Source organism: Streptomyces sp. NPDC058401 (assembly GCF_042722885.1).
GTDB lineage: Bacteria > Actinomycetota > Actinomycetes > Streptomycetales > Streptomycetaceae > Streptomyces.
The window spans coordinates 1-56660 of sequence record NZ_JBHXKA010000019.1 but is presented as its reverse complement, the minus strand read 5'-3'; the positions used below and the strand labels follow the sequence as shown (position 1 = coordinate 56660).

Genomic DNA, 56660 nt, shown 5'->3' with positions numbered 1-56660 from the left:
GCGCGTTGACGGACCGGGGCACCGCCAGACAGGGGTCGGTTCCGGCCGGAGCCGGCCCCCCGCCGCCCAGCCCCGCGGTCACGAAGAGCTCCCGGGCCAGGCCCTCCAGCCCCAGGGCGTCGGCGAGCAGCCGGACGGTCTGCATCCGCGCGTTCACCCGGCCCGACTCCAGGGCGCGGATCGTCCGCGGGCTGATCGTCGACAGATCGGCCAGCGTCCGCTGGGTGAGCCCGGCCTGCACCCGCTTGAAGCGGAGCAGTTCGGGAAACGACGGAGCCTGGGCCTCGGCAGGGTGGACCATAGGCCAGGAGGGTAGGAGGGGCCCGTTCCGTACGCGTCTCCGGCGCGTCTGCGAGCCGTCTGCGGCCCGTCTGCGGACCGTCTGTGATCCGTCTGCGGCCCGTCTCCGTCGGCCGTCAGACCACCTTCGAACCGGGGTGCGCACCCCGGTCCAGCAGATCCAGCGAGATGGTCAGCAGCGAGACGGCCAAGGGATCGGACGCGTCCATGACCGCGTGCCGGGACAGCCGGGCCACCAGCTCTCCCATGCGCGGTGACTCCTCCGCGGCCTGCTCGCTGCGCCGCAGCAGGGCGAGGCTCAGCGCGGCCTGGGTGGCGAGCAGTCCCAGCAGTTCGATGTCGTCGAGCTCCCGGCCGGGAGCGTGCTCGTCGTGGACGTGGCGGTCCAGCACCTCGATCACGCCGATGCACTCCCCGTCCGCGATGAGCGGGGCGGCCATGATGCTCGCGGGCACGTACCCGGTGGAGGCCGCGGCGTCGCGGGCGAACCGGTCGGTCGCGCCCACGTCGTCCGTGATCAGCGGCTGCCCGCTGGCCGCCACCCAGCCGGCAATGCCCGTGCCGGGCTCGAACCGCCGCCCCACCAGGCCCTGTTCGCCCTCGCCGGCCACCGCCGCGAAGATCAGCTCGCCGGTGTCGGGGCTCACCATGAACACCGAGGACGCGGCGGCCCCGTAGATGTACCGGGCCACCGTGACGACGGACTGCAGGAGCCGGCGTTCGGTGGCCATCAGATCGTGCGGCCAGGGTTTCATTCCCCGCCTCCTTCTCCTCGGACGTTCGCGGCGCAGTGGTAGAGGACGCTCTTGAGCTGGAACGGGGTGAGCCACGGGTGCTTGCTCAGGACGAGGGCCGCGATCCCCGCCATGTGCGGGGCCGCGAAGCTGTTGCCCGTGTTGCGGACCGTGCCGCCGCCCAGGCTCGCCACCGGTACGCGCACCCCCCGGGCGCGGAACTCGACCGGGGGAGCTGCGTTGTAGTAGAAGCGCATGCCGTCCGGCTCGGCATGGCTGGCGACGGAGATCACCGAGGCGAAGTTCCAGGGGAAGCTCTCGATGGGCAGGTTGTGCGCCGCCGCCACCACCGCGGTCCGGCGGAAGTAGGCGCGGTCGCACAACTCACCCAACTGGTCCCGGAATTCGACCCTGGTCGTCGACAGGCTCATGCTGACGACGTCGAACCCCTCCTCGATCGCGAAGGCGAGCCCGGCGATCAGCGCGGAGGCGCTGCCGGCCCTCCCGTCGCCGAGCACCTTGAGCGAACTGAGCGACACCCGGGGCGCGATGGAGCGGATGATCCCCGCACAGGCCGTCCCGTGCCCGGCGCTGTCGAGCGGTTCGCACTCCTCCACGCGCGGAGCCCGGCCCTCGGCGCTCACCACCTGCCAGGCCCGCTCGACCGGGCCGACCAGCGGATGCGCCGCCTGTACACCGCTGTCGAGCACGCAGACCCGTACGCCCTCTCCATCGGCGCCCTCCCACGCCCAGCGCGGACCGATCCCCTGGAACAGGGCCGTCGGCAGGGGCTCGCCGGGATCCCCTCCCGCAGGCATGCTCCACGCGGGCATCCCCGACGCGTGCGGCCGCCGCTCGCGCCGCCAGGGCGCACCGTTCACATCCATGCCCGTACCGCCCCCAGCGGTTTCACCGCGCCGACGGCCGCATAGCTGTCGGCGGCCAGCCCGGCCATCGCCCGGGCCTGCGCCCCCTCGCCCAACCACCGGTGGGCCCGGGCCAGATCGAAGCAGACCTCGCCGCGCAGACACGGGTCGTCCAGGTCCCGGAGCAGTCGCAGCACCTCGGCGCGCAGCGGATCGGCGCGGCCCCGCGCCGCAGCGCCCAGCACGGCGGCCGACAGGCACAGGATCCGCCCCCGGACGTCCATCTCCTCCTGCCGGGACAGCAGTTCGGCGATCCGTCCGGCCGCCTCGTCCGGCCGGTCCCGGCGGGCGCACTCGCGGGCCGCCTGCACCCGCATGGTCAGCGCGACCGGTACGTAGCCGGCCCGTTCGAGAGCGTCCGCCGCGCGGCAGAAACGCCGCTCCGCCTCCGCGTGCTCACCGTCCAGCGAGGCGGCCAGCGCGGCCACCTGATCGACCAGGACCCGCCCCAGGGTCAGCCGGAGCTGCAGGACGACCGACTCGGCCTCGGTCAGCGCCGAACGCGCCCCGTACCGGTCCCCGGTCAGCGCCAGGCAGCGGGCGCGGGCGGCCAGCGCGGGCAGGGCCAGGAACCGGTCGGCCGCGAACCGCTCCAGGAGCTCCGCGCACCCCGCGAGCTTCTGCGCCATCGGACTCGGCGACCACTGCCGGATCTCGCACAGGGCCACGAGCAGCCGGTCCTCCTCGTACGCGTCACCGGCGTCCCGGGCATGGGCGAGCGCGGCGACGGCCGCCTCCTCGGCCGCCCCGAACCGGCCGCGGTCCAGGTGGATCAGCATCAGCAGCTGCTCGAACCGGCACCGGGCGGACCGGTCGGGCTCCTCGCCGTCGAGCGCGGTCCGCAACCCCTGCACATCGGCCGCCGCGACCTTGCCGAGCCGGGCCGCCAGCAGGTGCCGCTGCACCCGGACCAGGGCGGGGGCCGGACCGGACCCGGTGGCGGGCCACCCGGCCTCCGCCACCACCTCAAGGGCGCCCCGGGTGTCCCCGGAGAGCATCAGCGCGTCGCTCAGCCGGACGGCGGCGACCGACCGGCACCGGTCCGGCCCGCCCCGCGCCAGTACGAGCGCCCGTCCGAGCAGTCCGATCGCCGTCGGCACGTCACGCTGCCGCAGCGCCACCGTGCCCTCGCCGAGCAGGGCCCCGGCCGCCTGCCGCGCCAGTTCCGGCAGCTCCGCATCGTCCGGGCGCAGCCCCGCGAGGAGCCGGGCGGCGGCTTCGAGGTGGAAACCGGGACTGAAACCGTGCTCGGCCAGCCGCCGGTGCCAGGAGACGCGCTGCTCCTTCTCCAGCCTGCCGTACGCCACTTCGTGCACCGGCTGCTGGACGAAGCGGTAGCCGCCCGCCTCCTCCGTGGCCTGGAAGAGCCGCCGGCCGGCGAGCTCCGCGACCGCCGCCTCCGGGGCCGGCTCGCCCAGCAGCGCGAGCTGCTCCAGGGTGAACGAGGGGCCGATCACCGAAGCCGCGCCCAGCAGCCGCCGGCCCGGCGCGGGCAGCCGGTCGATCATCGCCCCGACCATGGCCGTGATGCTCGGCGGTACCTCGTCGACGGTCCGGCCGTTCCTCAGCCAGTCCATCATCAGCCGGATGTACAGCGGATTACCGGCGCTGTACAGGGCGACCCGGTCGACCTGTCCGGCCAGATCGAGCCCGTGCAGCTCCACCTCGGCGCCGGTCCCGGACCCGGTCCCAGACCCGGTCCCAGACCCGGACCCGGCCAGCGCGACCGCCAGCCGTGCACTGTCGGCCGGCACCAGCGCCCCGACCTCGATCACGTCGGCCCCCCGCGTCCCGTCGGCGAGCTCCGCCCTGGACACGCAGACCATCAGGAGCGGGAGTTCCCGCAGCCCGTCCATCAGCTCGCCGATGAGCCGCAGGAGCGACTGCCCGGCCCACGCGAGGTTGTCCCACACCACGACGAGCGGGCCGGCGGCCGCGGCGGTGAGCAGCTCGCGGGTCGCCCAGGACACCTCCTCCACGCCCGGGCCCGGGACCGCACCGGCCCGCCGGGGGAGCGAGGCGTCGCGCAGCGCCGAGAGCACGCCGGCGATCCGCTCGTCCGCCCGCAGCAGCTCCGCGCAGGCCGGTGCCCGCCGGGCCAGCGCGTCGAGCATTTCGACGAGCGCCCCGTAGTTCCCGGCCGTCCCGTAGGCCTGGCAGCTGCCGAACACCGCGACGGGCCGCGCCCCCGCCGCGACGAGGTCGTCCACGGCCTCCCGGACCAGGCGGGTCTTGCCGATCCCGGGCGGTCCGAGCACGGTCACCAGTTCCGCGCGCCGCTCCCGGGCCACCCGGTGGTAGATCCCGCGCAGCCGGTGGCGTTCGGCCCCGCGGTCCACCATGAGGGAGTTCTCGCCGCCCCCGCCGGCCGCCGCCTCACCGGTGACCAGCAGCACGGGCACCGGCTCGGCCTTGCCCTTCAGGGCCACCGGCGGCACCGGGACCATCGTGTAGTGCGGACGGGCCAGGTGGGCCACGGTCTCGTTCACGATGATCTCCCCGGCGACCGCCAGCGACTGGAGCCGTGCGGCGAGGTTGACCACGTCGCCGACGACCCGGATGCCGGCCCGGGCCGAACGCGTCACCAGCGCCTCGCCGGCCGCGATCCCGCAGTGGACCTCGACCGGAACGGAGTCGGTGGCGGGCGTGCGCAGGTCACGTACCTCGGCGCGGATCCGGGTGGCGGCGCGCAGCGCCCGCGGAGCGTCGTCCTCCTGGGACGTGTCGGCCCCGAAGACCGCCATGACGGCGTCGCCGATGAACTTCTCGACGACCCCGCCGTGCTCCTCCACCGCGTCCGAGCAGATCTCGTAGTACTCGTCGAGCAGCCGCTGCAGCGGCTCCGGGTCCACGCGCTCGGCGAGCCGGGTCCACCCGACCAGATCGAGGAAGAGGACGACCACCAGTCTCCGGCTCATGCGCGCTCAGAGCAGCTTCAGGTCGTGCGCCCACACCTCGGCATCCGCACCGGAATCCGCCTCGACCAGCCGCAGCTGCACCGATACGACGACCGACGTCTCCTCCTCGGTCAGGCCCGCCAGCACCTCGCGCTGCGCGGTGCTCAACTGGTCGACCGGAAGCCCGGCCTCGCGCAGAGCGATCAGAGGGTCGAACACGTCACCCACCCCTTTCACGGGGCCGCACGGCGGCGGCCAGACATCGACGGGCAGGAGCCGGTGGACGTAGCAGTAGGCCACCAGCTCCGCCCTGTTCCTGCAGTTGAACCGGTCGAGCAGGACACTGATCTCCTCGCCCACGGTGTGCCTGCTCAGGCGCAGCGCGCGGGCCACGCGGTCGGTCGTATGACCCCGCGCCACCAGGGCCACGAGCACCAGGCCCCGGCTGGAGATCTCGACACCCCGTATCGCCGTCACCGGCGCGAGCTCCTCACGACGGACTCCTCACGACGGACCTCTCACGACGGACCTCTCACGACGCACTCCTCACGACGTACTGCGGACGAACAACTCACGGACCATGACGGCGGCCATGAACGAGACGCCGTGCCAGCGCGCCTTGCGTTCGAACCAGAGCCAGTCCCCGTCCGGGTTGGCCTCCAGGAACACCGCCTCCCCGGTGTCGGACACGAGCAGGTCGAACGCCCCGTAGCGCAGGTTCCAGGCGGCGCACAGGGTACGCACGGCCTCGGCGGCGGGGCGCGGGCAGTCGACGCGCGTCACGGTGACGCTGCCGGGATCCGTCATCGGGCTCGACGGAGCGGGCTTGCGGACCTCGAAGGCGCAGATCCCGCCGTCGAGGTGGTAGACGCGCAGCTCGCGCACGTGCGCCACGTACTCCTGGACCACGACCGGGCGTTCTCCCGCGACGCCCGGGGCCGGTCCGGGGTCCCGTTCCACCGCCTCCGGACCCACGACCGAGGGCAGGCAGGCCTGCCAGCCCAGCCGGTCCGGCTCGAACAGCCGGAAATCCGGGGTCTTGACCACGAGGGTCGGCGCCCCCACGTCGCGCGCTCCCGCCGGCACGTCATTGGTGACGACCGTACGGGGCGTGCGCACGCCCAGCCTGCGCGCCTCCACCAGCTGGCCCGGACCGACGAGCGTGCCGCCGGGCAGCGCGGTGTCCGCCGTGGCCGCCACCTGCCGGAGGAACCCGGACCAGGACTCCGCCCGCAGCGGATTCACCGAACCGGCGGGCCTCGCCTGCGCCATCAGCGCGCAGGCCGAACCGTGCCGCACCCACACCACGGCCGGTCTGACCCGGCGTCCGGAGACGTCCAGCAGACCGGTGTCCACGTCCAGAGCCATGGAAGTCGACATGAGTTCGTCCTGCCGGATGAGTATCGCCGGAGTTTCCAGGGGCCCCGTCAAAGCATCGCGTACGACCTCCAATTCACGGCCGCCCGCGCAATTCACCAGAACCACAACGGATTGGCCGTCGCGGTCTTCCGCCCGTCCTGAACGGCTCATGCTGCGAATGCTAACCAACGGGGGCGGCGCAGGAGGCGGCAGAACGTAGGCAGTTCCAAGGCAACTTGGGCCGTGCCCGAGCTTCCGCGCCGTCCCGCGGGCGTAACGTCCAGCCGCAGCAACCCGATCGGGCATGCCTGAGAAACGCCGGCCGGAGAATCACCAAGAGGAACATCGATCACATTGTGGAGGGCGGACCGTGGCGAATGGTGTGGTGAACGCCGAGGAACTGACCAAGCGTTATCGCGGGAAAGAGACGCCGGCCGTCGACCGTATTTCATTCGACATCGCCAAAGGCGAGACCATCGGGCTGCTGGGGCCCAACGGGGCGGGAAAGACCACCCTGATGAAGATGATCTGTGGCGTCACCCCGCCCACCACCGGCCGGATCCGGGTGTTCGGCGTGGACCCGGCCCGCGACCCGGTCGCCGCCAAGACCGGCATCGGCGCGATGCACCAGTCCGCCCCCTACGACGAGATGCTCTCGGCCCTGGACAACCTGCTGATCGCCACCCGCTTCAAGGGGCTGTCCTGGCGCACCACCCGCCCCTGGGCGATGGAGGTCGCCGAGTACCTCGGCCTCGCCGACCACCTGTCCCGGCTCGTCTTCCAGCTGTCCGGCGGACAGCGTCAGCGGCTCCAGCTCGTACGGGCCCTGCTGACCATCCCCGAACTCCTCATCCTCGACGAGCCCTCGGCGGGACTGGACGTGGCCGGCCGGCACCAGATCGAACGCTTCGTGCGCTGGCTCCGCGAGGAGTACGGCATGACCGTGATCTGGACCAGCCACATCATCCAGGAGCTGGAACGCAACGCCCAGCGGGTCCTGGTCATCAACCAGGGCAAGGTGGTCCGCTTCGCCCAACCGAGCGAACTCGTGCGGGAGTTCGGTGGCGCGCACCTGCTGGTCAGCGTCGACGACGCGGTCGGCGCCAAGGTGGTCAAGGAATGGGCGACCACCGCCGGACTGACCGCCACGGCCCAGGACGCCGAGGTCCGCATCGAGAACGTGCAGGTGCGGGACGTGCTGCCGCAACTGTCCCGGCACTGCCACGACTCCGGAGTCGCGATCTCCGCGATCTCCACCGTCACCGACTCGCTGGAGCAGGTCTTCCTGCGCATGACCGGGAACGAGGGCTGACGCCGTGGCCGACCTGGGATTCAAGACCACCGCGCCGGTCGCTTCGGGCAAACCGGCCGACTTCACCGCCGTCTTCTACCGCGAGTACGCGCTCCTCGCCCGCAACCGGGTCAACCTCATCCTCGGCCTGACCCCCATGCTCGTGTACCTGCTCCTGGTCAACACCTCGCTGGGCAACGTCGTCGGGAACATCACCTACCGCGGCGAGAGCCTCCCCTTCGCCGTCTTCCTCCTCCCCATGGTGCTGGCCATGTCGGTGGTCAGTGCCTCCGGGACGACGGGCATGGCGATGTTCCAGGAGGAGATGAGCGGGGTGTCGACCCAGCTCTGGAGCTGGCCGCTGCGCCGGTCGCGCTTCCTGGCCGGCAAACTGCTGGCCGGGGTCTCGCTCGTGCTGGCCCAGAGCCTGCTGGCCCTGGCCGTCGCCGCGATCATCTTCGACTACCCGTTCCACGCGTCCCACTGGATCTGGCTGCTCCTGACGCTGGTCCTCTCGTCGGTGGCGTTCAACGGGCTGTACCTCGCGGCGGCCGTCCTCATCAGCGACTACCGCACCTTCATGGTGCTCACCAGCGTGTCGGTGCCCGTCCTCGTCTTCGCCGCACCCTCGCTGTCCACCTCGCAGCAACTCCCCACCGTGCTGCGGTGGATCTCGACGGTCAACCCGGTGTCCTACGCCGTCACCGGGATGCGCGACGCCGCGATCTTCGGCCTGGGCAAGGCCTGGCCCTCCCTGCTGGTGCTCGCCGTCGTCGCGATCGTCGCCAACTTCGTCGCCGGCCGGGCGCTGTTGCGGCGCACCCGGAACCTCTGACCCCAGGAGCTCCCCACCGTGCAGACCGACGATGCGCCCCTGGCCTGGCTCGCCACGCCCGAAGACCGCTCCGTGCACCGACTGCCCGGCACGGACCGGGCCCGACCGCCCAGGGCCACCTGGGAGATGGTGACCCGCGCCGCGGCCAAGGTGGGCGTCACCCGGGTCGCCGACATCACCCGGCTCGACTCCATCGGCATCCCGACCTTCCAGGCGATCCGGCCGCTGTCCAGAACGCTCGCCGTCTCCCAGGGCAAGGGGATGACACCCGAACTGGCCCGGCTCTCCGCGGTGATGGAGTCGGTCGAGACCTGGCACGTGGAACAGCCCGCCCTGCCCGCGCTGACCGCCACTCCCCGCAAGCTCCGTAGGCAACTGGGCTACGACGTGGGCGCATTGGCTCCCTCCGCACCGAGCCTGCTGCACGACGGGCTGCCGTTGGAATGGGTGGCGGCCAGGTCCCTGGTCGACGGGGCGCGCACCCTCGTCCCCGTGAACGTCGTCCGGCTGACGCTGGAGGAGCACACCGACTGGAACCCGCCGGTGTTCTTCGAGTCGACGAACGGCCTGGCCGGCGGGAACACCCGGATCGAAGCCGCGCTGCACGCGCTCTGCGAGGTCATCGAGCGCGACGCGATGACCGCCGCGGTCACCGCGGGCGGGGAGATGGGCGTACGCGTCGACCCGCGCTCCCTCGGGTCGCCGGTGGCCGACGAGCTGTGCACGCTGATCGAACGGGCCGACGTCACCCTGGAGGTCCGCCTCGTCCCGTCACCCACCGGCCTTCCCTGCTTCCTGGCCTGGGTCGCGAGCGAGGAGTACCCGGCGCCGATGTTCGGCTTCGGTTGCCACCTCAGCCCGGAGATCGCCCTCACCCGCGCCGTCTCGGAAGCGGCCCAGGCCCGGCTCGCGTACATCTCGGGGGCCCGGGACGACCTCCGGGAGGACTTCGGCCACGTCGATCCGGGCCGGCTGCGCGGCGCGCGCTCCGGCCCGGCCGCCGCCGACATCAGGGGCCTCGTGGAGGACCCCGTCCCGCACGACAGCCTGGCCGGCGCGCTCGCCCACGTGGTGCGCCGGGCGGCCGCCGCCTTCTCCCACCCGCCCCTCCTCGTCGACCTGACGCGCGAGGAGATCGGGGTCCCCGTCGTCAAGGTCGTGGCTCCGGGGAGCCGCGTATGCCCGGAGGTGCTGTAGTGAACGGGGTCAGCGTGATCGGATCCAGGGTGGTCGTCTACGCGGGGCCGACCCTCTCGGCCGCCGACGTCCACGCGGTGCTCCCGCAGGCCGAGGTGCGCCCGCCCGCCGGCCGGGGCGACCTCCTCGCCGACCAGTGGCACCCCGGAGACGTGGTCGTGGTCGTCGACGGGTACTTCCGGGAACGGCGCTCCGTCGGCCACAAGGAGATCCTCCAGGTGCTCACCGAGGGCGCGGAGGTGATCGGCGCCGCGAGCATGGGCGCGCTGCGGGCCGCGGAACTCGCCCCCTGCGGCATGCGGGGCCTGGGCACCGTCTTCACCATGTACGCCTCGGGCGAGATCGACGGGGACGACGAGGTGGGGGTCCTGCACGGTCCGGCCGAGATGGGGTATCCGGCGCAGACCGTGGCCCTGGTGAACCTCCGCTACGGCTGCAAGGAGGGCGCCGAGACCGAGCTCATCGCGCCCGACGCCGGGCGGCGGATCGTGGCCGCGGCCGCGGCGCTGCCCTTCACCCACCGCGGCTGGAAGGACATCGAGCGGGCGCTGGACGAGGAGGACCACGAGGCCCTGGGAACGCTGGAGGAGATGATCCACTCGGGCGTCTGGGACCTCAAACGGCTCGACGCCATGGCGGCGCTGCGCACGATCGCGAGCCGGGGAGCCGTGCCCCCCGGCCCGGTCGCGCCCGAGGTGCCCTTCACGGGCATCAGCCGGGCCCGGTCCCTGGCCCGCCGGACCCGCCGGGAGCACGCTCCCGGCCGCTGGATGTCGGACCTCGACGTACTGGACGCCGCCCGGCTGTTCGACGAGGGCTACCCGGCGCTGCACGAGGACGTGCTGACCGGCCTGCTGGAGGAGCTCGCCGGAGCCCGGGGCATGACGCTCGAAGGGTACGCACGGGCCAGGCTCGGACTCGACGGCCGGTCGCCGCTGCCCGACACCCTCGCCCGCTGGTTCACGGAACGGGAACGGGCCGGGCTGCCCGACGCCGACCGGATCCGGCTCCTCATGGTGCGGGTGTGGCCCGTATGGCAGTCGGTCGACTGGCGGCCGGCGGTCCTGGCGCGGCTGCGGGAATCCGAGCACTGGGAGGAGTGGTGCGCCCTCGTGGTCCGCGCCGACGAGGCCGCGGAGGAGACCGGGCCCAGGCTGGTGGTCCCGCCGCCGCAGATGTGCGCGAAGCTCTTCCTGCGCCACTGGCAGGGGCGCGGCACCTCCCCGGACATCGAAATGGCCCGCCGCGGGTTCACCGGCGCCGAGGGGCTGGGCGCGGCGGTCCCGAGGTTCTTCGCCCTCGACGTCCGGCGCGGCCGTGAACGCCGCGAGGCCGGGGTCCGCTGACCGGGGCGCAGCCGGCGCCCGTCACCCCCGGGCGGGGGCGGGGGCGGGCTCCGGCTCCGCCGGCTCCGGCAGGCGCCGGGCCAGGGCCCAGGCCAGCAGGGGGAGCACGGCCAGCGGGAGCAGGGCCGTCCGCAGGGAGGCCGCGTCGGCCGCCGCGCCGATCAGGGGACTCGCGAGGCCGCCCACGCTGACGGTCAGGCCCAGGGTGACCCCGCTCGCGGTGCCCATGCGGTTCGGCAGGTAGTCCTGGCCCAGGGTGACCTGGAGGGAGAACGGCACGTACAGCGCGGTGGCGGCCAGCGCCGAGCAGACGTACACCAGCGGCAGCGGGAGGAAGAGGATGCCCGCGACGGCCGGCACCACGGCCGCGTAGGCGCGGCGGACGGTGGTGACGCGCCCCCAGCGGGCGGCCAGCCGGCCGCCGAGGAGGGTGCCGCCGGCGCTTCCGGCGAAGAGGGCGAACAGGGCGACGGCGCCCGCGGTTTCGCCGCCGCCGCGCTCGCGGACGTACAGCGCGATGAAGGTGCTCAGCCCGGTGAAGACCACCGAGCGCACGACGACCACCAGGGAGAGCCGCAGGAAGGCCCGCCATGCGTCGCGGGGCCGCCGGGACGGGGCCGGAGCCGGGGCGGCGGCCGCCCGGTCCGCGGCCGAACGCTTCGCGGACGGCGGCCGGTTGAGGAACACGCCCAGCGCCGCCGGGGCGGCCAGCAGCCACCACCCCGCCGGGCCCGGCAGCGCCAGCGCGCCGACCACCAGCAGCGGGGCGCACGCGAAGCCGATGTTGCCGCCGAGCGCGAACCAGCTCATCGCGCCGTGCCCGGGCCCTCCCGCCGTACGGACCAGCCGGGCCGCCGCCGGGTGGTACGCGGCGACGCCCAGCCCGGACAGGGCGACGGCGGCGAGGGTGGCCGCGTACCCCGCGTCGAGTCCGACCAGGGCCACGCCCAGTCCCGCGGCGGCCGTGGCCAGCGGGATCAGCCAGGGCATCGGCCACCGGTCGGTGAGCGCACCGAACAGCGGCTGGACCACCGAGGAGAGCAGCGAGGCGGCCAGCACGATGCCGGACGCGGCGGCGTAGCCGTAGGCGCGCTCCGAGACGAGGAAGGGCACGAGCGCGGCGACGGCGCCCTGGTAGACGTCCACACAGGAGTGGCCCGCGGAGAACGCGGCCGTACGGAGCCGCGCCGGGCGGGCCGCCGGGGCGGAAGGAGGAACAAGGGTCTGGGTCTGGGTCTGGGGCGGTCTCATGGAGGTCACCGATCGAGAATCGCTCTCGCCGGGGGCGTCCCGCTTCCGATAAATTGCCGGGTGATGCAGAAAATCCGCCACACCCCGCGCGCAGCCACGAGCATCCGCGAGCTCGACACCCACCACGGCATCGATCCGCACCGCCACGACGACCACCAGATCTGCTACGCCGGTTCCGGGGTGCTGTCCGTCACCACCGACGCCGGCACCTGGGTGGCCCCGACCACCCGCGCCCTGTGGATCCCCGCCGGGACCGTGCACGAGCACCGGGCCTTCGGCCGCGTCGACCTGCACTGCGTGGGCCTGCCCACGCACCTCAACCCGCTCTCCCTCTCCGCCCCCGCCGTGCTCGCCGTCGGCCCCCTGCTGCGCGAGCTGATCCTGGCCTACACCCGGGCCCCGCAGGACGACAGCGCCGAGCGCCGCCGGATGCTGGCGGTACTGCTCGACCAGCTGCGGGCCTCGCCGCTCCAGCCGCTGCACCTGCCCGCTCCCGCCGATCCCCGGCTGGCCGCGGTGTGCGCGCTGCTGCACGCCGATCCGGCGGATCCGCGCGGGCTGGCGGAACTCTCCGCGCAGGCCGGGGCCGGGGCGGGGGAGCGCACCCTGAGCCGGCTGTTCCGCGCCGAGCTGGGCATGACCTTCCCCCAGTGGCGGACCCAGCTGCGACTGCACCACGCGCTGCGGCTGCTGGCGGTGGACACCCCCGTGACCGCGGTCGCGCACCGCTGCGGCTGGTCCTCGGCGAGCGCGTTCATCGACGTGTTCCGACGGGCCTTCGGACACACCCCGGGTGCGCACGCCAAGGGGGGCTGACCCGCCCGTCTGGCCGTCCGCGGCGCCCCGGGCCAGCATGGAGGGAGGCGACCGGTTCGGGGCCGGGTGATCGGGAGGACCCCATGGCGAGCACGGCGCACACCCCGACGACCGACGTACTGATCGTGGGAGCCGGTCCGGTCGGCCTCAGTGCGGCCGTGGAGCTGCGCCGCCACGGCGTGAGCTGCCGCCTCGTCGACCGGCTGCCCGGCCGCCTCCCGTACGCGAAGGCGGTCGGCATCCAGCCGCGCACGCTGGAGATCTGGGACCGGATGGGCCTGGTCCGCACCATCCTGGAGGCCGCCGTGCCCCTGCGCGGCCAGCTGATCTACGTCAACGGCGCCGAACGAGCCCGCATCGAGCTCGCGATGCCCCCCGAAGTGCCGTACGGGTTCGCCGCGTTGCCGCAGTACGAGACCGAGCGGATCCTCGAGGAGCACCTCGCGTCGCTGGGCACCGTCATCGAACGCGGCACCGAACTCCTGTCGTTCACCCAGGACGGGGGCGGGGACGGGGACGGCGGCGGGCCCGGACCCGCGGCCGGGGTCACCAGCCTCCTGCGGACGGCGTCCGGCGGTGAGGAGGAGCTGCGCACCCGCTACCTCATCGGCTGCGACGGAGCGCACAGCACCGTCCGCAAGGGTCTGGGGCTCTCCTACGAGGGCGGAGCCTTCGCCGAGGAGTACATGCTGGCCGATGTGGTGAGCGACTGGGACCTGCCCGAAGGGTACGGCCTGCGGTCCACGCACCAGGGGGCCGACGGGACCACCGACGACGCGCTGGTGTGCATCCCGCTGCCCGGCCGCGGCCGTTACCGCATGTCGATGCTGGTCCCGCCCGAACTCTCCGCACAGCCGCCCGGCGGACCGGCGGCGGGCTCGGCGGGCGGCCCCGGAGCGGGCGACGGAGTGCGGCACGGGCTGGAGGGCGGCCGGGTCCCCGAGCTGTCCCACGTCCAGGCCGTCGTCGACCGCCTCGCCCCGGCCCCGGCCACGGTCTCGGACCTGCGCTGGTCCTCCGTGTTCCGGATCAGCCACCGCATCGTCGACCGCTACGGCGACGGGCGCGTCTTCGTCGCGGGCGACGCCGCGCACATCCACCCGCCCACCGGCGCCCAGGGCATGAACACCGGCATCCAGGACGCCTGCAACCTGGCCTGGAAGCTCGCGCTCGCCCTCCGTGGGTCGGCCGGTCCCGCCCTGCTCGCGAGCTACGACGCCGAGCGCCGCCCCGTCGGCGAGGAGGTCGTCGGCCGGACCGTACGGCACGCGACCAAAGGCCTGGAGAACGAACAGGAAGACATGCGGACCGTGATGCTCCGCGAGGCCCAACTGCTCGTCGGCTACCCCGACGGACCGCTCGGCGGCCGTGCGTTCGGCCCGGCCGACGCGCCACAGCCCGGTGAACGGGCCCCGGACTGCGGCGGGTTGACCCTGCCCATCGCCGCCTACCCCGTACGGCTGCTCGACGCCCTGCGCGGCCGGGCAGGCCATGTCGTGCTCCTGTACGGGGCGGACGGCGCGGCCCTGGCCGAGGCCGCCGAGCAGTCCCGGGCCGCCGGCCCGGCCCTGGCGGAGGCCGCCGACGGCGGCGCGAAGGGCGGCGCGCAGGGCGACGCCACCGGCCCGCTCACCGTGGCCGTCCTCGCCCGTGAGGCCGCGCCCGACGCGTCCGCCGGCCTCCCCGCCACCGTCCCCGGATACCGGGACTCCGCCGGGGAGTTCGCCCGGCTGTACGGCGCCGACGGCCCGACCGGATTCCTCGTACGCCCGGACGGGTACCTCGGCGCCCGCTTCCCGCTGTCCGGCACGGCGGCGGCCCTGTCCGGCTACCTCGCCGCGCTGTCCGCCCCGACCGGGACGTCGGAGACGACCTAGGTCTGCGTCGCGTACCGCAGCAGTACCACCCCGTTGCCGAACGTGCGGGTCTCCTCCAGCCGCAGCGGGACCGGGCCGTCGGAGGGCGGGAAGAGGGAGTGGCCGCGGCCGATGCGTACGGGCTGCACGTAGATCCGGTACTCGTCCACCAGGCCGTGGCGCAGGAAGGAGGCGGCGAGGTCCGCCCCGCTCAGGGTCAGGTCGCCGCCCGGGGCGGCCTTGAGGGCGCGGACCTCCTCCGGGACGACCTCGCGGAGCACGGTCGCGTGCGGGTCGGCCTGCCCGGCATCCAGGGTGCGCGAGTACACGTACTTCCGTGCGGAGCGCCAGATGCCCGCGAAGTCCGCCTCCGCCGCGCTCGCGGCCGGATCGGCATCGGCGGTGGGCCAGTAGGCGTCCATCAGCTCGTAGGTGATCCGGCCCATCAGCATGCCGCCGACGGACCGCAGTTCGTCGTTCATGTGCTGGTGCAGCTCTTCGTCGACGCGGTGCCAGTCGATCTGCCGCTCCGGCCCCTCGTAGTAGCCGTCGAGGGAGACCTGCGACATCAGGATGATCTTTCGCATGACGGACCAGGCTACGCGCCCTCCATACTGGACGGCGTGACCGCCAAAGCCGACACTCCCGACACCGCCGACACCCCCGACTCCGCAGCCGCCGACGACACCGTCCTGTGCGCCGTCGAAGGCCGCACCGGGGTGATCACCCTCAACCGCCCCAGGGCCCTCAACGCCCTCACCCACCCCATGGTGCTCCGCATCGCCGGGGCCCTGGCCGGCTGGGAGCGGGATCCGGGCGTGGAGCAGGTGCTCATCCGCGGTGCGGGCGACCGGGGGCTGTGCGCCGGCGGGGACATCCGGGCCATCCACGACGACGCCAAGGCCGGGACGCGGGCTTCGGCCGCCTTCTGGCGCGACGAGTACCGGCTCAACGCGTACATCGCCCGCTACCCCAAGCCCTACGTCGCCCTCATGGACGGCATCGTGATGGGAGGCGGAGTCGGCGTGTCCGCGCACGGCAGCGTCCGCGTGGTCACCGAACGCTCCCGCGTCGCCATGCCCGAAACCGGCATCGGCTTCGTCCCGGACGTCGGCGGCACCCACCTGCTGGCCCGCGCACCCGGCCTGCTCGGCACCCATCTCGCCCTCACCGGCTCCGCGGTGGGCGCCGCCGACGCCCTGCTGTGCGGGCTCGCCGACCACTTCGTACCCGCCGAACGGCTGCCGGAGCTGACCGCCGAACTCGCCGGATCCCCGGCCCGGGAGGTGCTGGGGCGGTACGCCGCCGAGCCCGGGCCCGGAGCGCTGGCCGAAGGGCGGGTCTGGATCGACCACTGCTACGCGGCCGGCACCGTCGAGGAGATCGTGGACCGGCTGCTCGGCTACGGGGACCCGGAGGCGAAGGAGGCCGCCGGGACGATCCTCGCCAAGTCCCCGACCGCCCTCAAGGTGACCCTGGAGGCCGTCCGCCGGGCCGCCGCCCTCGGCGCGCTGGAGCCGGTGCTGGAACAGGAGTTCCGGGTCTCCTGCAATGCGCTGACCTCGCCCGACCTGGTGGAGGGCATCCGGGCGCAGGTCGTCGACAAGGACCGCAGCCCGCGCTGGTCCCCGGCCACCCTCGGCGAGGTCACCGCACAGGACGTGGCCCGCTTCTTCGCCCCGCTCACCGGGGACGGCCCCGGGATCGCCGCGGGGTGACCCGGGGCCGTCCCCGGTGAGCGGGGCCGCCGGGTCAGGGCCGCCGGGTCAGGGCCGCCGGGTCACGGTCGCCGGGTCGGGGAGGCCGTGGTCACGGTCGCCGCGCGCGGTACAGATCGCGGAGCAGGGCGATCTCGGCCCCGTGGTGCAGCAGTTCCTGGTTGACCCACCAGACGATGTCGGCGAACGGCTCCTCCGCGTCGCTGCCGTGCGGGTAGCTGCAGTACCCCACGGTGTCCAGGGCCGCCTCGTCGACGCCCAGCAGCGCGCCGTGCCAGGCCGCCGCGGCGGAGTCGAAGCCCGCGAGCGCGCCCGCGGCCCCGCCCTCGACGGGGTGGTCGGCCCGGGTCAGCGTGCGGCTCCCGGCGGTGTGGTCGGCGCGCAGGGCGAGCATCTCGGTGAGGTGGCTCAGCCGCCACGCGATGGTGGTGAACGGCGGCGGCCAGGGGTGCGGATAGGCCGCGGCATCGCGCCCCCAGTCGCCCGCGCCGGCCAGTGCGGTCGCCCGCGGTCCGGGCCCGTCCGCGCGCCGCCGCACGGACCAGCAGTCCGGGACCGGCTCCCAGAGGTACTCCTCGTCCGTCAGCGCGCCGCCGACCTCGGTGTCCGTCCCGTCGCCGCTGTCCATGACGGGCCCGGCCATGCGGTCGGAGAGCCGGGTGCGCGCGAAGGCGAACTGGTCCAGCAGGGGGGTCAGACGGGGTGGGGTCACCGGAGCGTGCTCCTGTCCTCGGCGGTGGCGGCCCCGGTGGTACCGGCAGCCTCGGTGGTGGGCGTTTCCACCCAGTCAACCAGTTCGATGATCACACCGTTGGGGTCGGCGACCAGGAACAGCCGTTCGCCCCAGGGCTCCACGCGCGGCTCCATGACGATCGGGACGCCCTCGGAGCGCAGCCGCTCGTACTCGGCGGGCAGATCGGCCACGGTGAACGCGAGCAGGACTCCGGCGGCGCGCTGCTCGCGGAGATCCTCGGGGAGCACCTCCAGGCCGCGCCGCACGAAGATCACGTTCGGGCCGTCGGGGTGCGAGAGGGAGGCGAACCCGTCGGCCGCCATCGTCTCCTTGAACCCGAAATGCCTGATCAGAAAGGCGGACGAGGTGGTGGCGTCCTCGACGGTGAGGCAGATGGCGGTGTCGGTGATGCGCATGGGGTCCTCCTGGTGCCGTGGCTCGGAATTTTATTATACATAGTATTCTATACGCTGTAGAGAATTAAGTGTGGGCGAAGATGGGGCGAGCGGACTGCCGGAAGGCGGCGGAGCGGGAAGGGGCCGGGAGTGAGCACGGACCGGAGCGGTGCGGGCGATCCCGTCCGCACGTTGGAACTGCTGTGGCGCGAGCCGGGGCAGGGGGCGCCCAGCGGGCGGCGCGGGCCCCGGCAGGGGCTGACCGTCGACGCCGTCGTCGACGGCGCGATCGCGCTGGCCGACGAGGCGGGGCTGGAGGGCCGGTCGGGGCTGGCCGCGCTGACCATGCGGGCACTGGCCCAGCGGCTGGGGGTCACCCCCATGACCCTCTACGTCTACGTCCCCGGCAAGGCCGAGCTGCTCGACCTGATGCTGGACGCCGCGTACCTCGCCATGGACCGCCGCGGCGAGCCGGACCCCGACGGGTCCTGGCGGGAGCAGGTCACCCGGGTCGCCGAGGACAACCGCGCGCTGTTCCTGCGGCACCCGTGGATCGCCGAACTGTCCGTCACCCGCCCCCCGCTGGGCCCCGGGGTGATCGGCAAGTACGAGTACGAGCTCGCGGCCTTCGAGGGCATCGGCCTCACCGACGTGGAGATGGACGCCGCCCTGACCCACCTCCTCGGCTTCGTCCACGCGCAGGCCCTGGCCGCCGCCGACACCGCCGCGCACAACGCCCGCCAGAGCGACCAGGAGTGGTGGGAGCTGAGCGCCCCGCTGCTGGAGCGGGCCATGGACCCGCAGCGCTACCCCCTCGCCGGACGGGTCGGCAGCGCGGTCGGCGGGTACAGCCCCGAGACCGTGTGGGACTTCGGCCTGCGCTGCGTCCTCGACGGGATCGCTCGGCTGCTGGAGCGCGGCTGACCGGGCCGTCCGGCCCGGTCCCGTCCGGCCCGGTCCCGGAGGCGCGCTCTACCGGTACCCGGTGGGGTCCGCCGGGAGGTCCGGGTCCTGCACCTCGACCATGTACCGCCAGGCGTCCGGCCGGCTGCCGTCCACGTCAGTGAAGCCGTAGACCCCGGCGAGCTGCCCGCTGGAGAGCGACTGCCCGTTCCAGCGGGACAGTTCCGGGTCGGCGGCCAGGGCCGCGACCGCCCGGCCCACGTAGAGCGGGGTCTCCGAGATGCCGAAGTGCGGGACCGTCTTCAGCGCGTCCCGCCACGTGGCCTCGGTGACGCCGAAGGCGTCCAGCATCATCTCCGACCGGAGCCAGCCCGGGGTCAGTGCCACGGCCGTCGCTCCGCGCGGGCCCACCTCGTGTCCGAGCGCGAACGCCATGCGCAGCACGGCCGACTTGGCGATGTCGTAGAAGAAGGAGACCCGGTAGCGGCTCGCGTTGTACTCCGCCGTGCCGTCCGTCATCTCCACCACCAGTCCGCCCGGTTCGCGCAGCAGCAGCGGCAGTGCGTAGTGGCTGGTCACCGCGTGGGTCTCCACGGCCAGCCGCAGCAGCCGCAGCCCCTTGTCCAGGTCGTGTTCCCAGACCGTGCTCTCCCACTCGAAGAGCCGCTCGCCGCCCCAGATGTCGTTCACCAGCACGTCGAGCCGGCCCTGCTCGGCGTCGATCCGCCCGACCAGCGCCTCGACCTGTTCGGGCACCAAGTGGTCGGCTACCACCGGGATTCCGCGTCCGCCCGCCGCCGTGACCAGCTCGGCCGTCTCCTCGATCGTCTCCGGCCGGTCGTACTCCGAGCGCCTGCCCCGGGTACTGCGCCCGCTCACGTACACCGTCGCGCCCGCGGCCCCCAGCGCGACCGCGATGCCCCGGCCCGCTCCGCGGGTCGCCCCGGCCACCAGGGCCACCTTGCCTTCGAGAGTTCGCTCTGCCTCCGCCATGAACGCGACCCTACGACGCCCGCACGCGACGGGGACGGTGCGGCGCGCTTGCGGATCCGTGAGACCGCGCCCGCGGATCCGTGAGACGGGGCGGGCGCGGCCTTGAACAACCGGCCCCCGAGGCCGCACTGTTGGCCCAGGTCCGTTCGTATTGTCAGGAGACAGGTTTGTCCACCGACCCCGCCGCGCAGGCGTCCGAGCCGACGCCCTCGTCCACGCTCCCGTCCCCGACCCCGTACGTCATCGACCCCGCCGGCGGCTGCCCGCACGCCCTCAACGCCCGGCTGCGGGCGCAGGGCGCCGTCGCCGAGGTGGTGCTCCCCGGCGGCGTTCCCGGCGCGGTGGTCCTCGGCCACGAGGCGCTGAAGGAGTTCATCGCCCACCCCGATGTGGCCAAGGCCGCCCGGCACTTCCCGGCCCTGCACGACGGCACCATCCCCGCGGACTGGCCGCTGCGCGTCTTCGCCAACGCCCAGGGCATGCACACCGCCGACGACGCCGACCACCGCCGGCTGCGCTCCCTGGTGGGCAACGCCTTCACCGTCCGGCAGGTGGAGCGGCTGCGCCCCCGCATCGAGGAACTGACGGCCGGGCTGCTGACCGACCTGGAGCGGGCGGCGGAGGCCTCCCCGGACGGGGTGGCGGACCTGCGCACGCACGTCGCGCTGCCGCTCCCGATGAGCGTGATCTGCGAGCTCCTCGGAGTGGACCCCGAACACCGGGGGCGGCTGCACGCGTTGTCCAACACCGTCATCGTCGCCACCGACACGCCCCCGGCCGAGGTCATGGCGGCCCTGCGCGAGCTCGTCGAGCTGATCGGCGCCATCGCCGCCATCCGCCGGGCCGATCCGGGCGAGGACCTGACGAGCGCCCTGATCGCCGCCCGCGACGGCGACGGCGACCGGCTCAGCGAGGCCGAACTCACCGGCACCATGCGGCTGATGCTCGTCGCGGGCCACGAGACCACCCTCAACCTGATCAGCAACGCGGTACGCGCCCTGTGCACCCACCGCGACCAGCTCGCGCTGGTCCTGGAGGGCAAGGCCACCTGGTCGGACGTGGTCGACGAGACCCTGCGCTTCGACGCCCCGGTCAGCTGGTTCCCGTTCCGCTACCCGACCCGCGACCTGACCATCGAGGGGACCGTGATCCCGCAGGGCACCCCGGTCCTCGCCGGCTACTCGGCGGCCGGCCGCGACGAGGCCTTCCACGGCCCGGACGCCGACCGCTTCGACCTGACCCGCCCCACCGCGGCCCGCAACCTCGCCTTCGGACACGGCGCCCACTACTGCGTCGGGGCCCCGCTCGCCCGGCTGGAGGCCACCATCGCCCTGGAAGCCCTCTTCACCCGCTTCCCGGAGCTGGACCTGGCCGTCCCCGAAGCCGAACTCCCGCACCAGCGCAGCTTCATAGGCAACAGCGTCGAGTCCCTGCCGGTCCGCCTACGGGGCCTCGGCGGGCGGTGAGATCTCCGTGCTCAGCCACCCCAGAGCGTCGGGGTACATGGCGATCCAGGTCTGGAAGTTGTGCCCGCCCTGAGGGCGGACCAGGGTCTTGACCCGGATACCGGAATCCTGAGCCGCCTTGGCGAAGTCGGCCAGCTGCTGCGGCGGGCTGTCCTTGTCCTGCGCCGAGGTGGCCAGGAACAGCCCGACGTCGGTGTTCTTGTCGCGCTTCGCCTGAGTGACCAGCCACATCGGGCTGTTGCGCTCGCGCAGCACCGGATCGGACAGCACGTCCGGGTCGCCCGTCAGCGGATCCGGGTCCAGGGCCGCGCCGGCCCGGAACGTCTTCGGGTACTGGAGCGGCAGCTTGGCCGCGCAGAAGGCCCCGGTGGAAATGCCCATCAGCCCCCAGCCCTTGGGCTCGGGGAGCGTGCGGAAGTTCTTGGCGACCAGGTCCGGGACGTCCTCCGCGAGCCAGCTCGCCACCTTGCGCTTCGGGGTGTCCGTGCAGTCGGTGTTCACGCCTCCGGGGTACAGGTCGGGGATCACCAGGATGAACGGGTGCGCCGCGCCGAGCTGGACGAGCTGCTCCAGCGCGCCGGGCATGTCGCCGATGTCGAGCCAGGAGCGGGGCGAGCCCGGATAGCCGTGCAGCAGCATCAGCACGGGGAACCGGGTCTTCTCCGCGCCGGGGGCGTCGTACTCCGGGGGAGTCCACACGATCACCTGGCCGGCGAGCTTCGAGTGGGAGCCGCGGAAGTACGTGGTGCGGGTGCCGTCGCCGCCGAGGGTGAACTTGGCCCGTCCGAGCGGCGGCCCGGTCATGGCGGAGTCGTTCTGCCCGGCCTCGGTGCCCAGCAGGTCGTCCCACGAGGAGTAGAGGCCGTAGCTCCCGTTGATCCAGGTGGCCACCACGCAGATGGCCGTGAGCTGGCACAGGCCGATCATCAGCAGCCGGGCGGGCCAGCGCACCCAGCCGGGGCCGGGGATCCGGTTCCACAGGAGCAGCGCGGCGAGCATCGCGAGCCCGGTGACGACGATCAGCGTGATGAGGAACGACGTACTGGTCAGCTCCACTGCGCCGGCTCCTGACGTGCGACGGAATGATGGAGAATTCCGGACATTACGTCAAATCTACGATGCGCACCGCCCGGGGGAGGGCGGTGCGCATCGTGTCGGGGCCGGTGGTGCCGGACGGGGCGCCGGTCCCGGTTCGGGGCGGAGTCGGTGCCGGTACCGGTACCGGTGCCGGTAGCGGTGACGGATGGCGCCGGTCCCGGTCCGGTCTCAGATGAGGAAGCGGTACCGGCGGACCAGCGCGGTCCGGCGCCAGGCGCGGCCGAGCCCGAAGTGGTTGCCCGCGGCGGTCGTGGCCACCACGGCTCCGGCCACGGCGAGGATCCAGTGGTCGTCGGTGAGGGGGTTGGTCGCGGGCAGCATCGTGACGAGCCACATGAAGCCCATCATCATCGCGCAGGACACGGCGGCGATCCGGGTGCCGATGCCGAGCAGGAACGCCAGACCGATGCCGAGCAGGCCCGTCATGAAGATCAGGTCAAGCCAGCCGGCTCCGGCTACCGAGTCGAAGGTGTGCGCGAAGGGGCCCTTCGTCCCGTGCAGCAGGAACCCTTCGGTCGGCGAGCCGCCGTTGATGACGGACTTGGCCGACGGGGTGCTGAATCCGAGCCCGAACAGCTTGTCCAGGAAGGGCCAGATGAAGGTCCAGGCGACCAGCACGCGCAGGGCGGCGAGGGCGATGCGGGCCGGCAGCGCGGGTGTGGGACCGCTCTCACTTCCGGGTGCCTCCGCGGCCGGGCCGGGGGCGGTGATCTTGCGGGAAGGGGTGAGCAGAGTGGCCATGACGTGCACCTTTGTCCGTTGCCAGGATCTTGTGAATGCATTCACAATCTACGATCTTCATCCAGCGTGAACGTGCGGCGAAGATCCCGAGCCGGGGGGTCGTGAGACCCCACAGGTCAGGACCTTGGTCCTGGGGTAGATTCACCGCCTGTTCACCTGCACGGTTCCGGGGCTTTCGGGCGATCTGGTGCCGTATGAGGCATGATCGACGGGGATATGCGGAAACCGCAGAAAACGCAGAACGCGCAGAAGATCCAAAAGGCGCAGAGCGCCCAGAAGGCGCAGAGCGCGCAGAAGGCGGCGAGCCGCCGGATGCGTTCCGCGGTGCGCACCAGGATGCCGTCGGCGGCTCCGGTGCGCGCGGGCTATCAGGTCAAGCTGCTGGTCGACCCCGACCGGGTGCTCGACGCCGACGGCCTGCCCACGGCGGCCGCGGCCGCGGCGCTGTCCCTCGGTGCGCCCGGCCGCTTCGAGGTCGCCCAGTACATGGACGACGCGGGGCGCAGCCTGAACGGGCAGGGGTGGATCGTCCGCATCCGGCGCCACGACGACGAGAACCGGATCCGCCTGGCCTACAAGGCCCGCTTCGACATCGAGGGCGACGGCACGGACCCGGCCGAGGTGCGGCGGGTGATGGACCGGGCCTCCGTGCACAACTTCTGCGCGGAAGGCGGCAATTACTCCGTCCAGGTCAACCTCAGTCACACCCGCGCCACCCTCGACTTCACCAACAAGAAGTGCCGGCCGGTCCCCGGCCTCGCGCCCGGCGAACTGCCCGGGCTCGACGCCTCCCGCGCCCTCGTGCTGGACCGGCTCCCCGGAAAACTCGCCAAGTGGGCTGCGAAACCTGCCGGTTGGGCGGAGTCGGTCACCGCTTCATCCCGACTCCACGGTCCCGTAAGACAGGCCAACTACCCTGGCCGGATGCTCGATCACGCGATGGAGACGCAAGTCAGCCGGCTGCGGACCGCCTCCGGCGAGCTGGCCTGGTTCGCCGAGATCACCGCCAAGGGACGCACCCTGCGCGACGCCGTCGAGCTGCGCTCCGACCTGATGGGCAAGCTCCGCGCCGAGGGCTGGCTGCTGGAGCGGGACGCCTTCAAGACCGACCTCATCCTCGGCCGGTGAACACCTCCCGGGCCGCGCCGGCGACCGCGCCGATACGCCTGGCCCACCTGGCCGACCTGCACATAGGCTCCGCCCTGCGCGGACTGGCGGACTACCCCGGGGCGCCCGCGATGGACCGGCGCGAAGCCCCGTACGAGGCCCTGCGCGCGGCCGTGCGCCGCATCGTCGAGGGCGGCTACCGCGGGGTGCTCATCGCCGGGGACGTCTTCGACCGCCGCCACTGCGACGCCCGGGCGCTGGCCGCCTGCCAGGACGCGCTCGGCGCCTTCCACGAGGCCGGCCTGCGCACGGTCGTGGTCTCCGGCAACCACGACGCCGAGACCCCGCTGCCGCACAAACTGCACCTCCCGCCCTCGGTGCGCTGGCTCGGCGCCGACGCTCCCGAGTCGGTGCCCTGGCCCGAGCTCGGCGTCACCGTCCACGGCCAGTCGGTGGGGGAGCCCGACGAACGCCGCGACCTCGCGGCCGGCTTCCCGCGCGCGACCCCCGGCGCCGTCAACATAGGGCTGCTGCACACCAGCCTGCACGGCGCCTGGAGCCGCCGGATCTGCGCACCGGCCGACCCGCGGACGCTGGCCCGCGCCGGGTACGACTACTGGGCCCTGGGCCACGTCCACCACCGGCTGGTCCCCGGCGCCGGCCCCTTCGCCGCCTACCCGGGCAACACGCACGCCCGCGGCCCCGCGGAGGCGGGCGGGCGCGGTTTCATGGAGCTGCTGATCGAGGGCCCCGACCGGGGCCCGGGCAGCGGCCGGCGGATCGGGATCCTCCCGGTGGACACGGCACCCGTGCGCTACGAGACGCTCCACCTCCCGTACACGGAGACCGCCGAGGCCGAGCTGAAGGACCGTTTCGCCTCGGTCCCGGAGCCCTCGGACGGCGGCGCGATCATATGGACCCTCAGCGCCGCCACCCCGCCCGCCCTGCTCCACGAGGCCCGCGCCCTGGCCGGCCCGGCCGCCATGGTCTGCCCGGCCGAGGGACCGGCAGCCGGGGGTGCGGCCCCCTCCTGCTGACCGGGCAGGGCACAACGGCTCGAAATACGGGACCAAAGCCCGCGCAGCCCCCCAAAAGGCATTGTTAGGGTCGCCTTACTCCATTCGAACGCAAAGTGGTCGGCCGCTGCCTGCCCGAGCAAAGGGACAGGTGAGGCATGCGTGGACACCGCCGCGCCCAAGACGCGGCCATCGCGGATCCCCCGATGAGCAGGCCCACCCCCGCCGCCACCCCCGCCGCGGGCGACGCTCCCGCCGCCGGCGCCAGCCGCCCCGGGCACCGGACGACGCTCCTGCGGTCGCTGGGCCTCGTCGCCCTGGCGGCCCTGCTCCTCGCCGTGGTCTGGGCGAGCCTGATGACCGGCTCCGGACGCGTCGCGGCCGCCGACCTGCTGCCCGCGCTCCTCCACCCCGACCGGACGGACAAGGCCCAGCTGATCCTGCTGGAAGTCAGGATTCCGCGTACGGCCGCCGGGCTCCTCGCCGGGGCCGCCCTCGGCCTGGCCGGCACGGTCATGCAGGGCATCGCGCGCAACCCCCTGGCCGACCCGGGCATCCTCGGCGTCAACGCGGGTGCCTCCGCGGCCGTCGTCTTCGCCCTCAGCGTCCTGGGCATGACGGACCCCGCCCACTACATCTGGTTCGGGTTCCTCGGGGCCCTCGTCGCCTCCCTCCTCGTCTTCACCATCGGCTCCATGGGCCGTGACGGAGCCACCCCCGTCAAGCTGACCCTGGCCGGCGCCGCGACCGGCGCCGCCCTGCTGTCGCTGACCACGTCCATGCTGCTCACCGACTCCAAGTCCTTCGACCAGTACCGGTTCTGGCAGGTCGGCTCGCTGACCGGACGCGACCCCGCCGTCCTGTGGCAGGCCCTGCCGTTCATCGCCGTCGGCGCCCTCATCGCGCTGGCCCTCGGATCGCGGCTGAACGCCCTCGCCCTCGGCGACGACATCGCCCGGGCCCTCGGCCAGCGCGTCGGCCCGACCCGGGCGCTGTGCGCGGTGGTCGTGGTCCTGCTCTGCGGAGCGGCCACCGTCGTCGCCGGCCCCATCGCCTTCCTCGGCCTCGTCGTCCCGCACGCCGTGCGGCTGTGCACCGGCCCCGACCACCGCTGGATCCTCCCCTACAGCGCCCTCGCGGCTCCGGTGCTGCTGCTGGTGGCCGACATCGCCGGCCGCCTGATCGCCCGGCCCGGCGAGGTCCAGGCCGGCATCGTGACGGCCGCGATCGGCGCCGTCCCCTTCGTCCTGCTGGTCCGCCGACGCAAGGCGGCCGGGCTGTGACCGCCTCCCCGACCCTCCCTACGGACACCCCCGCGCCCCGCACCGACCCCGCTTCGCGGGCCGGGGCCGCCGCCACGCTGCGTACGCTCCGCCGGGCGCGGCGCACCCGCGGCCGCACCGTCACGCTCGCGCTGACGGCCGCCGTCATCGCCGTGTTCTGCGCGGCCCTCTGCGTGGGCGACCTCGCCGTACCGCTGCGCGAGGTCATCGCCGCCCTCACGGGTACGGCCGACCCCGGGGCCCACTTCATCGTGGTCGAACTGCGCCTGCCGCGGGTGCTGCTCGGTCTCCTCGTGGGCGCCGCGTTCGGCCTGTCCGGAGCCCTCTTCCAAGCCCTGCTGCGCAACCCCCTCGCCAGCCCCGACGTCATCGGGATCAGCCAGGGCGCGAGCGCGGCGGCCGTCCTGGCCTCCCTCGGGTTCGCGCTCAGCGGTATCGCACTGTCGGCGGCCGCGCTGGCCGGAGCCCTGCTCAGCGCCGCCCTCATCCACGCCCTCGCCCGCCGCGGGCACGTCTCCGGGGCACGCTTCGTCCTCGTCGGAGTCGGCATCGGGGCCGCCCTGTCGAGCATCACCTCCTACCTGCTGACCAGCTCCCAGGTGACCGCTGCCCAGAACGCCTTCCTCTGGCTCACGGGGAGCCTGAACGGAAGCTCCCTGGCGCAGCTGTGGCCGCTCCTCGGGGCCCTCCTCGTGCTGCTGCCGCTCACCGCCGTGGCCGCCCGGGACCTGGAAGCGCTCCGCCTCGGCGAGGACACCGCCGCCGGCCTCGGCACCCCGGTGGCCCGCTCGCGCCTGGCCCTGCTGGGCTGCGCGGTGGCCCTCGCGGGCGTCGCCACGGCCGCCGCGGGTCCCGTGGCGTTCGTCGCCTTCGTCTCCGCCCCGATCGCCCGCAGGCTCGCCCCGGCCTCCGGTGCGGCCCTGGTCCCGGCCGCGCTCACCGGAGCGCTGCTGGTGGCCGTCGCCGATTTCGCCGCGCAGCACCTGCTCTGGTCGAGCCAGTTCCCCGTCGGCGTCGTCACCAGCCTCATCGGGGCCCCGTACCTGCTGTGGCTGCTGGCCCGCGCCAACAGGACGGGGCGCCTCGGATGACCCGTACGGCCCCCACGCCGCCGCCCGCCACCCCTCACGACAGGGACGGCACGGACGGCACGGACGACAAGGAAACAGACATGCCCTGCGGCGGACCCACCCTGGGAACGCGTGACGTCCGCCTCGGCTACGACGGCCGCGAGATCGTCCACGGCCTCACGCTCGACATCCCGCCGGGCCGGATCACGATGATCGTCGGCCCCAATGCCTGCGGGAAGTCCACGCTGCTGCGCTCGATGGCCCGGCTGCTGCCCCCGCTCTCCGGGAGCGTCCTGCTCGACGGCCGGGACATCCACTCCCTGGCCACGCGCGAGGTCGCCGCGCGCCTCGGCATCCTGCCCCAGACCCCCGTCGCCCCCGACGGGATCACCGTGGCCGACCTCGTCGGCCGCGGCCGCTACCCGCACCAGGGCTGGTTCCGGCGGTGGACCTCAGAGGACGACACGGCCGTCGCCGACGCCCTGCTGGCCACCGACGTGCTCGAACTCGCCGACCGCTCCGTCGACGAGCTCTCCGGCGGCCAGCGCCAGCGCGTCTGGATCGCCATGGCCCTCGCCCAGCGCACCGAGATCCTCCTGCTCGACGAGCCCACCACCTACCTCGACGTGAGCCACCAGCTCGACGTCCTCGACCTCCTCGTCGACCTCAACCAGGACCACGGCACCACCATCGCCGTCGTCCTCCACGACCTGAACCTCGCCTGCCGCTACGCGGACCACATCGTCGCGCTGCGCGACGGCCGGGTCATCGCCGAGGGCCCACCCGCCGAAGTGGTCACGGAGGAACTGGTGACCCGCGCCTTCGGCATGAGCTGCACGCTCGTCCCCGACCCGGTCTCCGGCACCCCGCTGATCGTTCCCATCGGCCGCCACCGCACCGGCCTGACCAGCCCCTGACCCGCCCCTGAGCTGTCCTTCGGCGGCCTCCCGTCCTCGCACGACCCGCACCGCACGACCCCCCTCTCACGATCCGAACGAGGTTGAACCCCGTATGACCCGCACCGCCGCGCCCCGAACCCGCCGTACGAAGACCGCGATCGCACTCGCCGCCGCGATGGCCCTGGCCACCACCCTCGGTGCGTGCTCCGCCGGCTCCAAGGACGACAAGGCCGCCGGTCCGGCGGCCGGCGGCGCCGGGTTCCCCGCCAAGGTCGCCACCAAGTTCGGCGAGATCACCGTCGACAAGAAGCCGCAGCGGGTCGTCGCCCTCGGGTGGGGCGACGCCGAGACCGCGCTGGCCCTGGGCGTACAGCCCGTCGGTGCCAGCGACTGGCTCGCCTTCGGCGGCGACGGCACCGGCCCCTGGGCCAAGGGCCTCTACACCAAGAGCCCCGAGAAGATCGGCACCATGGAGCCCGAGTACGAGAAGATCGCGGCCCTCAAGCCCGACCTGATCCTCGACACCAAGTCCAGCGGCGACCAGAAGCGTTACGACACCCTCAGCAAGATCGCCCCGACCATCGGGGTCCCGAAGGGCGGTGACCAGTACCTGACCAACTGGGAGACCCAGACCGGGATGGTCGCCGACGCGCTCGGCCTGCACGACAAGGGCAAGGAGCTGGTCGACGGCGTCGAGGCGAAGTTCAAGACCGCCGTGGCGCAGCACCCCGAGTTCCAGGGCAAGACCGTCACCGCCGGCTCCCTCACGAGCGTCGGCTACGGGGCCTACGTCCACGGCAGCGGCCGCGTCGACTTCCTGGAACGCCTCGGCTTCAAGAACAACCCGAAGGTCGACGCCAAGGCGGGCGGCTCCTTCTTCACCGAGATCTCCCGCGAGGAGCTGGACCTGCTCGACGCCGACCTCATGATCATGGTCCCGATCGGCGTGCCCGCGGCCAAGGCCAAGGACGACGCACTCTTCAAGGAGATCCCCGTGGTCAAGGCGGGCCACGACCTCGTCTTCGAGCCCGAGTCGACCCTGAGCTCGGCCTTCGCGACCGACTCCGTCCTCTCCGTCTCGTACGCCCTCGACCAGGTCGTTCCCGAGATCGCCAAGGCCCTGAAGTAGCACCGGGCAGCAGAACCGACCCGCTGGGGAGCCCCGCATGTCCACGGCCACCGTCCGACCCGCCTGGGGCTCCCTGAGCCCGGAGGTACGGGCCCACGTCGAACGGGAACTGGGCGCCGAAGTCGCCCGGGCCCGGTCGTGCGGGGACGGGTTCAGCCCCGGTCTGGCGTCCCGGCTCCTGCTGGCCGACGGGCGCAGGGTGTTCCTCAAGGGAATCCACGCCGCGCACCCCTGGGCCCCCCGGTACGCGGACGAGATCGCCGTCACCACCGCCCTGCCCGCCGGCATCGGACCCCGGGTGTGGTGGACCGCCGCGCCCGAGGAATCCGGCGGCTGGTGGTGGCTGTGCCTGGAGGACGTACCGGGCACCCATCCGGTCCTCGCCCCGGGGGCCGCCGGGACCGAGCGGGCGGTGGCCGCCGTCGAGACGGCCCTGCGCCGGCTCACCCCGTCACCCGTGGGCGGGACCCGGCCGGCCGTGCGCGTCGTGGGACCGTGGCTGACCGGCTGGTCCGCGCTGCGCACGGCCCCGCCCGCCGGCCTGGACCCCTGGGCCCGCCGCCGTCTGGACCGGCTCGCGGCCATCGAGCGGGACTGGTGGCCCGCCTCCCACGGCGACACGCTGCTCCACTGGGACCTGCACACCGCCAACATGCTCCACCGCCCCGCGGACGGGCGCGTCGCGGACGGGAGCGCCGGGGGCGAGGTCGTGCTCGTCGACTGGTCCTACCGGCTCCACGGGGCGGCCTGGATCGACGCCGCCGTACTGGTTCCCCAGCTGATCCTCGGCGGGCACACCCCGGCCCAGGCCGAGCAGGCGACCGCCCGTCTGCCACGGCCCGCGGACCCCGCGGTGCTGACCGGGTTCGCCGCGGGCCTGGCGGGACTCTGGACCGCGTGCTCACACCGGCCGCCGCCCGCCGCGGACCCGTCCCTGCGCGCCCACCACGCCCGGACGGCAGACGCCACGCTCAGCTGGCTCCGGCACCGCACGGGCTGGTCCTGAGTCGGGTCCTGAGTCGGGTCCTGAGCCGGGCCCGGGCCCGGCCGTCTGCAACGGCCCGCAATGGCCCGCAACGGCCTTCAGTCCCGGACCCGGACGGTCACCGTGTGCCGGCCCGTGGCCCCGTCGGGGAGGGTTCCGGCGCGTTCCCCCGTCTGTACCGCGCCCGTGCGGTCCGTGGCGCGGACCTCCAGGGTGTGCCCGCCGGGAGCCGCCTCCCATAGCCACACCCACTGGCGCCAGGTGTCGTCCCCGTCCGCCACCCCGAGCCGGGCCTCCCGCCACGGGCCCGCGTCCACCCGTACCTCGACCCGCGCGATGCCCCGGTGCTGCGCCCACGCCACCCCGGCGACCGCCACCCGGCCCGCCGCGACCTCGGCGGAGGCGCGCGGGGTGTCGATGCGCGACTGGGTCTTGACGGTGGCCTGCTGCGCCCAGGACCTGCGCACCCAGTAGGCGTCGTACGCGGCGAAGGTGGTCAGCCGCAGCTCGCGCAGCCACTTGCACGCGGAGACGTACCCGTACAGCCCCGGGACGATCATCCGGACGGGGAAACCGTGCCGGAAGGGGAGCGGCTCGCCGTTCATCCCCACCGCCAGCAGCGCCTCCCGGCCGTCCATCACGGCCTCGACGGGGGTGCCGAGGGTCATCCCGTCCACCGAGCGCGCCACGAGCTGGTCGGCCCGGCCGCCCTGCGAGGGCGGCCGCACCCCCGCCTCGCGGAGCAGATCGGCGAGGCGCACGCCCAGCCAGCGGGCAGTGCCCGCGTACGGGCCGCCGACCTCGTTCGACACGCAGGTGAGGGTGGCGTCGTGCTCGACCAGGGGCCGGGCGAGCAGCTCCGGCAGGCCGAGGGTGAGGGGCCTGGAGACCCCCTCCCCGTGCACGGTCAGCCGCCAGGTGTCCGCGTCCACGCGCGGGACGACCAGCGCCGTGTCCACCCGGTAGAACGCCTGGTTCGGGGTGATGAAGCGGCCGGCCCCGGGGATCCGCAGATCCGATCCGGCCGGTACGGGCGGGGCCGGCACGGCGGGCCGCGGAAGGACGAGCCCGGCCCGCGAGGCCGTGGCTCCCGCGTCCCCGAAGGCGCCGAGCCGCCGCCCGGCGTACCCGGCTCCGGCCGAGAGGGCCAGGGTGGCGAGGGCGAGGCGGCCGAATCCGCGCCGGTCCATGACTCCGGGCGGGCCCGCTCCGGAGGGCTGCGGACGGGGTTGTGGACGGGGTCGTGGGATGGCTCTGACCAGCAGGTACAGCACTCCGGCGGCGGCGCACCCGGCCGCCAGCGAGGGCAGTGCGTCCTGCCAGGCGGCCTCCGGCCGGCCGAGCGCGGCCGTCGCGCCGAGCGCGCCGAAGGCGGCCGCGAGGGCGGTGCCCGCGGCCGGGCGGCGTACGGCGAGCAGCCCGGCCGCGATCGCCACGGCGGCCAGCACGGCGCCGATGCCCAGGGTCAGCACCAGTTTGTCGTCCGTACCGAACCGGCGGACCGCCCACTCCTTGACGGCGGCCGGGGTCGCGTCGACCACGGCCCCGCCGACCGCGGTGAGCGGGGCCGCCTCGGGCCGGACGGCCGCCGCGGCCAGCCGGGCCACGGCGAGCCCGGCGAAGGCGGCGAGCAGTCCGCTGACGGCGCCGAGCGCGTACCGGCCGCCGGGCCTTCCCGGACCGGCCCTTCCGGCTCTCGTACGGATGCTGCGGATCATGCGGAGTCACCGTCCGCCCCGCTCGGTGGGATGGATCCCCCCAGGTACCAGGGTGCCTCCGAACCGGGGGTCTGCGCCTCGGGCGGGCCGGGGGCCGGGGGCCGGGGCCGACGGGGCCCGGGCCTCAGGCGAGCGGGTGTCCGGCCCGCTCCGCGGCCCGCCGGGCCATGGCCGCGAGGCGGCTCTCCGGATCCGCCGGGCCCGCCGTCCGGTGGGTGGCGAGCTGCCGGCGCTTGCGCAGCTCCACGATCCCGTCGGTGAGGAGCGTGAGAAGTTCCAGCGTCAGGGTCGCTGAGGTGCGGTGCGGGTCGGTCTCGGACATGGCGGGCGTCCTTCCGGCGTTGGCGGCGTCGGAAAGGGCGGCCGCCGGAGTGCTCCGGCGACCGCCCCTGATCCGTTTCCGGCAGTGTCCTTCAGTGAACCCGGTGCCGCGCTAGAGCGGCGGCCGTCCGGCCCGGTTGTCCCCCGGGCGGGTGGGGAGCCTTCCCCCGGAGGGTGAGCGGCGGCTCATCGGGAGACCCCCACCCTCCTTGTGGTGTAAGTCAGTTGACCTGGGGGAGAGTGGCGGCGATGCCGGCCGCCAAGGTGTACGGGTTACCGCTCGGCCGTGCCGGATGGCGGGTGGTGAGCTTGGCCCAGTCGGCCTCGAAGGCGTGCCAGTCGACCGCCCTCGGTGCGGCGCGCCGCACCAGCGCCTCCTCCAGCGAGGCGAAGTAGGAGGACCAGCGCCGGGCGTACAACTCGCTGATCAGGCCGCTCCATTCACGGTTCGCGTAGTCGTGCAGGAAGCCGCCCTCGCTGGTGCTCTGCCGTCCCCACACGCTGAGGATCGAGCGGGCGTCGTACTCGTACCGGTCCTGCTCGGCCCGGTCCGCGCCGTGCGAGCGGGCCGCCGAAAGCCAGTTGCCGAGCAGGAAGTTCGGATCGGAGCCGACGAGCGCGTCCAACTGCCGCTCCCAGTGCGCCCAGTCGGCGGTCAGCTCGCGGAACAGGGCGAGGTCCTGGGCCTCGTAGGCCGCCTTGATCTCGGGCAGCAGTACCCGCGAGTGGTTGGCGAGGGCCTGCCGGGCGGTGTCCACCAGGTCGAAGCGGTAGGCGCTGGAGCCGCGCAGCCGGGGGTCCACCTTGAGCAGGTGGTCCAGGGCCCGGCGCACCGAACCCGCCGGATACCGCATCGCCTTGGGGCTCCAGTAGGCCGACCCCACGGCCGTCAGGCTCGGCCGGGCGGTGAACAGGCTGTCCTGGGACTCCGACCACAGCCCCGAGGAGGTGCTGTACGGGCCCTTGCGCAGCTCCTCCCAGGCCGCGGCGGCCTGGGCGTCCGGGGCCCCGTACCGGCGGGCCGAGAAGTCCGCGAACCACTTCCGCTGGTCGACGGGGCCGGGCTCCCAGGCCAGGTCGGTGAAGAGGTCGAAGGCCGCCGGGTTGGTCCCGGTGGCCTCGGGCAGGTAGGCGATGCCGGTCAGCGCACTGTCGGGCTTCGTGCGCCAGGACTGGAACCGGTCGATCCACACCGAGGTGTTGGCGCCGACCGTCGTGTGCCCGCCGAAGTTGTAGATCGAGCCGATGGCGTACGAGGTTCCGCCCCAACGGGTCTCGCGGTCCAGCCGGTTGTAGCGGTCGGACAGCCCGTCCAGGATCAGCAGCTTCGAGGTGTCCACCCCGGCCAGCAGCTCCTTGGTGGGATCGTCCTGCCAGCCCAGCACCGCCCACAGTGCGCCCGGATGCGCCGCCCACAGGGCCTGCTGCACCGCCCCGGCGGCGGCCTTCACGTCCACCGATCCGGTCTGGCCGCCCTCGTGGAGCGGGCTCATCCGGTACATCGTGCTGTCCCCGAACACCGCGCGCTGCTCCGCGTAGTACGCGGCGGCCAGCCGGGCGAAGGGCGGCGACATCGGGTCCAGCCAGTCGGGCCGTTCGAAGCCCGCCCAGTCGCCCTGCGGAACCGTCACCGCGCCCGGGTTGTGCCCGGCGAAGGCCGGCGGCACCGTCCCGAAGTAGCCCGGCAGCACCGGGGTCATGCCGAGGCCGCGCAGCTGTTCGGTGATCTTGCCGCCCAACTCGGCGCGCCCGCGCATCAGTTCCTCGGACACCGGGCCGCCGAAGCCGCTCAGGTTCTGCAGCAGCCACCAGCTCTGGTGACCGGGGCCGGGGATCCACTCCCGCAGCTCTGCGGCGGAGTAGCCGAACCGCTGGAGCGCCCGGTAGTACGGGTACTCGGCGCCGACCTGAACGAACACCTCGTTGATGCCGTGCAGCGCGAGCAGGTCGATCTGCCGCTGGTGCTCCTCGAAGGTGCGGTACGGGCCGGAGTACCCGTCGTCGGTGTCGTTCAGCGCGTACCGGTGCGCCACCTGCGCGCTGCGGGTGACCGGGGAGGGCACCGCCGGCAGCTCGGCCGGCAGCAGGCCGATGCTGTCGCCGGGCCAGCCGATGTCGGCTCCGGCGACGTGCTGGAGGTACCAGCCGACCCCGGTGAGCAGGGTGGCTCCGGTGGAGCCCCGGACGGTGATCGCCCCGGCCGTGCCGGACACGGTGAAGGTGTCGGGCCCGGCTCCCGCGTCGGGCACCAGCGTGAACTGCCCGGCATGGCGGGGCAGCAGCCGCTGCAGGGAGGCCCGCGCGGGGGCGGCGTCGAAGACCCGCGGCCGGGCCGGGGGAGCCGCCGCGGGGGAGTGGGCGGGGGGCTGGGCGGCGGGTTGGGCGGAGGGCTGGGCGGCGAGCCCCGTCGCTCCGCCGGTGGAGGTCGCTCCGGGGGCCGCCGCGGCGACGGTCAGGGTGAGCAGGGCCGCGGGGAGCGCGGCCAGGGTGACCCGGCGGCGCGCCCGCCGGGCGGCGGCCCGGCCGCGTCGTGGGAGGGGGACCGGCATGCGCGTCGTCCTTGCTTCTGTCGGCTCCGCCGGCTCAGGCGCTGCGGCCGGCTCGCTCGGCTCGGTGGGTGGGTGCTTCCTCGTCTGGTGCCTCGTCGGCTTCCCCATGGGGCGGGCCGTCAGACCGGCAGGGCCCACGCCTGGTCGACCTGGTGGTCGCCGCAGGGCGTCAGCCGCAGCCGCTCGGCGGGGGTGCCCGGTTCGACGGGGGTGGCCGCGGGGGCGGGCGCCGTCAGGCAGAGCCCGCTCGCCTCCTCGACCAGGGCCCCGTCGCGGCGCGGGGTCCAGCTCCGGCCCGGCTCGCGGCGCCGCCGGTCGCCCGAGCAGTCGGCCAGCTCCACGAGGCCCTCCTCGCCTGCCGACAGGCATGCACCGGCCAGCCGCAGGGCGCCGTCCCGGCCGAGGGTCCAGCGCTGGTCGGGTGCTCCCGTACAGGCGGCCATGACAACGGCGCCGACGCCGGTGGTGTTCGCCCCGTCGGCGCAGGCGGCGCTCGTGCCGGAGCCCCGGCCGGCGATCTGCCCGGTGGGCACGGCCTCGGCGCAGCCGGTGCGCGGGGTGAGCCGCCAGACGCCGGTGTCGTGCGCGGCCAGCGTTCCGGTCAACGTGTCGGACAGCTCACGGCTTTCACCGGTCCACAGGTTCTTCGCCTCGACGGTGCAGGAGTCCAGCCCGAGCTCGTCGAGCGGTACGCGGATGTCGCGGGCGGCGCCGGACCGGTTGAGCACGGCGACCGCACGGTCCCCGTTCGCCAGCGGCCGCACCAGGATGTCGAAGGTGGCGTTCGAGGAGACCACCGCGCCCTGACGGCCCATCGGGTCCTGGTCCAGGGCGATCAGATCGGTGTTGCCGAGGGCGGCGAGCCCGTCCGCGGAGAGCTCGGAGACCTGCGAGGACAGGATGAACGGCGCGGCCATCATGGCCCACAGGCCGACCTGGCTGCGGCTCTCCGCCGCGGTGAGTCCGGGGGCGCCCGCGATCAGGAAGTCGGGGTCGTTCCAGTTGCCGGGGCCGGCGTACCGGCCGAGCCAGCGGTTGTAGCCGTAGTTGCCCATGACCGAGCTCCACCGCGAGGTGTCCGGGGCGGTCGGCTTGTAGACCTTGATGTCCCGGCCCTCGCGCCACAGCTGGCCGGTCTCGCCGACCCAGTCGATCACCTTGTGCCAGTCGGATCCGCCCCATTCGCCCTGCTGGAAGTAGGCGGGCGCCGAGGCGGACAGCGCCATGTCCCGGCCGCTGCCGCGCAGCGCCCTGGCCACGGAGTTGTACGCGTCCCGGTAGGCCTGCTCCTTGGTCTTGCCCTCGGGCACCCAGAGGTTGCAGCCGTCCATCTTGACGTAGTCCACCTTCCAGGAGGCGAACTGCCGGGCGTCGCGGGCGTAGTGGTCGGGGCCGCCGCCCTCGGGGGAGCCGCTGCCGGGGTAGCGCTCGCAGGTGAGGTAGCCGGCGTCCTGGTAGATGCCGAACTTCAGCTTCCTCGCGTGCAGGTACGCGCCGAGCCAGGCCATCCCGTGCGGGAACTTCTCCGTGTCCACGACCAGACTGCCGTCCGCGTCACGGCTCTTGGTCATCCAGCAGTCGTCGATGGTGACGGTGTCGTAGCCCTTGGCGGCCAGGCCGGTGGCCACGAGCGCGTCCGCGTTCGCCACGACCTTGGCCTCGTCGATGTCGCACATGTAGTGCGCCCAGTTGTTCCAGCCCATGGGCGGGGTGAGCGCGAGCGGGGTGTCCGAGGTCGCGGTGGGCTCGGCCGCCGCCGGGGCGGGGCAGAGCGCGAGGGCGAGCAGGGCGGCCGCGGTCAGACAGGGGAGCGACGCACGCAGGCGAGGCGGCACGGAGTCTCCTTGACGTGGGGGCTGTCGAGGGCTCAGTGCAGCGGTGTGACTACCCGCTGTCAACATAAGTCGGGGGTTATTGATCAATGACCAGCAATATGGGTGTAGTCGCACCGTGCGAAGGGGTGGATGCGCCGTACGGTACGGCGGATGTGACGCCGGCTGTTACGACGGATGTGACAGTGGATGTGGCAGTGGATGTGACGCTGGCTGATACGGTGTATCTCATGCCGAGAAGATCAGCCGCCCTGGACCGCGCCACACCCGAGACGATCGCCGCCGCCGCCCTGCGGATCCTCGACGAGCGGGGCCCCGCCGCGCTCAGCTTCCGCGCGCTCGCCGAGCAGCTCGACGTCTCGCACGCCACCGTCCAGCGCCGGTGCACCGACCTCGCCGGCCTGCTCGACCTCTGCACCGAACACCTCGCCGCCCAGCTCCCCGAGATCCCGGCCGCGGTGGGCTGGGCCGAAGCCACCGAGCAGCGGTTCACCGCCCTGTACCGGCTGCTCTCGGCGCACCCCGGGCTCATGATCCTGCGCGGCGGCCGCCCCTGGCTCGGCCGGCAGCTGCTCGCCCGGCTCGTGGAACCAGCACTCGCCGACAGCGTGGCCGCCGGGATGACCCCCGCCGAGGCGATGACCGCGTACCGCCGGATGTACCTGCTGACCCTGGGCAGCGCGGCCTTCGTCGACCACCGGGACCCGGCCGCCGCCACCGCCGCCTCGCGCGGGGCACTGGCCGCCCTGGACCCCGCCGAGTTCCCCGTGCTCTCGGGCGGGCTGGCCGACGTACTGCCCGCCCTGACCGACCACGAGGTGTACTACGGCGCCCTGCGCCAGCTGATCGAGGCGAACCGCCCCGCCGGAGCCTGAGCCCGCAGGGTTCCCAGCGGGCTCACCGAGAGTTTCGAACGACGACGACAGGAGTACGGGTCCATGGAACAGCAGCTCGACACGGTGGCCCTTGACGCAGTGCCCCTTGACGCGGTGCCCCTTGACTACGGCGCCGTGCGCGCCGCCGCCGACCGGATCGCCGGGGCCGTGCGGCCCGTCACGGTGATACCGGCGGGCGACGGGATCTCGTACGCCCTGGAGTACCTCCAGCACACCGGCTCCTTCAAGGCGCGCGGCGCCCGCAACTTCCTCGCCGCCCACCGCGCGGCCGGCACCCTCCCCGACGTCGGGGTCACCATCGCCTCCGGCGGCAACGCCGGGCTGGCCTGCGCCTGGGCGGCCCGCGCCGAGGGAGTGCCCGCCACCGTGTTCCTGCCGGCCACGGCCCCGCGCGTGAAGGTGGAGCGGCTGCGCGGCTACGGGGCCGACGTACGGCTCGTCGGCGACCGGTACGCCGAAGCGCTCGCCGCCTGCCGGGAGTTCGCCGCCGGGAGCGGGGCGCTCAGCAGCCACGCGTACGACCACCCGCTCATCGCCGCCGGCGCCGGAACCCTGCTCGACGAGATCCGCACCGCCCTGCCCGGCCTGGACACGGTCGTCGTCGCGGTCGGCGGAGGCGGGCTGTTCGCGGGCATCGCGACCGCCGCCCGGGAACACGGGGTACGGGTCGTCGCGGTCGAGCCGGAGAACTGCCGGGCCCTGAACGCGGCCCTCGAAGCCGGCCGGCCGGTGGACGTCCCGGTGGACTCGGTGGCCTCCGACTCCCTCGGAGCCACCCGGGTGTCCGCGGACGCGCTGGCGGCGGTCCAGGCGGCGAACGCCACATCGGTCCTGGTCCCCGACGCGGCGATCACCGCCGCCCGGCGCGCGCTCTGGGACGAGCACCGCATCGTGGTCGAAGCCGGCGCGGCCACCGCCCTGGCGGCCGTACGCACCGCGCCCGGACCGCTCGGCGAGCGGGTGGCCGTGGTGCTCTGCGGAGCCAACACCGACCCGGCCGACCTGGGCGCGGCGCCGTCCTGACCGGCCGGCCCGCGGCCGGCCCGCGACGCGGGCGGAACCGGCACTGAGAGGGCGTCCCTCAGACTGCGCCCCTCAGACTGCGCCCCTCAGGCGGATCCGCTCAGGCGGAGCCGTCCTCGCGGACCACGACGACCGTACTGGCCGCGTACTGCACCACCTGCTGGCTCACCGAGCCCAGCAGTGCGCCCTTGATGCCGCCGTAGCCGCGGGTGCCGACGACCGTCAGCGCCGCTTCCTTCGAGGCCTCCACCAGCACCTGCGCGGGCGAGCCCTGCTCCACCCGGCGGAAGACCGGAACGCCCGGCGAGGTGCCGACCGACTCCGCGACGGTGTCGGCGAGCTTCTGCCGGGCCGCGTCCTCGGCGTGGACCAGCTCGGTCTGCTCGGCCGGGCTGATGCCGAAGGGGTTGGTGTTCCACTCCCAGCTCATCACGGCGTGCACGCGGCCGCCGATGGCCTTCGCCTGGGCCACGGCCCAGCGCAGGGCCTGCTTCGAGTGGTTCGAACCGTCCACGCCGACGACGATCAGAGGCTCGGTGTTCTGGCTCACGGTGGTTCCTCACGTTTCGTCCGAATGATCGTTCTCATCCCTGTATACACGCCGCACCCGGTCCGACCTCGAACGACGATCGTTGCGCGGACCCGAGACTTTGGAGAACAGCAGGGGACACCCCTGCTTGCGAGAGTCGGGGGGACGAGCCGGTAAGCAGGCAGAGGAACGCAGGGGAACGAGGAGTTCGACGTGGCGCAACGCAAGGGATGTCTGATCGGCTGTGCGGTGGCCGGGGTGCTGGGGATCGGACTGCTCGTGGCGCTGCTGTTCGGGGTGGGCAAGGTCATCGACGTGGCCGGCAAGACCCTCGTCGACCAGAAGGTGTACGAGGCCGTCAGCGTCGGCGACTCCGAGACCGACGTCCGCGCCAAGCTGCCGTCCGGCGACACCTTCGTCACCTCGGCCCTCAAGGAGGGCGGCCCCGCCGTGCCCGCCGGCAGCCAGTGCTCCTGGTACCTGTCCGACTCCGGGAACGGCGACACGGTGCTGCGCTTCTGCTACAAGGACGGCAAGCTCGCCGAGAAGGCCGACTACCGCGTGAAGTAGGGCCTTCGGCCCCTGCCCGCCGGGCCCCGCCCCGCCGGAGGGTGGAGGCATGCAGACCAACTCGGCCGGTTCCACCCCCGCCAGGCCCGTCCTGGCCGCGGTGGACGGCTCGGAACACAGCCTGAGGACCCTGGACTGGGCCCTCGACACCGCCCGCACGCGCGGAGCCGAGCTCCACGTGGCCCACGTACGGCCGGACGCCCCGCGGGTCCACGCCGCCGGGGAGGCCCTCGTACCGCCGCCCGCCTGGGACACCGATCCGGTGCTGGGGGCGGCACGGGACCGGCTGGCCGGGCGCGAGGACCTGCCGCCCGTCACCTACGTCTCCCGCGACGGCACCCCCTCCGCCACCCTGACCGAACTCGCGGCGGGAGCCCAGCTCCTGGTCATGGGCTCGCGCGGACTCGGCGGCTTCGCCAGCCTGCTGCTCGGCTCCAACAGCCGGGTGTGCGCGGCCCAGTCGCCCTGCCCCGTCGTGGTCGTCCCGCACAGCGCGCGCCTCGTCACGCAGGACCCCGCGGCGCCGGCCCCCGGCGGCGAACGCCGGATCGTCCTGGGCCTGGCACCCGACGAAACCGCCGAGGACGTCATCGACTTCGCCTTCGCGGAGGCCCGCCGCCGGGACGCCGTCCTCCAGGTCGTCTCCACGCACCTGGTCCCGCTGTCCTCGCTCACCCTGGTCGGCTCCCTCGTCGCGGAGCGCGGCGGCGGCTACCCGCCGGGCACCACGGGCGCCGAGGCCACGGAGACGGCCCGGGAACTCGCCGAGGACCAGCGCACCCGGCTCCAGCCGTACCTCACCAGGCACTACCCCGACGTCACCGTCGAAGCGGTGGTCGCCCCCGGCGACCCGGCCGGCCGCCTGGTCACCGCCTCCCAACGGGCCGACCTCATCGTGGTGGGCCGCCACCGCCGCCGCCTGCGCGCCAACTCCCTCCTGATGGGCTCGGTCTCCAACGCGGTCCTCCTGCACGCCCTGTGCCCGGTGGCGGTGGTTCCCGTACGGGGGTAGCGCCTCAGCGCCCGTCGATCGCGCTACGGGTGTCCGCGATCAGGGGCGCGAGCCGGGCGGCGCTGCCGGCCGGCAGCCGGGCGGTCTCGGCGTCGATCCAGTCGAGGACGTCCGCACGTCGGTCGGCCTCGCACTGCGAGAGGTGGAACAGCAGGTGCCGCCAGGCGCGGGCCGTGCGCTTCGGGTTGGTCCCCCGGCGGCGTGCCTCGGTGAACGAGGCACGGGCGAGGGCGTCCCAGCCCGCGCGCGGAACGACGCCGAACTCGCGGATCAGCGGCGCGAGATTGCCGGCGGTGAGGATCCGCACCTGCTCGACCATCGCGGGATCCTTCGCCAAAGCCGGGGAGGGCCCCGGCCGTTCAGGCCGGCGGCCGGGGTGCCGGCGGCCGGGCCGCAAGAGGCCCGCGCGCTCGGCGCACAGCCGCTCGAAGCCCGCGCGGTCGTCCGTCCGGGCCAGTTCCCGCAGCGCCACGAAGTCGATGCCGTAGTAGCGGGCGTACGGAGTCCCGCGCAGCAGCTCCGCGCTGACGCGGGCGGCGGGGAGCACGCTCGCGGCCACGGACCCGGTGTACGTGTCGGCGTAGGGCTCCAGGACGAAGGAGGCGCGGAGCCCGGCCCGGCCGGCGAGCGCGGCCAGCTTCGCGAGGAACAGGGGTGTCGGGTCGGCCCCGGGGAAGGACTCCAGGCCGAACACGGCGAGCCGGCGCAGCGCGGCGCGCGCGGATTCCCGTACCTCGGCCGCGTCTTCTGGGTCTTCTGCGCCTTCGGCGTCCGCGACGTGCGCCAACTCCGCCGGTCCGTCGGCTGCGTGCCGACGAAGTCCCCGGGTGGGATCCCCGCCGAGGAGCGGCCCCGCCAGGGCTGCCAGGTCCTCCGCGGAGGTGGCGGCGCCCCGCCGGACGAGCTCGGCCGCGGGGGCGCGCAGGGCGGTGGTGACCAGGGTGCGCACGGACTCGGGCATCACGGTCCCGGCGGGCAGGCCGGTCTCCCGGGCTTCCTCGGCGGTGACCGGGGCGACGGGCGAGTCCACGTCGCAGAGTCCCGCATCCGGGTCGAACAGGGCCAGGCGGCGGCTCACCAGCGCGGCCAGTTCGTGGTGCGCGGCCCGGTCCGCGCGGCGGGCCTGATCCTCGCGCAGTCGGGTGTGCTCGGCGGAACCGGGCGCTCCGCGCGCGCTCACCATCGACGCCGTGGCGCGGCGGGCCAACCGGGCGAGCCCGGGCGGAAGTTCGCGACCCGAGACCCGCTCCACCAGGGCCCGGCGCAGTATCGCCGCGTTGGACCGCGGGTCGCGGTGCCGGCCGGTCAGAGGGTGCGCCGCCGCGAGGGCCTCGTACCTGTCGAGCAGGGCGGAGCCCTCCGCGCGGGTGCCGTCCGTGCCGCGCAGCCAGTACACGAGCAGCTCGTCCTCGAAGGGGCGCCACACGGTCAGCGCCTCGTGCTCCGCGGCGAGGGCGGGCTGCGCACGTCGCCGGGCGAGCAGCCGTGCCACCTCACCGGCGGTGCGGACCTGGGTCGCGTGCGGGATCGTGTTCTCGGTCATCGTCGGCGTGGCAGGTCCTGCCCCTGCGCCCTCCGGCTGTGCAGGCCGGTGCTCTGGCTGCTGAGCTACACGCCGTGACGGGGAACCTACCCGGCCGGGGGCGCCGCCGCCACGGAGTTGCCGGAGCACCCGCGCCCCGGACCGGCGAGCCCCGGACCGGCTGTCGCCGGGTCCGGGGCTTTGGGGACGGGTCGGGGGCCGAGCGGCCCGGGCGGGTCAGTCGGGGAGGCGTTCGCCCGTGGTGGGGTGGAAGAGGTGGAGGGCTTCCTGGCGGGGGATGACGCGGATGGTCTTGCCGCGCAGGCCCTCCTCGCGGCCGTACGTCCGGACGGTCAGCGGCTGGGTCTCGCCTTCGCCCAGGTCGAGGTTGCCGTACGCGAAGCCGTCCGAGCCGAGTTCCTCCACCGAGTAGAAGGTGACGGGCAGGCCCTTGTCGCTGTGTGCGGCGTGGAAGTCGAGGTGCTCCGGGCGGATGCCCAGGGTCACGGTGCCGCCGCCGGCGGCCTCGCGGGCCGCGCGGCCGATCTTGACCGTGGAGCCGCCGAAGCGGATGCCGTCCTCGCACAGCGGCAGGGTCAGCAGGTTCATGGCGGGGGAGCCGATGAACCCGGCCACGAACTTGTTCGCGGGCCGGTCGTACATGGTGCGCGGGGAGTCGCACTGCTGGAGGAGGCCGTCGGCGAGGACCGCGACGCGGTCGCCCATCGTCATGGCCTCGACCTGGTCGTGGGTGACGTAGACGGTGGTGGTGCCCAGGCGGCGCTGGAGGTTCGCGATCTCGGCGCGGGTCTGGACGCGGAGCTTGGCGTCCAGGTTGGAGAGCGGCTCGTCCATCAGGAAGGCCTGCGGTTCGCGGACGATCGCGCGGCCCATGGCCACGCGCTGGCGCTGGCCGCCGGAGAGGGCCTTGGGCTTGCGGTCGAGGTACTCGGTGAGGTCGAGGATCTTCGCCGCCTCCTCGACCTTCTTGCGGATGGTCTCCTTGTCCACCTTGGCGATCTTCAGGGCGAAGCCCATGTTCTGAGCGACCGTCATGTGGGGGTAGAGCGCGTAGTTCTGGAACACCATCGAGATGTCCCGGTCCTTGGGCGGCAGGTGCGTGACGTCGCGGCCGCCGATGGAGATCGAGCCGGACGTGACCTCCTCCAGGCCGGCCAGCATCCGCAGGGTGGTGGACTTGCCGCAGCCCGAGGGGCCGACGAGGACGAGGAACTCGCCGTCGGCGATGTCGAGGTCCAGCGATTCGACCGTGGGGCGGTCGGCGCCCGGGTAGGTGAGGCTCGTCTGGTGGAACGTGATCCCAGCCATGGCTGTCAATCCCTCTTTCACCGGCGGTACGTGCCGGACGATCCGTGTGGGTGGGGTCGGCAGGGGTGGCAGAGCTGTATTGCGGTACGCGGGGTAAACCGCATTAGTGCCAGTTTTGGTTAACCGGTGATAAGAAGTCAACCTTCCTCGGTTGATCGCCTTCGTTATCGAATCGATATCGCGCCAAAGAGTGTCGGGACTAAAGCGCATCAGTGCAGGTCAGGGTGGGTATTAGGGAGTGACTTTCGGACGGGTCGACCCCCTGGTGTCGTAATTCAGGACGTACGGGTACCTGTCTCTAGGGACTTTGGTCATATTGACGGAATCTTGATTTCGGGTGAGTTTGGGCCCAGTGATCCGGCGACGAGGCCGGAACTCCCCCTGAAGGCGGCGACGATGACCCGTAAGAACGTGACCCGTATAGCCATCACCACGCTCGTGGCCGGCACTTTCTTCGCGACCTCCGCGTGTGGAATGAGCGGTGGCGCCGGAGACGTGAAGGAGGGGGAGAAGACCGGCAAGGTGGCCGGTCAGATCACGTTCCGCACGCTCCAGCTGAAGCCCATGTTCACGTCGTACGTCCAGGGGGTCATCGACGCCTTCGAGAAGCAGTATCCGGACGCGAAGGTCAAATGGGAGGACGTGCCGGGCGACGGCTACAACGAGAAGATCGTCGCCGACGCCCAGGCCGGGGCCCTCCCCGACGTGGTCAACCTCTCGACCGACTCCTTCCAGCTCCTCGGCGACCGCGGCATGCTGGCGGACGTGGCGAAGCTCGACCCCGAGGTCGCCAAGGACTACGTCCCCGGCGCCTGGGAGCAGTTCAAGCTGCCGGGCAAGGGCGACAGCGTGTTCGCGTACCCCTGGTACGTGACCCCGGAGATCCTCACCTACAACAAGGACCTCTTCGAGAAGGCCGGTCTCGACCCGGCCAAGCCCCCGACCACCGTCGAGCAGTTCTTCGACTACGCCGAGCAGATCGCCGCCAAGTCCGAGGGCAAGTACTCCGCCTTCATGGCCGACCCCAAGGGCCGGCTGCCCGGGGACTGGCAGAAGATGGGCGTCCCGATCCTGAACGAGAAGCAGGACCGGTTCACCTTCGACACCGACAAGGCCGTCGCGTGGGTCGAGCGGATGAAGGACCTGTACGCCAAGGGCGCCATGCCCAAGGAGTCCCTGCTCAAGCAGGACGACATCAACCAGCTCTACGGCGGCGGCAAGATCGTGTTCGGCCCCGGCTCCCCGGGCTTCGTCAAGGACATCAAGCAGAACGCCCCGCAGATCTACGCGAACACGCAGGTCGCGAACGCCGTCACCGGGCAGCTCGGCCACATCGGCATCTACGCCCAGTCGCTCGGCATCAAGAAGGACACCAAGCACATGGACGCGGCGACCGAGTTCGCCAAGTGGCTCACCAACGGCCCCAACCAGGTGGAGTTCTCGAGGCACGCCACCATCTACCCCTCCAACGCCGTCGGCCTCGCCGACCCCTTCTTCGCCGACAAGGGCGACGGCAAGGACGCGGAGACCCTGGCCCGCGCCGTCGGCGCCGAACAGCTGAAGACCGCCGGACTCGACGCCAACACCCCCGTCCAGTGGACCAACCAGGTCGGCGACGCGGTCGTGCGCGAGATGCAGAAGGCCATCAAGGGCGAGCAGGACGCCAAGACGGCGGTGAAGAAGGCGCAGGAGGAGGCGAACAAGCTGCTCGCCAAGACGGCCCAGCAGTGACGGCGGCGGCGGAGAAAGGAGAGGGAGACGCCATGAGCCCATCCTCAGGACCGGAACTGCGGGAGAAGGCCGACCCGCCCCGGGACGCGCCCGACCCGGCCCCCACCCCCGACAAGGTGCAGGTCCCGTCGCAGACCGGAGGCCCGGCGGCGGCAGGGGGCTCCGGAGCCAATGCTCCACGGAGCAGGGCCACGGCCAAGCAGGCCAAGCAGGCCAAGAAGGCCATGGAGGCCGAGACCGGGCTGCGCCACCGCAAGTGGTGGACCCCGTACCTCTTCCTCGCCCCGGGCCTGATCATGGTGACGATGTTCAGCCTCTGGCCGTTCGTCAACACCGTGATCCTCTCCTTCACCGATGCGCAGATCCTGCGCGGCGGCGGGTTCGTCGGCTTCGACAACTACACCCGCGCCTTCGCCGATCCCGACTTCTGGGTCGCCACCGGCAACAGCGTCCTGTACCTCGTGGTCGTCGTCCCGTGCCTGGTGTTCCTGCCGCTGGCCCTCGCGGTCCTCGTGCAGAGAGAGGTCCCCGGCATCGGCTTCTTCCGCTCGGCGTTCTACACCCCGGTGATCGCCTCGGCCGTGGTCGTCGGGCTCATCTGGCAGTGGGTGCTGCGCAGCGACGGCCTGGTCAACACGCTGTTCCAGAAGCTGAGCATCATCTCCGAGCCGATCCCGTTCCTCACGGACAGCACCATGCTGCTGGTCTCCGCGATGATCGTGACCGTGTGGAAGGGCCTCGGCTACTACATGGTCTTCTACCTCGCGGCCCTCGGAAACGTCTCCACCTCGCTCTACGAGGCCGCCGCGCTCGACGGCGCGGGCCCGGTCCGCCGCTTCTTCAGCATCACCGTCCCCCAGGTGAAGCCGATGATGCTGCTGGTCGGCACCCTCTCCGCGATCTCCGCGCTCCGCGTCTTCACCGAGATCTACATCCTCGGCGGCGAGAGCGGCGGTCCCGGCGGCGGCGCCCGCACCCTGCCCTTCCTCATCCGGCAGGTCGGCCTCGGCTTCTCCGGCGAGACCGGTTACGCGGCCGCCATCTCCATCCTGTTGTTCCTCCTGACGCTGGTCTTCAGCCTCCTGGGCCGCCGTCTCTCGAAGGGAGACGAAAGTTGAGCACCCTCGCTTCCCTCGGCAACAAGGCGGGCAAGCGCGTCGGAGCCGACGCGCGGCGCTACTGGATCGGCCTCGCCGGCCGGTACGCCACGTTCACCCTGATGCTCGTGATCATGCTCGGACCGATCGTCTGGCAGTTCCTGACCTCGATCCGCGGCCGCACCGAGAACGTGTACGACGGGGTGCTGCCCTCGCAGCCCACCCTCGACAACTACTTCCGGGTCGCCGAGTCGTTCCCGCTCTTCCAGTACGTCGGCAACACCCTGACGGTGGCGGTCCTCGCCATCACCTCGAACATGCTGTTCGCGGCCATGGGCGGCTACGCCCTCTCCAGGGCCGCCTGGAAGGGCCGCAAGATCGTCTTCACCGTGCTGGTGGCGACGCTGATGTTCCCCTTCGAGTCCGTGATGATCTCGATGTTCCTCACGGTCCGCGAGATGGGCCTGGTCGACACCCTCATCGGCGTCTGGCTGCCCGGCGCGGTCTCCGTCCTCAACATCATGATCATGCGCTCGGCCTTCCTCTCCGTCCCCAAGGAGGTCGAGGAGGCCGCGGTCCTGGACGGCGCGAACGAATGGACCCGTTTCACCCGGGTCTTCCTCCCCGCCGCCAAGGGAGCCCTGGCCGTCGTCTGCATCACCAGCTTCATGGGCGCCTGGGACGACTTCCTCTGGCCCCTGCTGGTGCTGACCAACAGCGACAACTACACCCTCCAGCTCGGCCTGAAGACCCTGGCCGGCGCCACCACCGTCAGCGACCAGAGGATCATCGCCGCCGGCGCGATGGCCGCGCTGCTCCCGATGATGCTGCTCTTCTTCGCCCTCCAGCGCTTCTTCTTCAAGGGCGTCGGCGAGGGAGCCATCAAGACCTGACCGGGCCCGGTCGGGCCCCGGCGGCCCGACCCCGGCCCGCCCTCGGCCCGACCCCCGCCCGTCCTACCCCCCCGCCCCACCGCAGGATCGCAGTCCACCCCCACCCTGGAGCAGCCGTCATGCACGACGACCGCAGCATCACCGAACACCGCCTCCGCCGTGTCCTCAAGGAGCGCATCAAGCCCGCCGTCCACTCCCGCCCGGTCCCGCTGACCGTGGAGCGCTGGGAGGCCCCCGGGGAGCCCGTCCCCGTGGCCGAGGGCCTGGCGGCCCCCTACGAACCCTGCGCCATCGGCGACCTGTGGGGCCCGGCCTGGGGCACCACCTGGTTCAAGGTCACCGGTACCGTCCCCGCCGACTGGGCCGGCCGCACGGTGGAAGCCGTGCTCGACCTCGGCTTCGACCGGATGATGCCCGGTTTCCAGTGCGAGGGCCTGGTCCACCGCGCCGACGGCGGGGAGGTCAAGGCGCTCAACCCGTACAACGACTGGGTGCGCGTCGCCGACCGCGCGGACGGCGGCGAGCGCATCGAGTGGTACGTCGAGGGAGCCTCCAACCCGATCCTCGTCGACCACTCCGTCACCTACGAGGGCGACAAGCAGACCAGCGGCGACCAGCCCCTCTACCGGCTCGCCCGGATGGACCTCGCCGTCTTCGAGACCGAGGTCTGGGAGCTCGTACAGGACCTCGAAGTCCTCTACGACCTGATGACGCAGCTCGACGAACGCGACGCCCGGCGCTACGAGATCCTGCGCGCCATCGACTCCGCCCTCGACGCGGTGGACCTCTGCGACGTCCCCGGCACCGCGGCCGCCGCCCGCGCCCGGCTCGTCGTCGTCCTGGCCGCCCCCGCGAGCGCCTCCGCACACCGGATCAGCGCGATCGGCCACGCCCACATCGACTCCGCGTGGCTGTGGCCGCTGCGCGAGACGGTGCGCAAGGTCTCGCGGACCACGTCCAACATGCTGGGGCTGATGGAGGAGCACCCCGAGTTCGTCTTCGCCATGTCCCAGGCGCAGCAGCTCGCCTGGATCAAGACCTACCGGCCCGAGCTCTTCGAGCGGGTCAAGAAGAAGATCGCCGACGGGCAGTTCGTGCCGGTCGGCGGCATGTGGGTCGAGTCCGACACCAACATGGTCGGCGGCGAGGCCATGGCCCGCCAGTTCCTGTACGGCAAGAAGTTCTTCATGGACGAGTTCGGCATCGAGACCCACAACGTCTGGCTGCCCGACTCCTTCGGCTACACCGCCGCCATGCCGCAAATCGTCAAGCTCTCCGGCTCGAAGTGGTTCCTCACCCAGAAGATCTCCTGGTCGCAGGTCAACAAGTTCCCCCACCACACCTTCTGGTGGGAGGGCATCGACGGCACCCGCGTCTTCACCCACTTCCCGCCCGTCGACACCTACAACTCCGACCTCGGCGGCGCCCAAATGGCGCACGCGGCCCGCAACTACCAGGAGAAGGGCCGGGGTTCGCGCTCCCTCGCCCCCTTCGGCTGGGGCGACGGCGGCGGCGGCCCGACCCGCGAACAGCTCGGCCGCGCCAAGCGGCAGCGGGACCTCGAAGGCTCCCCGCGCGTGGAGATCGAGCGCCCCGACGCCTTCTTCGAGAAGGCGCACGCCGAGTACGAGGACGCACCCGTCTGGGCCGGCGAGCTCTACCTCGAACTGCACCGCGGCACCTACACCTCGCAGGCCAAGACCAAGCAGGGCAACCGGCACAGCGAATCACTGCTGCGCGAGGCCGAGTTGTGGGCCTCCACGGCCGCGGTGAAGGTCCCCGGGTACGCGTACCCGTACGAGGACCTGGAGCGGATCTGGAAGACCGTGCTGCTCCACCAGTTCCACGACATCCTCCCCGGCTCCTCCATCGCCTGGGTGCACCGCGAGGCCCGCGAGACGTACGCCACCGTGCGCGAAGAGCTGACGGCCATCACCGTGGCCGCGCAGACCGCCCTCGCCGGCGAGGGCGAGGAAGAGCTCGTCTTCAACTGCGCCCCGCACGCCCGGCGCGGCGTCCCGGCCGGCGGGGCGGGCCTGCCGGCCGGGGCGGAGCAGCCCGTCACGCTGGAGGAGCGGCACGGCGGCGGACACGTCCTCGCCAACGGGCGGCTCCTCGTGGAGATCGACGGCCGCGGGCTGATCGTGTCCGCGTACGACCTGGCGGCCGGCCGGGAATCGGTCGCACCGGGGGCCGCCGCGAACCTGCTCCAGATCCACCCCGACTTCCCGAACATGTGGGACGCGTGGGACATCGACGAGTTCTACCGCAACAAGGTCACCGACCTGGTGGAGGTGGACGCCCTGGAGGTCACGGAGGCCGGGCCCGCCTCGGTCACCGTACGGGTGAGCCGCTCCTTCGGTCTCTCCCGCGTCGCCCAGACGATCACCCTCCGGGCCGGGGCCAAGACGGTGGACATCGTCACGGACGTGGACTGGCACGAGACGGAGAAGTTCCTCAAGGCGGCCTTCCCGCTGGACGTCAAGGCCGAACGGTCCGCCTCCGAAACCCAGTTCGGGCACGTCTACCGGGCCACCCACACCAACACCTCTTGGGAGGCGGCAAAGTTCGAGATCTGCGCGCACCGCTGGATCCACGCGGAGGAGCCGGGCTGGGGGGTCGCGGTCCTCAACGACTCCACCTACGGCCACGACGTGACCCGCGACATGCGGCCCGACGGCGGCCAGACCACCACCGTCCGCCTCTCCCTCCTGCGGGCCCCGCGCTACCCCGACCCGGAGACCGACCAGGGCGCCCACACCCTGCGCTTCTCGCTGGCCCCCGGCGTGGCCGTCGGCGACGCGGTCCGCGAGGGCCACGCCCTGAACCTGCCGGAGCGCGTGCTCCGCGGCGCGGGCCCGGTCGCCCCGCTCGTCGCGGTCGACGCGGACGCGGTGGTGGTCGAATCGGTGAAACTCGCCGAGGACCGCAGCGGCGACGTGATCGTCCGCCTCTACGAATCCCGCGGCGGCCGCGCGCGGGCCACCCTGGCGGCGGGCTTCCCGTGGTCGGCGGCGATCGAGAGCGACCTCCTGGAACGCCCCCTGGAAGGCACCGCGGTCGGCGCCCCCACCCCGGACGGCACGGTCCCCCTGACCCTGCGCCCGTTCCAGATCGTCACGCTCCGCCTCCACCGCTCCTGACCACCACCCCACCCGCGGGGCACCCCGGACACCGGGGCGCCCCGCGGTGCGAGCCACCCGTGCCGTATGTTCTGCGTGCCCGCCCCCGTCGGCGGGTTTCCGCATGTCAGCGCACCCGTGGGGGGTCCCTCGTCATGTCCGCCGGTACCGCAAGACTGTCACCGCTCGGCGCACCGCCGCCGCGCTCGCTGCTCCGCTCGCCGAAGGGACTGGCGACGGCGCTGACCGTGCTGCTCGGCCTGTGCGCCGCGACCCGGCTGCTCGCGGCGGCCGCAGGCGTCAATCGGTACCGGATGCGGGACAGCCTCGCGCTGAGCACGGGGCTCGGGCATCCGGGGACGCTGCTCTCGATCTCGATGAGCCTGGTCATGATGGCCATGCTCCCCACGGCGGTGGTCTTCATCGTCTGGTTCCACCGGGTCCGGGTCAACGCCGGCGTGTACGCGCGGGGCGCCCTCCGGGGCGGCGCCGGCTGGGCGATCGGGGTCTGGTTCGTCCCGGTCGTGGGCTGGACCGTCCTGCCCTGCCTGATCGCCCTGAAGGTGTGGGCCGCCAGCGCGGCGAGGCTGCCCGGCAAGGCCGCGCGGACCTCACCCGCTCCCGTCTTCGCCTGGGCCGCAGCGTTCGCCGCGGCGATGCTGGCCGCCGGCGGTGCGAGCTGGTTCGCCGGCGCAGCCGCGACCCAGGACGCGGCGGACGCCGCCCTGCTGGTCAACGCGGCCTCGGACCTGGTCTACGCCGTTGCGGCGGTGTTCGCCGTCCTCTTCGTACGCCGCCTGTCGGCGCTGCAGTCGGCCGGCTGAGCGGAGCCCGGGCCGCCGGGCGCGCGACCTCGCGGAGGGCGCCCCGGCGGTACCGGCCTCAGGCCTTGAAGGCGCCCAGCGCGCTGCCCCGCAGCCACTCGTCCCAGCCCAGGTTCCAGTCGCCGTAGCCGTTGCCGAAGCGGTCCATGGGCTTGCCGGTGGTGCCGGTCACCTCGATGACGTCGCCGATGCGGGAGCGTTCGTACAGCCACTTCGCGTCGGCGACGGACATGCCGATGCAGCCGTGGCTGACGTTGGCCTTGCCGAAGGACTCCGCGTTGTCGGGCGCCGCGTGGACGTACTCGCCGCTGACCGTCTCGCGCATGCTCCACTCGTAGCGGCCGTAGAACCCGTCGGGGCTGTTGCGGGGGATGCCGATGGTGCGGGAGTCCATCAGCACCGTGCCGTCCTTGCTGAGGATCGTCTTGACGCCCTCGCGGGTCTTGAACCGGTCCTCGCCCCCGCTGACCGGAAGGGTCCGCAGCGGCGTGCCGTCCTTGACCAGGGTGAGCGTGTGCGCGGCGAGGTCCACCTTGCTGACCATCGCGGGGCCCACCTTGAAGGCCAGCTTCCGGTCCCCGGCGGCGGCGGTGCGGGCGTCCAGCTTCACCCCCGCGAGCCTGGCGTCGAGGGTCACCTCGGTACCCGCGGGCCAGTACTCCCGCGGCCGGAAGTGGAGGTACGTGTCCCCCTTGGCCTCTGCCCAGTGCCAGGCGCCGACGACCCCGGTGGAGGTCTTGATCTCCACCCGGCCCTCGATGCCGGCCCGGAGTGCCGGGTCCACCTTCTGGCCCTTGAAGACCAGCGAGACGGGCTGGCCGATGCCGACCGTCGTGCCGTCGGCGGGAGCGATCGACGGGCGCACCTGACGGGCCGGGTTCCGCAGGAGCTGGGCCTGGGGCGCGGGGGAGCGGGTCGGGCCGGGGGTGGGGGCGAGCGTGGGGGCGAGGGCGGTCCCCGGCGCGTCCGCGGGGGCCGCGGAGTCCACGGCATGTGCGGTGTCCATGGTGTCCGTGGTGTCCACCGTGCCCGCCGCGGCCTTGCGGCCGATCCGGTCGGTGTCGGACTCGGCGACGCCGCAGCCGGCGAGGATCACCGTCGTCGCGGCGGCGGCCAGGGCGGCACGGAGCGCCGGGGCGCCACGGCGCACGGGGGTGGGGTCGGGGGAGGCGGGCATCCCCCCATCCTTTGCGATCACCCCGCCCGTGAACTGCGCCACAGGTCCCGCCGGAGCGGGCCCCAGGTCCCGGGAATACCGGGATCTCCGGGCCGCGGGGTTCCGCACTCGGTTATGCACCTAGTTGCACAATAAGCGCTCGCTCAGCTAGAACAGGACCATCACCCCCGCGCGAGGAGGCGCCTCCATGAGTTCCCAGAGCCGGTACCCGCACCTGCTGAGCCCCCTGGACCTCGGCTTCACCACCCTGCCGAACCGCGTGATCATGGGATCCATGCACACCGGCCTCGAAGAGCACGAGCGGGGCTTCGAGCGCCTCGCCGCCTTCTACGCCGAGCGCGCCCGCGGCGGCGCCGGCCTCATCGTCACCGGCGGCATAGCCCCGAACGACGCAGGCCGCCCCTTCGAAGGGGGCGCCCGCCTCACCACCGAGGAGGAGGCCGCCGAGCACCGGGTGGTCACCGACGCGGTGCACGCCGAGGGCGGGAAGATCGCGATGCAGATCCTCCACTTCGGCCGCTACGCCTACCACAAGGACCTGGTCGCCCCCAGCGCCCTCCAGGCCCCCATCAGCCCCTTCGTCCCGAACGCGCTCACCGACGCCGAAGTCGAGCGCACCATCGAGGACTTCGTCCGCGCGGCGCGCCTCGCCAAGCTGGCCGGGTACGACGGCGTCGAGATCATGGGCTCCGAGGGCTACCTGGTCAACGAGTTCATCGCCGCCGCCACCAACAAGCGCACCGACCGCTGGGGCGGCGCCTACGAGAACCGCGTGCGCTTCCCGCTGGAGATCGTCCGGCGCACCCGCGCGGCCGTCGGCGAGGAGTTCATCCTCGTCTACCGCCTCTCGATGCTCGACCTCGTCCCCGGCGGCTCCACCCTCGACGAGGTCGTCCACCTCGCCAAGGAGATCGAGGCGGCCGGCGCCACCATCATCAACACCGGCATCGGCTGGCACGAGGCCCGCATCCCCACCATCGCCACCTCCGTCCCGCGCGGCGCCTACACCTGGGTCACCAAGCGGCTGATGGGCGCGGTCTCCGTCCCCCTCGTCACCAGCAACCGCATCAACACCCCTGAAATCGCCGAGGAGTTGCTCGCCGACGGCCGCGCCGACCTGGTCTCGCTCGCCCGCCCCTTCCTCGCCGACGCCGATTTCGTCGCCAAGGCCGCCGCCGGCCGCTCCGAGACCATCAACACCTGCATCGGCTGCAACCAGGCCTGCCTGGACCACACCTTCAGCGGCAAGCTCACCACCTGCCTGGTCAACCCGCGCGCCTGCAACGAGACCGAACTCATCCTGTCCCCCACGCAGTTGAAGAAGCGCGTCGCCGTCGTCGGAGCCGGCCCGGCCGGCCTGGCCTGCGCCGTCTCCGCGGCCGGCCGCGGCCACGCCGTCACCCTCTACGAAGCCTCCGGCCACATCGGCGGCCAGCTCGACATCGCCCGCCGCATCCCCGGCAAGGAGGAGTTCGAGGAGACCATCCGCTACTACGGCACCCAACTCGCCGAGCACGCGGTCGAGGTCAAGCTGAACACCCGCGCCGACGTCGACACCCTGCGCGGCTACGACGAGGTCGTCGTCGCCACCGGAGTCACCCCCCGCATCCCCGACATCGAGGGCGTCGACGGCCCGGGCGTCGTCAGCTACCTCGACGTCCTGCGCGACGGCGCCCCCGTCGGGCAGCGCGTCGCCGTCCTCGGCGCCGGCGGAATCGGCTTCGACGTCGCGGAGTTCCTCACCGACAGCGGCGAAGGCGCCTCCCAGGACCCCGAGGTCTACTTCCGCCACTGGGGCGTGGACACCGCCTACACCGGCCCCGGCGGCCTCACCGCCCCCGAGCGCCCCGCCCCGCCGCGCCAGGTCCACCTGCTCCAGCGCAAGACCACCAAGGTCGGCGCCGGGCTCGGCACCACCACCGGCTGGATCCACCGGGCGGAGCTCAAGCACCGCGGTGTCGTCTCCGTCGCGGGGGCCTCGTACGACCGGATCGACGGCGAGGGCCTGCACATCACGGTGGACGGCGAGCAGCGCCTCGTACCCGCCGACACGGTGGTCCTGTGCACCGGCCAGGAACCGCGCCGAGACCTGTACGAGGCCCTGCGCGCGGCCGGCATCGAGGCACACCTGATCGGCGGCGCCGACGTGGCCGCCGAACTGGACGCCAAGCGCGCCATCCGCCAGGGCACGGAACTCGCCGCCGCGCTCTGACCCCCCCCTCCGACGCAGGGGAGTTGTGGCGGCCTCGCCCGGGCCGCCACAATCACCCGGTGACGACGCTGACACCGGCAGACGCGGACAAGATCCTCCACGACAACTTCGCCCCCTGGGTGCTCGCCCTCGGACTCACCGTCCAGGAGACGGGCGAACGGCACGCCGTCCTGCGGCTGCCCTGGTCCGACACCCTCGCCCGGGACGGCGGGGGCCTCAGCGGCCAGGCCCTGATGGCCGCCGCGGACACCGCCACCGTGATCGCGATCTCCGCCGCCCGCGGCGCCTACGGCCCGATGACCACGGTCCAGCAGTCCACCAGCTTCCAGCGCCCGGTGGTCGGCGCCGACGTCCTGATCGACGTGCGGATCACCAAACTCGGCAAGCGCATGGCCTTCGCCGACATCACCATGACCCCCGAAGGCACCACCGACCCGGCCGCAAAGGCCTCCACCGTCTACGCCCTGCTGGGCTGACAACCCCTGCGGGCCGGACCATGCCGCATTCGGCCATCGCGCCGTAATACCGCCAATCCCTGGCAATCCGGCCACCCCGCCCCCGGCCTCCCGCTACACAGGAAGCCGGGGGCCGTCGTCCGCTGCCCCGGTTCTGACAGGGGGGTGGGCACTTGCTGACGATGAACGTGGGCCAGGGCATCGCCGGCTTCCTCGGCCAGCTCGTCAGCGGTGTCTCCCAGGCGGGCCAGTGACCCCGGTCGGCCCCCTCCGTGCCCGGCTCGGGCGCCGCCGTCCGGTACGGCGCTCCGGGCGGCGGAAGAACCAGGGCATGGAGCCGGTGCTCCTGGCCGCCTTCGCGGCCACGGTCGTGCTCAGCCTGGTGGCCACGGCACTGCGTTGGCTGGCAGGGCATCCCTGGGTCGTGGTCTTCGCCGTCCTGACAGCAGCCGGGGTGGGCGCGGCCTGGATCCGGAGTCGCAGAGAAGCAGCGCGCCGGGAGCAGGTGCGCGCGCAGGGCCTGCGGTACGCGGTGGAGCAGCTGGACCACCTGCACCACAGGCAGTTCGAGTTCGCGGTGCGCGATCTCATGCACCGGGACGGATGCGCGGACGCGCGGCAGGTCGGCGGCCGGGGCGACAACGGCGCGGACGTGAAGGCTACGGATCCGTACGGACGGCGCTGGGTGATCCAGTGCAAGCACCGGAAGGCGGGCTGGTCCGGGAAGCCCGTCGGCACCCCCGATCTCCACGTCCTCAACGGCACCGGCCGTCAGGTCCACAACGGCGATGTCCTGGTCATGCTGACCAACGGACGGATCACCAGCAATGCCGTGGACTTCGCCAAGGACCAGCGCCTGCACCTGGTGGACCGCAGGGTGCTCGCCGAGTGGGCCGCAGGCTCTCGCCCCCTGTGGGAGCTGCTGCGCGCGGTACCTCCGCCTCCGCGCCGGTCATCCTTTCCCTAGGGGGTGTCCTGCAGCCTGTGCGCGCGATGTGCGTGCCCGGCATTGTCAGTGGGCGGTTCTACCTTGGGAAGCTGCGGCCGAGCGGGCCGTCGTCGTGCACCTCCCCGACTCGTCAAGGGATGGACCACCCGTGGCTCACGTCAAAGGGCACTACCGCAAGGACGGCACCTACGTCCGGCCGCACACACGGCGGACCCGGCCCAAGTCGGCTCCTACGATCCCCTCGCAGCGCGGCACGTCACGTCCTGACCTCCCGCAGGACGTGACGCCGAGCACCGGTGTCCGGGCGCACTACCGGGCGGACGGCACCTACGTGCGGAGCCATCGCCGGCGGATCGGGGCGCCGGAGGCCGCAGCCGCCGCGGGCGGGGGTGGGCTCCTGCTCCTGCTCCTGCTCCTGGCAGTCCTCAGCAGCGGAGGCGGCGGCACACCCCAGACCTCGACCCCGTCGGCCCCCGCCACCACCACGAGCACACCGTCCGGGTCACCCCACTAGGGCCTGTCGTCAAATTCCCGCCTGCCCCCGCGACGCCCGGC

At 73.1% G+C, this 56660-nt stretch carries 50 protein-coding genes and 1 tRNA gene (1 of these 51 running past the window's edge); 29 read left to right on the top strand and 22 right to left on the bottom strand.

The features are described from left to right. The 6 genes from ACFWNV_RS10045 to ACFWNV_RS10020 all read right to left on the bottom strand — a co-directional run. Positions 1 to 301: the 5' portion of a helix-turn-helix domain-containing protein gene (locus ACFWNV_RS10045; RefSeq protein ID WP_383943320.1), read on the bottom strand. Its footprint begins 983 nt before the window's first position; 301 of the gene's 1284 nt are visible here — the first part of the coding sequence; the start codon lies at positions 299 to 301; its stop codon lies off the left edge, out of view. Between the two features lie 115 nt (positions 302 to 416). Further along, positions 417 to 1055, bottom strand: a complete 639-nt coding sequence (locus ACFWNV_RS10040; protein ID WP_383943318.1) for a GAF domain-containing protein — start codon at positions 1053 to 1055, stop codon at positions 417 to 419. After that, complete coding sequence (locus tag ACFWNV_RS10035) at positions 1052 to 1852, bottom strand: S8 family serine peptidase (RefSeq protein ID WP_383943315.1); 801 nt, start codon at positions 1850 to 1852, stop codon at positions 1052 to 1054. The genes ACFWNV_RS10040 and ACFWNV_RS10035 overlap by 4 nt, the downstream gene beginning before the upstream one ends. 59 nt (positions 1853 to 1911) lie before the next feature. Beyond that, positions 1912 to 4878, bottom strand: a complete 2967-nt coding sequence (locus tag ACFWNV_RS10030; protein WP_383943313.1) for an AAA family ATPase — start codon at positions 4876 to 4878, stop codon at positions 1912 to 1914. A 6-nt stretch (positions 4879 to 4884) separates the two neighbouring features. After that, a complete protein-coding gene (locus tag ACFWNV_RS10025; protein ID WP_383943311.1) occupies positions 4885 to 5334 on the bottom strand; it encodes an aroma-sacti cluster domain-containing protein in 450 nt (149 codons plus the stop codon). 69 nt (positions 5335 to 5403) lie between these two features. Beyond that, complete coding sequence (locus ACFWNV_RS10020) at positions 5404 to 6237, bottom strand: hypothetical protein (RefSeq protein WP_383943308.1); 834 nt, start codon at positions 6235 to 6237, stop codon at positions 5404 to 5406. Between the two features lie 349 nt (positions 6238 to 6586). Here ACFWNV_RS10020 and ACFWNV_RS10015 point away from each other — a divergent pair, with 349 nt between their 5' ends. The 4 genes from ACFWNV_RS10015 to ACFWNV_RS10000 are packed head-to-tail and all read left to right on the top strand — an operon-like array spanning position 6587 to position 10885. Further along, a complete protein-coding gene (locus ACFWNV_RS10015; RefSeq protein WP_383943306.1) occupies positions 6587 to 7528 on the top strand; it encodes an ABC transporter ATP-binding protein in 942 nt (313 codons plus the stop codon). Positions 7529 to 7532: 4 nt separating this feature from the next. Continuing rightward, positions 7533 to 8342 (top strand): ABC transporter permease, encoded by an 810-nt coding sequence (locus tag ACFWNV_RS10010; protein ID WP_383943303.1) that lies wholly within the window; start codon positions 7533 to 7535, stop codon positions 8340 to 8342. A gap of 18 nt (positions 8343 to 8360) precedes the next feature. Beyond that, on the top strand, positions 8361 to 9539 hold the full coding sequence (locus ACFWNV_RS10005) for a YcaO-like family protein (protein WP_383943300.1): 1179 nt from the start codon (positions 8361 to 8363) through the stop codon (positions 9537 to 9539). A 14-nt stretch (positions 9540 to 9553) separates the two neighbouring features. Then, on the top strand, positions 9554 to 10885 hold the full coding sequence (locus ACFWNV_RS10000; protein ID WP_383943298.1) for a TfuA-like protein: 1332 nt from the start codon (positions 9554 to 9556) through the stop codon (positions 10883 to 10885). Positions 10886 to 10906: 21 nt separating this feature from the next. Here the strand turns inward: ACFWNV_RS10000 and ACFWNV_RS09995 are convergent, their stop codons facing one another. Further along, entirely contained in the window at positions 10907 to 12136 is a 1230-nt protein-coding gene (locus ACFWNV_RS09995; protein ID WP_383943409.1) for an MFS transporter, read from the bottom strand. Positions 12137 to 12199: 63 nt separating this feature from the next. Between ACFWNV_RS09995 and ACFWNV_RS09990 the strand changes: the two genes are divergently transcribed. Both ACFWNV_RS09990 and ACFWNV_RS09985 read left to right on the top strand, forming a co-directional pair. After that, the gene (locus ACFWNV_RS09990) at positions 12200 to 12952 is read left to right on the top strand and encodes an AraC family transcriptional regulator (RefSeq protein WP_383943295.1); all 753 of its coding nucleotides are present in this window, start codon (positions 12200 to 12202) and stop codon (positions 12950 to 12952) included. Positions 12953 to 13035: 83 nt separating this feature from the next. Beyond that, entirely contained in the window at positions 13036 to 14829 is a 1794-nt protein-coding gene (locus tag ACFWNV_RS09985; protein ID WP_383943293.1) for an FAD-dependent monooxygenase, read from the top strand. Here the strand turns inward: ACFWNV_RS09985 and ACFWNV_RS09980 are convergent. Next, a complete protein-coding gene (locus ACFWNV_RS09980) occupies positions 14826 to 15395 on the bottom strand; it encodes a dihydrofolate reductase family protein (protein WP_383943291.1) in 570 nt (189 codons plus the stop codon). The two genes, ACFWNV_RS09985 and ACFWNV_RS09980, sit on opposite strands and share 4 nt — an antisense overlap. 36 nt (positions 15396 to 15431) lie before the next feature. Between ACFWNV_RS09980 and ACFWNV_RS09975 the strand changes: the two genes are divergently transcribed. After that, entirely contained in the window at positions 15432 to 16526 is a 1095-nt protein-coding gene (locus ACFWNV_RS09975; protein WP_383943288.1) for an enoyl-CoA hydratase/isomerase family protein, read from the top strand. A gap of 91 nt (positions 16527 to 16617) precedes the next feature. On the opposite strand, the gene ACFWNV_RS09970 is transcribed toward ACFWNV_RS09975, so the two are convergent. Both ACFWNV_RS09970 and ACFWNV_RS09965 read right to left on the bottom strand, forming a co-directional pair. Continuing rightward, positions 16618 to 17238, bottom strand: a complete 621-nt coding sequence (locus ACFWNV_RS09970; RefSeq protein WP_383943285.1) for a DinB family protein — start codon at positions 17236 to 17238, stop codon at positions 16618 to 16620. Beyond that, positions 17235 to 17675 (bottom strand): VOC family protein, encoded by a 441-nt coding sequence (locus ACFWNV_RS09965; RefSeq protein ID WP_383943282.1) that lies wholly within the window; start codon positions 17673 to 17675, stop codon positions 17235 to 17237. Before ACFWNV_RS09965 ends, ACFWNV_RS09970 begins: the two co-directional genes overlap by 4 nt. Before the next feature lie 129 nt (positions 17676 to 17804). Between ACFWNV_RS09965 and ACFWNV_RS09960 the strand changes: the two genes are divergently transcribed. After that, a complete protein-coding gene (locus ACFWNV_RS09960) occupies positions 17805 to 18578 on the top strand; it encodes a TetR/AcrR family transcriptional regulator C-terminal domain-containing protein (protein WP_383943279.1) in 774 nt (257 codons plus the stop codon). 48 nt (positions 18579 to 18626) lie between these two features. Here the strand turns inward: ACFWNV_RS09960 and ACFWNV_RS09955 are convergent, their stop codons facing one another. Next, complete coding sequence (locus ACFWNV_RS09955) at positions 18627 to 19550, bottom strand: SDR family oxidoreductase (RefSeq protein ID WP_383943276.1); 924 nt, start codon at positions 19548 to 19550, stop codon at positions 18627 to 18629. A 167-nt stretch (positions 19551 to 19717) separates the two neighbouring features. Between ACFWNV_RS09955 and ACFWNV_RS09950 the strand changes: the two genes are divergently transcribed. Further along, a complete protein-coding gene (locus tag ACFWNV_RS09950) occupies positions 19718 to 21016 on the top strand; it encodes a cytochrome P450 (RefSeq protein WP_383943273.1) in 1299 nt (432 codons plus the stop codon). On the opposite strand, the gene ACFWNV_RS09945 is transcribed toward ACFWNV_RS09950, so the two are convergent. Both ACFWNV_RS09945 and ACFWNV_RS09940 read right to left on the bottom strand, forming a co-directional pair. Beyond that, positions 20993 to 22072, bottom strand: coding sequence for an alpha/beta hydrolase (locus tag ACFWNV_RS09945; RefSeq protein WP_383943271.1), 1080 nt, complete (start codon positions 22070 to 22072; stop codon positions 20993 to 20995). The genes ACFWNV_RS09950 and ACFWNV_RS09945 overlap by 24 nt on opposite strands. Before the next feature lie 210 nt (positions 22073 to 22282). Continuing rightward, positions 22283 to 22855 (bottom strand): DoxX family membrane protein, encoded by a 573-nt coding sequence (locus ACFWNV_RS09940; RefSeq protein WP_383943268.1) that lies wholly within the window; start codon positions 22853 to 22855, stop codon positions 22283 to 22285. Positions 22856 to 23056: 201 nt separating this feature from the next. Here ACFWNV_RS09940 and ACFWNV_RS09935 point away from each other — a divergent pair, with 201 nt between their 5' ends. From ACFWNV_RS09935 to ACFWNV_RS09905, 7 genes are all read left to right on the top strand, one after another. Further along, positions 23057 to 23983, top strand: coding sequence for a hypothetical protein (locus tag ACFWNV_RS09935; RefSeq protein WP_383943265.1), 927 nt, complete (start codon positions 23057 to 23059; stop codon positions 23981 to 23983). Further along, a complete protein-coding gene (locus ACFWNV_RS09930) occupies positions 23980 to 24999 on the top strand; it encodes an exonuclease SbcCD subunit D (protein ID WP_383943262.1) in 1020 nt (339 codons plus the stop codon). The genes ACFWNV_RS09935 and ACFWNV_RS09930 overlap by 4 nt, the downstream gene beginning before the upstream one ends. A 185-nt stretch (positions 25000 to 25184) precedes the next feature. Continuing rightward, complete coding sequence (locus ACFWNV_RS09925; protein WP_383943259.1) at positions 25185 to 26261, top strand: FecCD family ABC transporter permease; 1077 nt, start codon at positions 25185 to 25187, stop codon at positions 26259 to 26261. Continuing rightward, positions 26258 to 27352 carry a FecCD family ABC transporter permease gene (locus ACFWNV_RS09920; protein WP_383943256.1) on the top strand — a complete coding sequence of 365 codons (1095 nt, stop codon included), beginning with the start codon at positions 26258 to 26260 and terminating at the stop codon, positions 27350 to 27352. Before ACFWNV_RS09925 ends, ACFWNV_RS09920 begins: the two co-directional genes overlap by 4 nt. A gap of 80 nt (positions 27353 to 27432) precedes the next feature. Further along, the gene (locus tag ACFWNV_RS09915) at positions 27433 to 28248 is read left to right on the top strand and encodes an ABC transporter ATP-binding protein (protein WP_383943406.1); all 816 of its coding nucleotides are present in this window, start codon (positions 27433 to 27435) and stop codon (positions 28246 to 28248) included. Between the two features lie 94 nt (positions 28249 to 28342). Next, positions 28343 to 29359 (top strand): iron-siderophore ABC transporter substrate-binding protein, encoded by a 1017-nt coding sequence (locus ACFWNV_RS09910; protein WP_383943253.1) that lies wholly within the window; start codon positions 28343 to 28345, stop codon positions 29357 to 29359. Between the two features lie 37 nt (positions 29360 to 29396). Beyond that, positions 29397 to 30365, top strand: coding sequence for a phosphotransferase (locus ACFWNV_RS09905; protein WP_383943250.1), 969 nt, complete (start codon positions 29397 to 29399; stop codon positions 30363 to 30365). Between the two features lie 77 nt (positions 30366 to 30442). Here ACFWNV_RS09905 and ACFWNV_RS09900 read toward each other — a convergent pair whose 3' ends face one another. The 4 genes from ACFWNV_RS09900 to ACFWNV_RS09885 all read right to left on the bottom strand — a co-directional run bounded on the left by ACFWNV_RS09900 (position 30443) and on the right by ACFWNV_RS09885 (position 36767). Beyond that, positions 30443 to 32062 (bottom strand): molybdopterin-dependent oxidoreductase, encoded by a 1620-nt coding sequence (locus ACFWNV_RS09900; protein ID WP_383943248.1) that lies wholly within the window; start codon positions 32060 to 32062, stop codon positions 30443 to 30445. Positions 32063 to 32186: 124 nt separating this feature from the next. Beyond that, positions 32187 to 32384: a hypothetical protein gene (locus ACFWNV_RS09895; protein ID WP_383943245.1), complete on the bottom strand. Its 198-nt coding sequence runs from the start codon at positions 32382 to 32384 to the stop codon at positions 32187 to 32189. A 220-nt stretch (positions 32385 to 32604) separates the two neighbouring features. Further along, positions 32605 to 34932 (bottom strand): alpha-N-acetylglucosaminidase, encoded by a 2328-nt coding sequence (locus ACFWNV_RS09890; RefSeq protein WP_383943242.1) that lies wholly within the window; start codon positions 34930 to 34932, stop codon positions 32605 to 32607. 119 nt (positions 34933 to 35051) lie between these two features. Next, positions 35052 to 36767 carry a ricin-type beta-trefoil lectin domain protein gene (locus ACFWNV_RS09885; protein ID WP_383943239.1) on the bottom strand — a complete coding sequence of 572 codons (1716 nt, stop codon included), beginning with the start codon at positions 36765 to 36767 and terminating at the stop codon, positions 35052 to 35054. 227 nt (positions 36768 to 36994) lie between these two features. Here ACFWNV_RS09885 and ACFWNV_RS09880 point away from each other — a divergent pair, with 227 nt between their 5' ends. Together ACFWNV_RS09880 and ACFWNV_RS09875 are read left to right on the top strand one after the other, a co-directional pair. Then, complete coding sequence (locus tag ACFWNV_RS09880; RefSeq protein WP_383943236.1) at positions 36995 to 37639, top strand: TetR/AcrR family transcriptional regulator; 645 nt, start codon at positions 36995 to 36997, stop codon at positions 37637 to 37639. A gap of 63 nt (positions 37640 to 37702) precedes the next feature. Further along, positions 37703 to 38683 carry a serine/threonine dehydratase gene (locus ACFWNV_RS09875; protein ID WP_383943233.1) on the top strand — a complete coding sequence of 327 codons (981 nt, stop codon included), beginning with the start codon at positions 37703 to 37705 and terminating at the stop codon, positions 38681 to 38683. 100 nt (positions 38684 to 38783) lie between these two features. Here ACFWNV_RS09875 and ACFWNV_RS09870 read toward each other — a convergent pair whose 3' ends face one another. Continuing rightward, a complete protein-coding gene (locus ACFWNV_RS09870) occupies positions 38784 to 39233 on the bottom strand; it encodes a universal stress protein (protein ID WP_383943230.1) in 450 nt (149 codons plus the stop codon). Positions 39234 to 39425: 192 nt separating this feature from the next. Between ACFWNV_RS09870 and ACFWNV_RS09865 the strand changes: the two genes are divergently transcribed. Continuing rightward, entirely contained in the window at positions 39426 to 39782 is a 357-nt protein-coding gene (locus ACFWNV_RS09865; protein ID WP_383943227.1) for a hypothetical protein, read from the top strand. Between the two features lie 49 nt (positions 39783 to 39831). Next, on the top strand, positions 39832 to 40794 hold the full coding sequence (locus tag ACFWNV_RS09860) for a universal stress protein (protein WP_383943225.1): 963 nt from the start codon (positions 39832 to 39834) through the stop codon (positions 40792 to 40794). A 4-nt stretch (positions 40795 to 40798) separates the two neighbouring features. Here the strand turns inward: ACFWNV_RS09860 and ACFWNV_RS09855 are convergent, their stop codons facing one another. The 3 genes from ACFWNV_RS09855 to ACFWNV_RS09845 all read right to left on the bottom strand — a co-directional run bounded on the left by ACFWNV_RS09855 (position 40799) and on the right by ACFWNV_RS09845 (position 43645). Next, on the bottom strand, positions 40799 to 42337 hold the full coding sequence (locus ACFWNV_RS09855; protein ID WP_383943222.1) for a hypothetical protein: 1539 nt from the start codon (positions 42335 to 42337) through the stop codon (positions 40799 to 40801). Positions 42338 to 42339: 2 nt separating this feature from the next. Beyond that, a tRNA-Cys gene (locus ACFWNV_RS09850) sits at positions 42340 to 42412 on the bottom strand. 141 nt (positions 42413 to 42553) lie between these two features. Continuing rightward, on the bottom strand, positions 42554 to 43645 hold the full coding sequence (locus ACFWNV_RS09845; protein ID WP_383943219.1) for an ABC transporter ATP-binding protein: 1092 nt from the start codon (positions 43643 to 43645) through the stop codon (positions 42554 to 42556). Between the two features lie 396 nt (positions 43646 to 44041). Here ACFWNV_RS09845 and ACFWNV_RS09840 point away from each other — a divergent pair, with 396 nt between their 5' ends. The 5 genes from ACFWNV_RS09840 to ACFWNV_RS09820 all read left to right on the top strand — a co-directional run bounded on the left by ACFWNV_RS09840 (position 44042) and on the right by ACFWNV_RS09820 (position 51312). After that, positions 44042 to 45376 carry an ABC transporter substrate-binding protein gene (locus ACFWNV_RS09840; protein WP_383943217.1) on the top strand — a complete coding sequence of 445 codons (1335 nt, stop codon included), beginning with the start codon at positions 44042 to 44044 and terminating at the stop codon, positions 45374 to 45376. Between the two features lie 224 nt (positions 45377 to 45600). Continuing rightward, positions 45601 to 46494 (top strand): carbohydrate ABC transporter permease, encoded by an 894-nt coding sequence (locus tag ACFWNV_RS09835; RefSeq protein WP_383943403.1) that lies wholly within the window; start codon positions 45601 to 45603, stop codon positions 46492 to 46494. Beyond that, positions 46491 to 47366 (top strand): carbohydrate ABC transporter permease, encoded by an 876-nt coding sequence (locus tag ACFWNV_RS09830; protein WP_383943214.1) that lies wholly within the window; start codon positions 46491 to 46493, stop codon positions 47364 to 47366. The genes ACFWNV_RS09835 and ACFWNV_RS09830 overlap by 4 nt, the downstream gene beginning before the upstream one ends. 119 nt (positions 47367 to 47485) lie before the next feature. Further along, a complete protein-coding gene (locus ACFWNV_RS09825; protein ID WP_383943211.1) occupies positions 47486 to 50509 on the top strand; it encodes an alpha-mannosidase in 3024 nt (1007 codons plus the stop codon). Between the two features lie 134 nt (positions 50510 to 50643). Then, on the top strand, positions 50644 to 51312 hold the full coding sequence (locus ACFWNV_RS09820) for a DUF4328 domain-containing protein (protein WP_383943208.1): 669 nt from the start codon (positions 50644 to 50646) through the stop codon (positions 51310 to 51312). A 58-nt stretch (positions 51313 to 51370) separates the two neighbouring features. Here the strand turns inward: ACFWNV_RS09820 and ACFWNV_RS09815 are convergent, their stop codons facing one another. Next, positions 51371 to 52489, bottom strand: a complete 1119-nt coding sequence (locus ACFWNV_RS09815; RefSeq protein WP_383943205.1) for a L,D-transpeptidase — start codon at positions 52487 to 52489, stop codon at positions 51371 to 51373. 187 nt (positions 52490 to 52676) lie between these two features. Between ACFWNV_RS09815 and ACFWNV_RS09810 the strand changes: the two genes are divergently transcribed. The 4 genes from ACFWNV_RS09810 to ACFWNV_RS09795 all read left to right on the top strand — a co-directional run bounded on the left by ACFWNV_RS09810 (position 52677) and on the right by ACFWNV_RS09795 (position 56619). Beyond that, entirely contained in the window at positions 52677 to 54701 is a 2025-nt protein-coding gene (locus ACFWNV_RS09810; protein WP_383943202.1) for an FAD-dependent oxidoreductase, read from the top strand. Positions 54702 to 54760: 59 nt separating this feature from the next. After that, positions 54761 to 55177, top strand: coding sequence for a PaaI family thioesterase (locus ACFWNV_RS09805; protein ID WP_383943200.1), 417 nt, complete (start codon positions 54761 to 54763; stop codon positions 55175 to 55177). Positions 55178 to 55487: 310 nt separating this feature from the next. Further along, positions 55488 to 56123 (top strand): restriction endonuclease, encoded by a 636-nt coding sequence (locus ACFWNV_RS09800; protein WP_383943197.1) that lies wholly within the window; start codon positions 55488 to 55490, stop codon positions 56121 to 56123. 130 nt (positions 56124 to 56253) lie between these two features. Further along, positions 56254 to 56619 carry a hypothetical protein gene (locus tag ACFWNV_RS09795; RefSeq protein WP_383943194.1) on the top strand — a complete coding sequence of 122 codons (366 nt, stop codon included), beginning with the start codon at positions 56254 to 56256 and terminating at the stop codon, positions 56617 to 56619. Positions 56620 to 56660: the final 41 nt, after the last annotated feature.

Excerpts from the sequence above, each read along its gene's own strand:
- ACFWNV_RS10040 (WP_383943318.1), bottom strand. The coding sequence starts at position 1,055 with ATGAAACCCTGGCCGCACGATCTGATGGCCACCGAACGCCGGCTCCTG.
- ACFWNV_RS10035 (WP_383943315.1), bottom strand. The coding sequence starts at position 1,852 with ATGCCTGCGGGAGGGGATCCCGGCGAGCCCCTGCCGACGGCCCTGTTC.
- ACFWNV_RS10030 (WP_383943313.1), bottom strand. The coding sequence starts at position 4,878 with ATGAGCCGGAGACTGGTGGTCGTCCTCTTCCTCGATCTGGTCGGGTGG.
- ACFWNV_RS10020 (WP_383943308.1), bottom strand. The coding sequence starts at position 6,237 with ATGTCGACTTCCATGGCTCTGGACGTGGACACCGGTCTGCTGGACGTC.
- ACFWNV_RS09995 (WP_383943409.1), bottom strand. The coding sequence starts at position 12,136 with ATGAGACCGCCCCAGACCCAGACCCAGACCCTTGTTCCTCCTTCCGCC.
- ACFWNV_RS09990 (WP_383943295.1), top strand. The coding sequence starts at position 12,200 with ATGCAGAAAATCCGCCACACCCCGCGCGCAGCCACGAGCATCCGCGAG.
- ACFWNV_RS09985 (WP_383943293.1), top strand. The coding sequence starts at position 13,036 with ATGGCGAGCACGGCGCACACCCCGACGACCGACGTACTGATCGTGGGA.
- ACFWNV_RS09980 (WP_383943291.1), bottom strand. The coding sequence starts at position 15,395 with ATGCGAAAGATCATCCTGATGTCGCAGGTCTCCCTCGACGGCTACTAC.
- ACFWNV_RS09965 (WP_383943282.1), bottom strand. The coding sequence starts at position 17,675 with ATGCGCATCACCGACACCGCCATCTGCCTCACCGTCGAGGACGCCACC.
- ACFWNV_RS09955 (WP_383943276.1), bottom strand. The coding sequence starts at position 19,550 with ATGGCGGAGGCAGAGCGAACTCTCGAAGGCAAGGTGGCCCTGGTGGCC.
- ACFWNV_RS09940 (WP_383943268.1), bottom strand. The coding sequence starts at position 22,855 with ATGGCCACTCTGCTCACCCCTTCCCGCAAGATCACCGCCCCCGGCCCG.
- ACFWNV_RS09935 (WP_383943265.1), top strand. The coding sequence starts at position 23,057 with ATGATCGACGGGGATATGCGGAAACCGCAGAAAACGCAGAACGCGCAG.
- ACFWNV_RS09925 (WP_383943259.1), top strand. The coding sequence starts at position 25,185 with ATGAGCAGGCCCACCCCCGCCGCCACCCCCGCCGCGGGCGACGCTCCC.
- ACFWNV_RS09915 (WP_383943406.1), top strand. The coding sequence starts at position 27,433 with ATGCCCTGCGGCGGACCCACCCTGGGAACGCGTGACGTCCGCCTCGGC.
- ACFWNV_RS09910 (WP_383943253.1), top strand. The coding sequence starts at position 28,343 with ATGACCCGCACCGCCGCGCCCCGAACCCGCCGTACGAAGACCGCGATC.
- ACFWNV_RS09905 (WP_383943250.1), top strand. The coding sequence starts at position 29,397 with ATGTCCACGGCCACCGTCCGACCCGCCTGGGGCTCCCTGAGCCCGGAG.
- ACFWNV_RS09900 (WP_383943248.1), bottom strand. The coding sequence starts at position 32,062 with ATGATCCGCAGCATCCGTACGAGAGCCGGAAGGGCCGGTCCGGGAAGG.
- ACFWNV_RS09895 (WP_383943245.1), bottom strand. The coding sequence starts at position 32,384 with ATGTCCGAGACCGACCCGCACCGCACCTCAGCGACCCTGACGCTGGAA.
- ACFWNV_RS09890 (WP_383943242.1), bottom strand. The coding sequence starts at position 34,932 with ATGCCGGTCCCCCTCCCACGACGCGGCCGGGCCGCCGCCCGGCGGGCG.
- ACFWNV_RS09880 (WP_383943236.1), top strand. The coding sequence starts at position 36,995 with ATGCCGAGAAGATCAGCCGCCCTGGACCGCGCCACACCCGAGACGATC.
- ACFWNV_RS09875 (WP_383943233.1), top strand. The coding sequence starts at position 37,703 with ATGGAACAGCAGCTCGACACGGTGGCCCTTGACGCAGTGCCCCTTGAC.
- ACFWNV_RS09860 (WP_383943225.1), top strand. The coding sequence starts at position 39,832 with ATGCAGACCAACTCGGCCGGTTCCACCCCCGCCAGGCCCGTCCTGGCC.
- ACFWNV_RS09855 (WP_383943222.1), bottom strand. The coding sequence starts at position 42,337 with ATGACCGAGAACACGATCCCGCACGCGACCCAGGTCCGCACCGCCGGT.
- ACFWNV_RS09845 (WP_383943219.1), bottom strand. The coding sequence starts at position 43,645 with ATGGCTGGGATCACGTTCCACCAGACGAGCCTCACCTACCCGGGCGCC.
- ACFWNV_RS09840 (WP_383943217.1), top strand. The coding sequence starts at position 44,042 with ATGACCCGTAAGAACGTGACCCGTATAGCCATCACCACGCTCGTGGCC.
- ACFWNV_RS09835 (WP_383943403.1), top strand. The coding sequence starts at position 45,601 with ATGGAGGCCGAGACCGGGCTGCGCCACCGCAAGTGGTGGACCCCGTAC.
- ACFWNV_RS09825 (WP_383943211.1), top strand. The coding sequence starts at position 47,486 with ATGCACGACGACCGCAGCATCACCGAACACCGCCTCCGCCGTGTCCTC.
- ACFWNV_RS09820 (WP_383943208.1), top strand. The coding sequence starts at position 50,644 with ATGTCCGCCGGTACCGCAAGACTGTCACCGCTCGGCGCACCGCCGCCG.
- ACFWNV_RS09815 (WP_383943205.1), bottom strand. The coding sequence starts at position 52,489 with ATGCCCGCCTCCCCCGACCCCACCCCCGTGCGCCGTGGCGCCCCGGCG.
- ACFWNV_RS09810 (WP_383943202.1), top strand. The coding sequence starts at position 52,677 with ATGAGTTCCCAGAGCCGGTACCCGCACCTGCTGAGCCCCCTGGACCTC.
- ACFWNV_RS09800 (WP_383943197.1), top strand. The coding sequence starts at position 55,488 with ATGGAGCCGGTGCTCCTGGCCGCCTTCGCGGCCACGGTCGTGCTCAGC.